Origin of the sequence: Runella salmonicolor, from assembly GCF_024158025.1 — a bacterium.
GTDB lineage: Bacteria > Bacteroidota > Bacteroidia > Cytophagales > Spirosomataceae > Runella > Runella salmonicolor.
Window position 1 is genome coordinate 230,687 of sequence record NZ_JAMZEL010000008.1, and the last position, 45,476, is coordinate 276,162.

Genomic DNA, 45,476 nt, shown 5'->3' on the forward strand with positions numbered 1-45,476 from the left:
CTCTGCTGGCGCTTCGGCGGACAGAAATAAGTGCGGGCACTTCGCCTAGCCGCCAAACGTTATCTGCAATGCCAACGCCCAGACCATCTACACTCACTGAATTTTATACAAACTACCCTCATTACAAGGGACTTGTAAGGCTCACTGCATCCATTTTAGCCCCGTTGTTGAGTAGGTTTGCGTAAATTATGCTTACTGTAGAAGCAATAACCCTTACGAAAGAACTCTTCAATGAACAGCAAACTCAAGCCCTTGTGTTCGGTTATCATTTTTGTCGTTTTATCAGGATTACAAATAGGTGCTTTGGCACAGGGCCCGGGACAAAGAATACCGCTCCCGCCCATACCGATCAAAGGCGATACGACCCATACCCTTTCCAAACATTTCACGCTTGCCTCTGCCGCCGCAAAAGCACCAGATGCTAAGGGGTTTATTCAACGTTGGTTGGTGCTGGAACCAGTAAAGAAAGATATTGTCAGGAATAATATTTTCACCGACAACTACCTCAAAACAACATTCTCTACCGATAATTTCTCCAACGATTACACCACCGTTCCCAAAAATGGCGAAACGGTAAAAGTGGGAAATCAGGAACTGAAGTGGTATGCCTTGGACAGCAAGGCGTTCAACTTTAATTTATACCATTTTACCTACGCCCTTAACAAGCCCAAATACGGCATACTTGTCTGGCTCGTTACGGTCATCAATTGTCCCGAAGAAATTAAAAACGTCAGGATGGCTGCTGGATGTAATTCCGGAAGCATGTGGTGGCTGAATGGTCAGGAAGCCTTGCTGCTTTCCGGTGACAGGGATATGATTGCCGATAATGGTACTTCTGCACGGTTAACGTTAAAAAAGGGAAAGAACATCGTCAGAGGGGCGGTAATAAACGGACCGGGGATGGCTAATTTCTGTGTTCGTTTTTTAGATGAAAAAGGAGCACCCGTAAAAAACCTCAGCATCAGTTACGAATAATAGGGCTCCGTCAGTTTAAGGAAACCGCAAAATATAAAACGGCAAATTAAAAATATAAAAGTATTGATAGTCAATAAGTTATGATTTTGACAAAGGGAGGTTGATTTTAAAACTTACCTAAGGCAATTAAAATAAATCAGTACATGAAAAGAATCAACGTACCCGGCCTGACAACCTTATTCGCTTTATTGACAATCCAAACTGTATCAGCACAGGTAGGAAGACCCTTTATCCATGACCCCTCAACCATCGCTGAATGTGACGGCAAGTACTACACATTCGGCACGGGCGGTGGCGGATTGATTTCCAATGATGGTTGGACATGGCATGGTGGCGGGGTGAGACCAGGGGGAGGAGCGGCTCCGGATGTCATCAAAATCGGGGATCGTTACCTTGTCATCTATGGCGCAACCGGCGGTTCACCCAACCACAAAGGAGCGATTCTGACCATGTGGAACAAGACATTAGACCCAAAGTCTCCTGATTTTAAATATTCTGAACCGATTGTCGTAGCAACGTCGGATGGCTATGAAGAGAATGACGCCATTGACCCCGGCGTGATGCTGGACCCCACGACTGGACGCCTTTGGCTAACCTACGGTACGTATTTTGGATTCACTCGCCTGATAGAATTAGACCCCAAAACGGGAAAACTCAAGGCAGGCAATAAACCCGTGGATGTAGCCATCGTATGCGAAGCCAGCACGTTGGTCTACCGCGACGGTTGGTACTACCTGCTGGCCACGCACGGCAGTTGTTGCGACGGTGCCAACTCTACCTACAATGTGGTGGTGGGTCGTTCAAAAAAAATAACAGGTCCTTACCTTGACAATGTAGGAAGAAGCATGCTGGAAGGCGGCGGTAAAATGGTGGTGGCTACCCGTGGCGGATTAATAGGCCCGGGGCATTTCGGGCACATCATTCTTGAGCAGGGCGTTGAAAAAATGTCCCTCCATTATGAAGCCGATTTAGCGCAGGGGGGGCGAAGCGTATTGGGCATTCTTCCAGTGGTTTGGAAAGATGGATGGCCTGTGGCAGGAGAAAAGTTTAAAGAAGGCACGTATGAAATCGAATCCGTACGCAGAGGCTATGGATTAGAGTTGGCCGTTGATTTTACCAGAATGCCCGTTGTCCGGGGATTTGGCCAGCCCAACAATGAACCGATAAAACCCGTTCAAGCGCAGCAATTAGCCGATGTAATGAAAAACTGGCCAACGGGTAACATTAATTTAAGAATAGGCGACTACATGTCCCGTCCCCATCAACAATGGACGATTACCGATGCGCCTGATACAACCGGGTATCTGGGCGGACCTTATTATAAAATTGTATTGGCAGGCACCGATCGGGCATTGGCGGCCACTCCCGATGCCGAAGTAATCACCGTACCGGCATTTACGGGCGCGCCCGAACAGCTATGGCGCATCGATCAATTGACGGATGGTACTTATAGAATTATGCCCAAGGCGGTTCCCAATTCAGGAAAGAAGTTAGCGCTGGTATCTTCCGGCGACAGCACACCGACATTGGCAGAATTTGATTTTAACAGCGATAATTCGAAATGGAATTTTAGGGCTCCCTAAGGATATTCTTTACCCCGTTGCCCGTTTGAGGCAGCATTTAAGAAGACTCGCGCCAGTAGGGATTCTATCAGGTATTCAAGCCATAACTCAAATAAACACAATAATCGGTAATCAATTCATAACCAAAGGATTAGTTGAAGGATTTGATATTACATATTGATAATCAAGAAGATAATATTTTTCAAAATACCTGAACTTTTTATCGACTACTTAATAAAAAAGGCAGCCTCAGATTTTTGGGACTGCCTTAATCAATTATTGGAGTTGTTCTAATTTTACTTAGGTTTCAAGAACACAAACGGTATAATCATTTCTTCAATCGAAACCCCGCCGTGCTGGAAGGTATCGCGGTACATATTGACGTACTGGTTGAAGTTGTTGGGATACGCAAAAAAGTAATCGCCGAGGGTGAAAACGTAGGCCGTCGAAACATTGAGCTTGGGCAAAAACAAGCGCTCGGGGCGGCGGCACACGTAGATGTGGTTGTTGTCGTCGAAGCCGAGATTTTTTCCCTGTTTGTAGCGTAAGTTGGTATTGGTTTCGCGGTATCCAACGATTTTGACGGGTTTTTTCACCCGCGTCATGCCGTGGTCGGTGGTGATGATGATGCGCCCTTTTTTCTCTGCTATTCGTTGCAAAAAATCCATGATAGGGGAGTGCTGAAACCAAGATTTGGTGATGGAACGATACGCGGCCTCATCGGGAGCTAACTCCTTGATCATCATCATGTCGGTGCGGGCGTGCGAGAGCATATCCACGAAGTTAAAGACGACCACGTTCAGGTGGTTTTTCCAGAGGTTGGGAAGGTTGTCGATGAGGGTCTTTCCCTGATTTTGATTGATGATTTTGTTGTACGAAAACTTCACCTGCATCCGGTTGCGCTCAAACTGTTTGCGCAACAAATCTTCTTCGTGCTTATTGAGCCCTTCTTCGCCGTCGGGGGTATTTTCGTCGTTTACCCACCAATTAGGGTATTGCTTTTCAATTTCGCTGGGCATAATTCCCGCAAAAATTGAGTTACGCGCAAAACCAGTGGTGGTAGGCAGAATTGAATAATACGAAGATTCTTCTTCGACCGTAAAAAACTCGCTCAACAGCGGCTCGACTACTTTCCACTGGTCATAACGTAGATTATCAATCAGAATAAAAAACAAAGGCTCCGTCTGTTTCATCAACGGAAATACTTTGCGTTTCATCAACTGATGCGACAAAATCGGCTTGTCGGCGTTGGGGTCATTGAGCCAGTCTTCATAATTGTCGAGGACAAACTTGCAAAAATTGTTGTTGGCCTCTTCTTTCTGGGTCGACAGAATCTCCTCCATGCTTTTGTCTTGCGTGTTTTCGAGTTCCAATTCCCAGTAAATCAATTTTTTATATAATTCGACCCACTCCGCATGGCCGATGCGGTCTTGGTATTGCATGGCCAATTGCCGAAACTCCTGCATGTAGCTGATGTTGGTTTTTTCGCTGACCAACCGCTTGTTATCCAGAATTTTTTTGACCGAAAGGAGGATTTGATTAGGATTGAGCGGCTTAATGAGATAATCGGCAATGCGGGAGCCGATGGCTTCTTCCATTATACGTTCCTCTTCGCTCTTGGTAATCATGACCACGGGAAGATTGGGGCGTAATTGTTTTATCTGCGCGAGGGTTTCGAGACCTGAAAGTCCAGGCATATTTTCGTCCAGAAAAACTACGTCGAATCGTTCGTGTTCTACTTTGTCGAGGGCATCAGAACCACTATTGACGGGGGTGATGGTGTAGCCTTTGCCGGTAAGAAATAAAATATGTGGTTTTAATAAATCTATTTCATCATCTGCCCAAAGAATATTTGCCATAAGATAGTTGATAAGATGTTTTGATTGAAAAAATACGAAGGGGCTTATGCAGTAAAAATCAAAGCCCAAAATGTATCTCTCCTAACGACTTGTGAATTGAATAATTGTTTGTAGAGTGACATTAATCATCAAACATAACTGCCAATAATCATATTTTAAAATAGCTAATGAACGGAAATTGCGGAAGATAACCAACAAATCCATTCATCCAATGAAAACGATTCTTGTACCTACCGATTTAAGCGATGTTTCTGAATATGCCCTAGACGTGGCCGTTGAGATTGCTAAAAAGCACAATTCAACCATTGTGTTGCTCAAACGATTGATTTTTCCGACGGTAGAATATACCATGATTGATAACGATTTTTTTGACGGCAAGGAAGATTATTACCGTTTTCTGACCCAAGAATCAAAAGACCGTCTCAAAGATATGATTGATAGACCAGCTTATGCGGGTGTTAGTTTCAAACTGAAAGTAGTAAGAGAAAACGAAACGCTGGCCGAGGCCGTTTTGCACCAAGAGGCTGATTTAGTGGTGATGGGTTCGACGGGGGCAAGCGGTTGGAAAGAATGGACGAAAGGGTCTAATGCAGAGCATGTGGTACGAAAAGCAACCTGTCCGGTGTTGGTCGTAAAATCACCTGTGAGTGAGTTTAATAATGTGGTATTTGCCGTAGATTTTGAAAATGAGCAGTTTGTAAAAACCTCCACAAAATTGTTGGATAAATCAAACATCAATCCTCATTTTGTATATGTAGACAACGGCACCAAAATTTTTGATGAAGTGGCATTGCGCGAAAAAGTTGGGAAATGGGCCCTTGAACTGGGGTACAGTACCTATCAATTTGAGATTGTTGAAGCCAATACCATTGAGAAAGGAATCTTAAATTATGCCAGAAAAGTGGAAGCCGACATTATAGTAATGTATACCCACGGGCGCACGGGAATCCAACATTTTATTTACGGGAGTGTGGCCGAAGATGTGGTCAATCACGCCGAAATGGCCGTAATGGTGAGTCATTAACGGAGAAATTTTACTCCTTGAGCTTTTAAAAGAATGGCTGGCATCCCCAACCATTCTTTTTTTATGCGTAGTTTTGCAGGATTAAAAACATCTTTACACCGTTCATGCAAACCACTGTAGCCGTGAATCGACCGGAAGTAGCCCGCCAAGTTGCGGCGTATTTATTAAACATTGAAGCGATTCAACTTCGCCCCGCGCAGCCTTTCAAATGGAGTTCAGGCTGGAATTCACCCATTTATTGTGACAATCGTCTGGCGCTTTCGTTTCCTGAAGTGCGGACTTTCATCAAAAACGCCTTGGCGGGAGCCATCAAAAGCCATTTTCCAGCCGTGGAGCTTATTGCAGGAGTAGCTACTGCGGGTATTGCGCAGGGCGCTTTGGTGGCCGATGTGTTGCATTTGCCGTATGCTTATGTGCGTCCCGAACCCAAAAAACACGGGATGGGCAACCAAATCGAAGGTCGGGTCTTGGCGGGTCAAAAAGTAGTAGTACTCGAAGACCTCATTTCTACGGGCGGAAGCTCCCTCAAAGTAGTAGATGTACTACGCGAAGCCGGCGTGGAGGTTTTGGGAATGATTTCGATTTTTACCTATGGCTTTTCCATTGCCGATGAAAATTTCAAGCAGAAAGGCGTCGAATTGGTGTCGTTGAGCAACTACGATTGCTTACTGACCGAAGCCCTCAAATTAGACTATATCGAGTCAAGCCAATTGGAAACACTATCTAAATGGCGGGAAGATCCCGGAAGCTGGGGTATGTAAATCACTATAAATGATGCAATTATTTCACTCGCCCACCATTTTTCAACGTTTTACGAATCTCATTGCAGCAGAAAGCAGGCGCCACGGTGGGGTGAGCGCGGCTCCTTTTTCGTCGCTTAACTTGGGCATTAACACCAAAGATGCGCCCGAGAATGTGCTAGAAAACCGACGACTTTTTTTTGAAAAGTTGGAGATTTCGGAAGCTAGACTTGCCTCCTCTCATCAAGTACACGGAGATAGCATTCAAATAGTGACTGAACCGGGCCGGACCGAAGGCTTTGATGCGCTCGTCACGGAGGTGCCAGAAGTTGTGCTTGGGGTCACCGTTGCCGATTGTACCCCCGTACTGATTTATGACGCTCATCGTCGGGTTGTTGGGGCGGTTCATGCTGGATGGCGGGGCACGGTGTCTCAACTGGTCTATAAAACCCTCGAAACCATGCACGCCGAATACGGCACTGCTCCGGGTGATTGCTTCGCCTACGTGGGTACGTGCATCGATGAAAATGCTTTTGAAGTGGGAGAAGAAGTAGCGGAGCAGTTTCCTGATAAATTCAAACGGTTTGATACGGGCAGGGGAAAGTATTTGGTGGACTTAAAACGCGCCAATGCCGCGCAGTTAGAAAATTTTGGAATTCCTTCGGAGCGGATTGAAATATCACCGTATTCAACCATTACCCACAATGACGATTATTTCTCCTATCGTTTGGAAAATGGCCAAACGGGGCGGATGTTGGCCGTCATTGGGATGAAAAATGCGTAAACATACGGTAAACGTTATTGAAAAAAATAACCTCGCTCGGGCTAACATGATACAATGCAACAATCTTCTTCTGTAAAACTTTGGGCCAATCTGGTCATTGTGTATGTCGTATGGGGCTCTACCTTTTTGGGGGTTCGCTACGCTATTGAAGTGCTCCCGCCGTTGTTGACCAATGCCATTCGGTTTCTGGTGGGTGGTGTCATTTTCTTTTTGTTTACGCTGCTTCGTGGATATTCTATTCCGAGCATAAAGCAATGGCTTTCAGCGGCTTGGATTGGAATGCTTTTGAGCGGTGTCGGAAACTGCGCCGTTGCCTACGCCATTGGATTTATGCCTACCGGGTTGGTGGCACTGCTGGTAGCCACGCTGCCGGGTTGGATGGTGGGTTTGGATTATTATTTCTTTGGAAAACAAAAACCTTCGTGGCTAACGGTGGTCGGCTTGGGTGTCGGCCTGATTGGAATGTATATTTTACTGAATCCGGGAGAGAACCTCGCCCAACGTGAAATCCCCTTATTCCCCGCTTTTTTGGTTTTTATCGGGTCAATTACTTGGGCGTGGGGGTCGTTACAATCCCCGTATTTAGACATGCCTCCTCAAATGCAGACCACCGCGATCCAGATGTTGGGCGGGGGAGTTTTTTCCTTGGTGATGAGCTTGTTTTTGGAGCCAAATGGCTTTAAAGCCTTCGATAACATGACCCATCAAACCTACATGGCCTTACTTTATCTGATTGTGATGGGTTCTTTTGTGGGGTATTCGGCTTACGTTTGGTTGTTGCACCATGCGGCACCTTCTTTGACCGCCACCTATGCGTATGTCAACCCAGTAGTGGCCATGATTTTAGGGTGGCTAGTGGTAAACGAAAAATTAAGCACCCGCTCGCTGGTCGCTTCGGCGGTGGTTTTGACGGGCGTAGTTTTGATTACATTTGGCCGAAGAGCTTCGGCCAAAGCTGGCAATTTGCGTTAGTGCATTTCTCTGACCAATTTTTAACAAAACCCATACGTTCCCATGACCCGAAATGTAGCCATTTTCTTATTCGATGAGGTAGAAGTGCTCGATTTTGCGGGCCCTTATGAGGTTTTCAGCGTAACTGGACTGCGGACATTTACGGAGAAACCTTTCCACGTTTACACAGTTGCTGAGAAATCCCCCGTGGTGGCCCGCAACGGACTGACTATTATTCCCGATTATTTGTTGGATACCTGCCCCGAACCGGACCTGATTCTTATTCCGGGTGGAGGCGGTTTTTCTCCCGAAGGAGTTGCTTTTGGAAGTCGTCGGGAAATGGACAATGATGTGGTGTTGGAGTGGGTAAAAAAGCACGCTGCTCACGTTGAATTGGTTCTTTCGGTCTGTACGGGGGCCTTGATTTTGGGTAAAGCGGGGCTGTTGGAAGGACTGCAAGCCACGACCCATTTTAAAGCATTGGATGCCTTAAGGGCCATTTCGCCAACGATTGAGGTACTAGAAGGAGTTCGATACGTTGATAATGGCCAAGTCATCCTCTCTGCGGGTGTATCAGCAGGCATCGACATGTCTTATTACGTAGTCAGTAAATTACTGGGCAAAGAAGTAGCCGACGAAGCGGCGCGTTATGCCCAATACGATTACTGGCAAGAATAAAGTACAAACTATACTCTAAATGCCTTGCTAGGGCCTCTTAGTGGGGAAAATAACCGTTTTTGGGTGATTTTATTTGCTAATATTTGACTAATTTTATACTTTGTTTCGTTGTATTAATACTGAAAACCATTCTACAAACTTTAGTGATATGAAAAAATATCTTTACGCTGCACTATTTATTACTTCAGCCATGTTGGCAGGATGCTCAAAATCTGAGCCAGAACCAGAACCCGCCGAGCAAGTGATTGGGAGCTACACCGTGGAAAAACTTACCGAAGCTATTAAATACGCCAACTCTGCTTCAGAATATGCCGAAACAACGAATTATCCCGTAAAAGGTACTACCAATACTGGCATCGGTTATGAAGTAAACGCGGTATTGGATGTTGCCAAAACAGCGTCAAACATCGTGACCGTGACGTTTACCCAAACGGCGAAATTGTCCAACGGGCAGACCGAAAAGAGCAATTCCGCCTTTACAGGTATCGAATTAAAGAAAATAGAAGGTACTTCTGGCGAATTTGACATGCTGGACACAGGTGTTAAAATCGGTTCCATTGGCAAAAATGCCATTACCATCGAAGAGGTTACCAATGATAAAGATAGCTCAGGAGTAGCCTATACATATACGTTCCGTATTACGGGTAAAAAAGCCCAATAGTTAATTATACGTTAAGATTTAGAAAGTTAGCAGTTACGCAATTCCATCAATATTGCACAACTGCTGACTTTTTACGTTTTTAATAACCTTAACTTAATCTAAATGAGGCAGTTGAAGCGTAGATATTTGTGGGGTTTTTGGATTGCTTCGCTATTGTATTCCTCCCTTACCTTTGCCAATGATCAACAGCGGTATTTGGCCGTGTTGCTTTTAAATACCAACCGGTCGTTGGATGTAGACTTGGATTTGTTGGAGGGCGGGGTCAAAGCAGGGTGTAATGCTGTTCATTTAACCATCTACTGGGATCAGGTATACACAACTGCTACTTCGCAGGCCGACTGGCGTAAGTATGACACCCAAATTAATTTGGCCCAAAAATTAGGGGTAAAAATAGCCCTTCGAATCTTGGTAGGGCGGCATGTCAGTCGGATTCAGGGTTTTTGGGACAACGAACACCGCCAACGCGACCAGCATGGACAGGCCTTGATTTCGGGCTATAGCGCTACCTATTTTAGTTATGCCCATCGACCTTCGGTAGAAAAAGCCCGGGCTTTTATCAAAGAAGTATGCCAACGATATAACAATCTGCAACAACAAGGGGTGATTTCGTGGGTATCGGTTTCGACGACTCCTACGCAAGAAACGGGATATTATCACGAAAACGCGCCTGAAGGCTATAATTACCCGACGGTTTTTGATTATTCGCCCGTCATGCAGCAGGAGTTTCGGATTTGGCTAAGCCGCAGGTACAAAAAAATTGAGCGTCTGAATGTTTTTTGGCAAACGGAGTACAAAAGTTTTGAAGAAGTGACACCTCCCGTATCACTTAAATACCGCGAACAGGTTTTTTGGGGGCAATCAGGCCGAGATTGGTACGTTTTTCGTCACGCCATCTTCAAGCAGTTTGTGGAACAAACCACCCAAACCATCAAAAGTGTAAATAGCACGTACCGCGTTATCACGGATTTTGGTTCGGTCTTTGATCAAATCAGTGTGTTTAACGGCACCCTTGCTTTCCGTGATTTGAATCGTTCGACCGATGGGGTCAAAATCAACGACGATTTGCAGTATGATCACCGCTTTTCAACCGATCTTTTAAGGAGTAACGTTTTGCCGGGCCAATGGGTACTGAATGAGGTATATCCTGATCCCAAACATAGCCCAGAATTGATTACTCGTCAAATTGATGAAAATTTTGAACACGGTGCACATTGGGTGAGTATAGTCATTGCTACCCAAGCGGCGCTGGACGTTGTACGGCCCATTATTCAAGCCAGCGTTCCTAAATGGCTCAAAAAACCGTATGCTGAGGTATCACCAGTGGCTTACATGGATTATACGCTGTCGCGGGTAGTAGAGTTTGGCTATTATAGCGGCGGTGTGTACGGAGAATGGCTGAACCGGGCGGGGCATGAGTCCAACCGAAAGCCGGTGGCTATTCGGATGGTGGAAGATTTACTGGTCGATTCGCTTCAAGGGTCTATCAATCAGGTGCCTGTCGTCAGAAATTCGTTGCCTACCAAAATTGTCAAGGTCAATAATGCGTTTTCCTATCGCTTGAGTTCGGAAGTTTTTGCCGACATTGATGGAATCATAGACACCGTTGTTATCAACAACTTACCCGCTTGGTTGACGTTCAAAAACAACGTTTTTTCGGGCACTCCTCCCCAAACGGGGAGCTTTACCATGCTCCTGCGTGCTACCGATGATGACGGTGCTTCGGTCGAAACTAATTTTACCATCATCGTGAATAATGTTGGCCGAACGAACCAAATTCCAATTGTTCAAAAACCTATTCAAAATGTAAAAGGAGTTTATAAACAACCCTTTACATTCACTTTTTCTGACAGTACTTTTGTCGATTTTGATGGTTTTATTACGCGTTTAGAAGTCACTGGATTACCTTCATGGGCGCAGTTTCGACGCCGAGAAATTCGGGGATTGGCCGATGCCGTGGGCGAATATACCATCACTGTACGGGCCTACGACGACGAAGAGGCCGTGGCCCAAACTTCCTTCAAGATTACGATTAGCTATCCCATCGTTTCGTTTGATTTGATTCAGGCGGGCCGAGTGGGGGAGCGTTTTTTAATCAAAAGGCTTCAAAATGAAGAGGTTCTGTCCTCGTCCGACCTGCCTCCTTTGTTGAATATTTATGCTACTTGCGACGCCGTTTTTGATGAATTTGAGCTGCAATTGTCGGGAGGGCACGTTCAAAAAGCCCAATCTGAAAGTTCACCTTTTGCGCTTTTTAGGGGCGATGGCGGCTTTCCGACGGTGGTCGGAACGTACCAGGTCAAAGGGAATGCCTATTTTCAAAAAGAGCTGATTTCTTCGGCTACCTATCGTTTTCAAATCATTGCCACCGACCCGCTGACAAAACTGCCGATTCCGTTGGCCGACTGGGCTTTGTTTCCCAATCCCTGTTATCAATTTTTGAATGTAAAACTTCCTGATAATGTGTCGATTCAGAAGATTCAGCTGGTGAATGTGCTGGGGCAAACTCAGCCGATTCTGGACAATGCTACCTCTATCGCTAATCAACTTTTAAGCATTAACTTAACCGACTTCAAACTGCCTGCTGGTGTTTATTTTTTAAAATTGCAGAAGGAAGATTCTTCTTGGCAGGCGTTTAAACTGATAAAGCAATAACCATACAATGTTGAGTTTGATATTGACGATTGTTTACAATAAAACCAAAACGCTGAAGGCACTCCTTTTTTTGGGATTTTTGGTGCTGCCACTAGCCTTGAAATCGCAGAATACTGACACCCAGCGATATGTGGGTTTGCAATTGCTTAATCTTGACCCGCGCCCAGAAGCAGGGATGGATGTCATTGAAGCGTCGATTGCCAATGGTTGCAACTTAGTGGCCCTCACCATTCAGTGGGATGAAGTTTACAAAGACAATACTTCTCCGCCCGATTGGCGTCAGTACGACCGTCAGATTGAATACATTGCAAAGACCAATGCTAAAATAGCGCTACGCATCATTGTGGGCCGACTTTATTACCGGTTGGACGGTTATTGGACGGCCAAAGAAACCATGAAGGATGATTTGGGGCGGCCTCTTTCGGGGGTTTATGGCCGAACTTGCTTTAGTTTTTCGCATCAGCCCACGGTTGCCAAATCCCAAAATTTTATCAAAGAAGTGTGTCAACGCTACAACGCCTACCAAAATCAGGGTAAAATTTTGTACGTTTCCTTCGGTAACTTATCGACCCAAGAGCTAGGGTACCCTCATGAGACCAATTTTGAAGGCGGCAAACAATACCTTGCGGGTTTTGATTATTCCGATTCATCGTTGGATTCGTTTAGGGTATGGGCCGAAAAACGCTACAAACGCATCAATAAACTCAACTACCATTGGGGAACAAAATATACCTCATTTAAGACATTAATGCCGCCCGGAACGGCGTACAATCCGTATCCCACTTATCGAAAAAAATCGGGAAAAGATTGGTACCTTTTTTCGCATTCGCAACTTCAAAATTATATAGACGGCACAATTAATGGTATCAAACAAGTAAATCCACAGTATAAAATTGTCAATGAATACGGTGCCGTAACGGCCGATTTTTCGGCCATGATGATTGCTTACTCCTTCAAAACGCTCGACGCAAAAACGGACGGGACTAAGGTACACAATGACCCCTATTACAATCACCGTTGGGTAACTGACGTGATACGCTCTAATCGACCCGCCAATAAATGGACGGCAAACGAAGTGTTTTACACGCCGCAAACGCCCATTGATTTATTGAGACGTCAGTTTAATGAATGTTTTGAGCATGGCTCCAAGATTGTAACGCTGGTGACGGCGGGGCCTGAGCCAGGGGCTATGCGTTTGATTCAGGAGATGGCGGGCCGTTGGCTCAATACGCCGCTGTCCGAAATCAAACCGCAACATTCTATTTCTTACACTTTGACCGAAGCCCTTGATTCTACCATGAAAAACGTGGAAAAAAGATGGGTTGAAAAAGTGGGGTCAAATCCGCAACCCGTTCATATTGAATTGGTTGAAGATATTTTGTCGGAAGAGTATTGGAAACCACTCAGTGTGAATCTGCCGCCAATTATTGCCAATCAGGTCACGGAGCGGGCAAGTAAACCCCGCAAAGCGTACAGTTATACCTTGCCCAAGGATGTATTTGCGGACCCCGACGGGGATATTGTCAAAATAGAAGCCCTCGAAAAACCCCAGTGGCTAAATTTGAACAACGGGGTTCTGTCGGGAAATGTGCCAGATGTAATCGGTGACTTCAAAATAACCCTCCGCGCCACCGACGATGAAGGCGCCACGGTGTTGATGAGTTTTAATCTCAAAGTGACCAACATAAACGTTAAACCTATTGTCAAACGTCCCGTGCCAGACTTTGAGACATCACTCCAAAAATTGGTGTTTTATCAATTCTTGCCCGACCATTTTGACGACCCCGATGGCGTCATTGTACGCATACAGGCCAGCGGGTTACGCCCGTGGATGACTTACAGTTCCAAAGAGTTTTCGGCGTATCCGCAGGAGCAGGGCACATTTACCGTCAACCTTCGAGCATACGATGACGACAGCGCGTTTGTGGAAACATCGTTTAAAATAAAAGTGCTTAACATCCCTCCCGTGGCCAAACAGCAACTGCCCGAAAAAGTGATTGCGCGCGGCAAAGCGTTTCGTTTTAAGATTTCGCCCAACCTTTTCAGCGACCCTGACGGTGAGATTGTCAGAGTAGGAGCGGCCAAACTGCCCGCGTGGCTTACCTTTAACGGGACAGAACTGCGGGGAACTCCCCCCGAACTGGCAACGTATCGGGTTGGAATTCGGGCGTATGATAACGGCGGTGATTCGGTCGAAATACCGTTTGTGATAAAAGTAGACGTGCAGGGTGCCCAAAATTCTCCCCCTCTTGCCCGCTATACGTTGCCCAATGTGCAGATGTTTGCCACCCAAAAATTTACTTACCGGATTCCTGATTCATTGTTTTATGATACCAATGGCTACGTTGACCGAATCGAAGCGCCCAACCTACCTGCTTGGCTTTCGTTTCAAAACAATGAAATTTCGGGAGTAGCTTTACAGGCAGGCACTTACACGGTTACGGTCAGGGCCATTGACGATGACGAAACGGCCACCAATGTTACCTTTAAAGTCGAAGTGCGCTACGCAAATATCAGTTTTGAGTTGATTCAGGCGGGAAAAATTGGCGAACGGCGGCTCATTGGACCATTGAGCAACGGGGACGTACTTCAGGAAGAGACTATGCCGAATAAAATCACGATATATGCCAATTGCGAAGTTCCTGCCAAGAAAGTATTGCTGAAATTGACGGGCCCTTATCAACGGGAAATCACCGCTGAGCGGTTTCCTTTTGCTTTGTTTGACGAAACAACAGGTTTTTCTCCGATAGCAGGGAGTTATACGCTGGAAGCTGCGGCTTTTAACGATTCATTGCAGGTGAGTGCCGCAACGATTCGTTTTACGATTAAAACAACGCAACCATTGACGGACTGGCAAGTATATCCAAATCCTTTTTCAAACGTCTGCAATGTAAAATTGCCTGATTTGCTGGATATTAATGCTTTGAGTTTTAGGGTGATTGCTGTGTCAGGCCAGGAAATAATGATGGGTAAACGTCAGATAACCGTCGTCGATAAAGTCGCCTATATCAATTTGTCAGATGCCCAGTTGCCAAGTGGTACGTACATATTGCAGGTTTTTGATAATGAAACGTTACTGAAAGGGATTAGAATCTTGAAGCAGTAAAATGCTCAAATTAGAAGTGATTTTGTTCTCTTTTTTACATAAATCCTATTTGAGGTAATCAATCATCGACGTTTTTCTGAATAGATTAGCAGTTCTTCCTTACATTTGGTGTTCAATTAAAGTGGCAAAGTTTAAAAATCGAATGCCTGTCATTTTTGAAACCCAAAACAATTTTTTTATGCAGGAATTTAGCAAGGGAGTAGCCCTAATGCTTCTGGTTTTGACGTTATTGTGTTGTAATTCTAAACAATCCTCTTCTGAGCAAACGACCACCAGCGAAACCGCAACAACTATGGTAAAGGCACCTTTATTCAGTGGAGATTCGGCTTACGCATACGTGGAAAAACAAGTCAAATTTGGCCCTCGGGTTCCCAATTCAGCGGCCCATACCCGTTGTGGTGACTACCTCGTGGCCGAATTGAAACGCCTTGGCTGTACCGTCACGGAACAGACTTTTACGGCAACCCACTACGACGGCCGCAAACTCAACGCTCGGAATATTATAGGTAGTATTAATCCACAAGCCGCAAAACGTATTCTATTGGCGTCACACTGGGATAGCAGGCCCGTAGCCGACGAAGACCCTACCAATAAAACAGGGCCCATCGATGGGGCCAACGACGGAGCAAGTGGAGTAGGAGTGTTGCTTGAACTTGCCCGTACCCTTCAGCAGGCCGCCCAAAAACCGGGTGTTGGAGTTGATTTTATTTTTTTTGATGTAGAAGACGGAGGAAATTCGGCCGTTGCCAAGGATAAATTTACAGGTTTTTGCTTAGGCTCTCAATATTGGGCCGCCAATAAGCACGTTCCGGGTTATTCGGCGTATTTTGGGGTTTTGTTGGACATGGTAGGTGCCAAAGGAGCGACGTTCCCGAAAGAAGCTTTCTCGAATCAATATGCTAATGAAGTCACGCGAATGATTTGGAATACGGCCAGTCAATTGGGGTACAGCTCTTACTTTGTCGAACAAGATGGTGCCGCAATTACGGACGACCACCTGCCAGTGAACGAAACCGCCAAAATTCCCATGGTTGACATTATTCATCTCCAGCTCAATAATCCGCAAAAAACCTTCTTTGATGACTGGCACACGCACGAAGATGATATGCGCAACATTGACCCCAACACCCTCAAAGCCGTAGGACAGGTACTGGTTCAGGTCTTGTATCAAGAAAGTATTTAGAAAAAATGTATCGTCTGATTTTGATTTTTATGATAAAAAATAACCATTATTTAAGCGTAAGTACCCTTTCGTTTCTTCTGTTTTCTTTCGTTTTTTCCTGTTCTCCCGCGCCAGATAAGGTTGGAAATTTAGATTTAGTAAAATGGCGAAGTGACCGAGGAGGATGCGGCGACGTCAGAAAAGGGCTTGAAAAAGAATTTGTGAAGATACAGAGTGAGCTTTTGGGTAAACATATCGACGATGTAGGGTACATGCTGGGCCGCCCAGATATTCAGCAGTTGGGGTCACGGGATCAAAAATTCTACGTTTATTTTTTGGAAAAAGGAATTCATTGTACGGATATTACCCAAAAATCAGCCGCTCAAAAAGTGATTTTACGTTTCAACGCCGTAGGATTACTTTCTGAAATTACTTTTCAGGCACGACCTTTGTAGAGGAGTTAAAAGATAATCTGTTCATTGCCCGAACGATTAACTTTTGGCAGTCAACATTTAACTTCACAATTCGATGCGCTTTTCCGTTGCTTTTGCCTTTTTTATCCTACTATTTTCATCTTTCGTCACGTCAGCACAACACCTTCGGCACAAAGGGAGTTTGGGCATCAGCTACGCAGCGGCGAGTGATTCATTGATGAGTACACAGCACTTACCCGATAGTCACGGGATTTTAGTGAAGAGTGTCATGCCCGATTTTACCGCCGCGCGGTTGGGTATTAAGGCGGGCGATATTCTGGTTTCCATCAACGAAACGGATTCGTTGTACCTGTTTGATTTTCGAAAGCTGGAGCAGGAATTGTACGAGCAAGAGCCGATTTCAATTACTTACATTCGAAATAGAAAAAAAGCCCGGGCCGTTGGGAATGTCGTTGCGGCACCCAAGGAGTTTTCAAAAGGAGAGGTGATTTATGGGGAGGTTCCTTACCAACGGGGGTATTTGCGTTCAATTGTTCATAAGCCGTTGGGCAGCAATCGTCTGCCCGCTATATTTTACATTCAGGGGCATGGGTGCGGGTCTGTTCATTTTGCCGAAGATTCGCTCGCTCCCGTCAAACAATTAGTGGATGGTTGGGTGAGTGCTGGGTACGTTGTTTTTAGGATTGAAAAACCAGGCGTTGGAGAAAGTGCTGGCACAAAGGAGTGCGTTCGGCTGAGTTATGAAGAAGAAAAGGCCGCTTTTCAGAACGCATTTGCGGCTTTTAAGAAACTTTCTTTTGTTGACAGCACCCGATATTTTCTGTTTGGGCACTCATTGGGTGGAGCGTTGGCGCCACTGTTGGTGGCCCAATCGGGTTCTAAACCGAGGGGTATCATCACGTACGGAACCGTAGTGAAACCGTGGTTTGAGCACATGATTGACGTATACCGCCAAAAGCCGTTATTGTACCAAGAATCGTATCAATCTATCGAAGCCAATACCCGAATGATGATACCGTTGTTGTATGAATGGTTGGTACAGGCCAAAACGCCCACTGAACTGCTTCAAGAGCCTGATTTTGAGGCTATACTTACATCCAAAGAAAATCCGCTTGCCTACCATAGAGGGACTTTTTTTGGGCGCTCATCTGGGTATTTTACCGAACTTCAGCAGCAAAATCTCACGCAGGCGTGGGCGCAGGCAGCAGTGCCTACTTTGGCCCTGTACGGAGAGTTTGATAGTGAAGCTATCAGCCCAGAATCGGCGCAGAGTATTGCCCGAATTGTCAATGAAGTACGTCCTGAGTTGGGGACGTATAGACAATTGAAAGGTACAGATCAGCATTTTATTAAAGTAACGTCTTTTGTTGAAGCGGCTCAATTGCAAAAATCTGGGCAGTATATGCAGTATGCTCGCCGCCATTTTAACCCAGAAATCCTTACGGAGACTCTTGGGTGGATGAAAAAACTTAACGGAAAATAATTCTTTTGAATACCTATCAGGACATATCGCTCCAAGAAGCTGAAGCCATGGCTGCCCAACCAGAAGCTATCATTGTGGATGTGAGGGAGCCTTGGGAGTTTGAAGAATTTAGCATTGGCGGCACCAATATTCCCCTTGCAGATATTCGGGAACGCCGTACCGAATTATTGCCTTATCAAACCCTAATCGTAGTTTGCACCAACGGAACCCGCTCTCGCGTAGCGGCCAAAGATTATTGTCGGGCGGAGGCATTTCAGGAGAAACAAATTTTTCATCTCAAGGGCGGTATTCTGGAAGTAGAAGATTAAGTTTTAGCTTGATTTTTATTTATTGGGTTTGAAATCAGAGAATTATGTGTTGGGGGAATTAATACATACCGAAACGATTCTATTAAAAGTCTACTTATTTTGTTTCTTCAATGTTTTTTCACTGGCAAGCTTCTGTCAAAGACTTTTCCGATTTCCGATTCATAATCAACACTTCAAGGTATAAAAACAGCAATTCATGCTGTAAGTAATTCTGCCCCACGGGCAGCAGTACTAATTTTGCATTGTCTTTTCCGAACTATCATTTAGCCAAATGATGATTCGGCAAGGCTTAAAATTTTGTACTATTAAAATATACAGCTTTCCATGAAAACAATTGCAATGTTATTTCTAATGGGCCTCATTGGCCTTTCAGCTTGTAAAACCGAAGGAGTACCTGGCCCGAAAGGGGATACAGGGGCGCAGGGGCCTAAGGGCGACACTGGGTCGCAAGGCCCCAAGGGAGATTCAGGCACGGTAAATGCCCGGAGTTATATTTACTCCAACCAGCAGTTTAATGCACTAGGCACTCCAAATTATGATGCCACTACTAAACTGTTCACTTACAATAGTTTTCGGACTTATAGTCCACAAAACTACGCAGCAATCGCCGATAAAGGGGTGGTGTTGGTTTACCTTCGTGATCAACTCAATGCGTGGACTTTAAACACGATTCGGGCCAACTATCTCAATGTAGGCGTTAGCGATAGCCCTAGTGTGATTGAGTCGGTGGTTCGTCCTCAAACTGACAAAGTTCAGATAATGGCTAAATTAACCACGCCATTGGAGACAAATCTGTTTACAAATTACCGATTTGACGTAAAAATCATTCTGATAGAGCCCACCCATTCGGTAATAGGTGCGCTTCGTACGGGTCAGGTTGATGTTAAAGACAGCCGAGCAGTTGAGCGATTTTTCAACCTAAAACAGCTTTAAATTGCGAAGGTGCAGGTGGTAATTGAAGGCCTGCTAGGAAAGGTTGATTGTAATGGAATTGATCCAAAGTAGTTAAGTGGATATTTTACGGTCACATCACCTATTCAGTTGTCCGAAGCCATTAGAATAATTGTAGGAATAAAAAAGGTTTACGAATTTAATCGTAAACCTTTTTTGAGTGGAGAATATCGGATTCGAACCGATGACCTCTTGCATGCCATGCAATATATAGTACAATTTTATAACTTTATTTTATTTGCAAATATATTGATAATCAAATAGTTATAAAAAACTACTTTTTTGTCTTTTGTGAGTTTTAACGGAAAATTTATACATTTGTTTTAGTAATGTTTTAGTAGGAGTTGCAAAACACATGTATAAATAATCCCAATGGCTACCGTAAAGGCTCTTCTCTACATACACCAACCACTCCAATCAGGCGAGTATCCAATCTACCTACGCGTCACCAAAGATAGAAAATCGCGGTATGTTTCTTTAGGTTTTTCCTGCAAAAAAGAACTTTGGGATGAGGCTAACAATCTTCCCAAAAAACGCCACCCTCTCTACAAAGAAATTACGATTGCCATCGAAAAGGCAAAACTGGAAGCGAATCGGGAAATTCTCAACTTACATAATGACGACCAAGACTTTTCGACGGAAGAACTCAAAAACAACCTGCTGGCCGATAAACGCAAAAGCAAGCTTACCCTTTTTGAATACTCTGATAATTACGTACAGCAACTCAAAGCCAATGATAAAATCGGCTCAGCCAACATCTATCATTCCACAAAAAAAAGTATCATGGACTTTCGTAACGGGAGGGACATGGAGTTTTCAGACGTGACGCACAGTTTTCTCAAAAAGTTTGAAGAATACCACTTGAAACGGGGTATGAAGCCCAACGCTTTTTTTGTCTATTTCCGACATTTTAAGACCCTGCTCAATCATGCCAAAAAAGAAGGATTTGTTAAAAATGAATATAACCCTTTTAAAGACATAGATTTTAAGAAGTACAGGAGAATCAAAACCAAGAAACGGGCTTTGAAAATTGAGGAGATGGACAAAATCAAAGCACTGGTTTTGTCACCGACTTCTAAACTGTTTCATGCTCATAATTACTTTCTGTTCAGCTATTACTGTTGGGGTATCAATTTTGTAGACATTGCCCACTTGCGTTGGACAGACATCCAAAACGACCGCCTAAAATACATCCGTAAAAAAACGGGGGACGAATTTGATATTTTGCTCAACCCTTGGGTAGTTCAGATGCTAACCTATTATCGGGAACACTATTTCATACGGGAGGATGCCTTTATTTTTCCAATTTTGAGTGATTTTCACCAAACACCCGTGCAGATAGATAACCGTATTGATAAGGTACTCAAGCAAGTAAACCATGATTTAAAGGAAATTGCCAAGTTAGTAGGTATTGACGAACATCTTACTACTTACTCCGCACGACATACTTTTGCTACTACCTTATATCGAAAAGAAGTTCCTACCGCTCGTATCAAAGAAATGATGGGGCATGAGTCGGAAAGAGTAACCGAGATTTACTTACAAAGCTTTGATACCGAAACCCTCAGTAATATTGCTAATTCTGTTTTATAACTATGCACTATCAAGACCTAATTCAATCTATCGAAACCGCCCATCATACCCTACAAAAACGGGCAATTTCGGCACTCAATCAGCAGTTGGTCATTCGCAACTGGCTCATCGGTTTTTACATTGTGGAGTTTGAGCAGAATGGTGAAGAGCGTGCTAAATATGGTGAAAACCTGATTAAAATGTTGGCAAAAGACCTTACTCAAAAAGGGGTAAAAGGAATGTCCAATAGTTCAATCAAAGATTTTCGGCAATTTTACAATACATACCCACAAATTTTACAGCCTATAGCAATAAAATTAGAAGGTTTTGAAATAAGCCGGCCACTGGCTGGCCAATTGCAACGAGTTGAAAATGAGTTAATAAGTCCTAAAGTCACCCCCGAAAACCTTCTATCTCATTTCTCGTTTCGGCATTTTACGGCTTTGATGCGTATTAAAGACCCGCTTAAACGTGCCTTTTACGAAAAAGAAGCCATCAAAGGCAACTGGAATGCGCGTTTTTTGGAACGGGAGATTGAAAGTTTGTTGCTTGAGCGTGTTGGCCTTTCGACCGACAAAGAAGCACTGATTGCGAACCTCAAAGCTGAAATCGAAACCATAGAAGATACCATCAAAGACCCCTATATTTTGGAGTTTACGGGCTTCAAGGAATTGGCGACTTACTCCGAAAATGATTTAGAAACGGCCTTATTAGACAAAATACAGCACTTTTTACAGGAGTTAGGTACGGGGTTCTGCTTTGAAGCACGCCAAAAACGTATCACAATGGACGGAGAACACGACCGAGTAGATTTAGTGTTTTACCATCGTATCTTGAAATGCCACATACTGATTGATTTGAAAGTGCGGAAGTTTCGCCACAGCGATACGGGACAGATGAATTTCTATTTGAACTACTATAAAAACGAAGTAATGCAACCTACTGACAACCCACCCGTAGGCATTATTCTTTGCACCGAGCGCGGCTCTGATACCAAAGTGCTATACTCTACTGCTGGGCTTGACAATCAGGTGTTTGTTTCAAAGTATCTGGTGGAACTGCCGAAAGAAGAAGACTTGAGGCGGTTGATTGAGAAGTAGGATTTTAGGCCAAAAGGTAGAAAAACCAGTACAAAATAAGCATATTTGTCTTTTAGAGAAAAGCTATTCATACACCTAATGTACCCTTATCAAGAATCTACACTTTTGGTTATTGACCAAGCCAATCCAACTCAATTTAAAATAATTTCATCCGATTCATTTATCAGACTCAATATTTGGGAACGCAATCATATACAGGAGTGGATACGAAAAGCCCCTCAAATACTAGGGGAAGAGTTGCTTGTCTTAGCCATTGAATTCGATAGATTTCTCCAATCGGCCGATAGATTGGATATTTTAGCCCTTGATAAAAAGGGTAATCTGGTAGTGGTTGAACTCAAACGCGATGGTTTTGCGGCCTATGCGGATTTACAGGCAATCAGGTATGCGGCGATGGTTTCTTCCATGACGATTGAAAATTTACTGCCATACATGGTAGATTACAAACGGAAGCAATGTCAGGAGCAGGATTACAGTACTGATAAAGCGTTGGAAGAGCTAAAAGAATTTGTCGAAAAAGATGAGTTTACTGAATTGTCAAATCGCCCACGTATTATTCTTTGCTCCGAAAACTTTTCTACTGAATTGACTACGACTGTCTTATGGCTAAATCAATGCGGCCTTGATATTTCGTGTGTTAGGATTCGCCCACATCGAGTGGACGAGAAAATTGTTGTTGTGCCAACTGTCATTATTCCGGTACCAGAAGCTAAACACTACCAAACGGAGATTCAAAAGAAAGAAGAAGCCAAACAGGATATTAATTCACGCGCTAAACGGCCAACCACTATCAAGGTTTTATGGGATACAGGTAAGATTAAAGCTGGTGACCGTTTGGTGGTAGCAGGGTATTTGCCGGATTATGTGAAAGCTAAGTTCGATGGAGAAAGTCCATATTTTCAGGCAGAAATAACAGGTAAACAAGGAAAAGTAAATGCGATACGGTGGCTGCACGATGGGAATGAATATTCAATTTCAAATCTAACCCACATTATTCTTACAGAACTTCACCCTAAAAAACAGAGCCCAACAGCTACGGCAGGGGGGAGTTACTGGAAACTTGTAGGAACAAACCAAACCCTATATGATTGGGCAGATGAAGTCTGGAATGAACAAAATCAAGAACAAAGCAAATAACTTTAATTCAGCAACTAATAAATAAACAAAGTAAACAGACAATGACTGAGAATTTAGAATTAGAAAAAACCCTATGGCAAGCAGCCGACAAACTTCGCAACAATATGGATGCGGCTGAATATAAACACGTTGTATTGGGTTTGATATTCTTAAAATATATTTCAGACGCTTTTGATGAACTCTACAAAGAATTAAAAGCGACCGAAAACGAAACAGGTGCCGACCCAGAGGACAAAGACGAATACACAGCCGAACGAGTTTTCTATGTTCCACCACAAGCCCGTTGGAAATGGCTACAAGGCAGAGCAAAATTGCCGACCATTGGCAAAGACATTGACGATGCGATGGATGCCATTGAAAAAGACAATCCAACTTTAAAAGGCGTTTTACCAAAAGACTATGCAAGACCAGCGTTGGACAAACAACGACTTGGCGAACTTATTGACTTGATTGGTTCAATTACGTTGAGCAAAGGCGGCAACGGAAAAGGAAAAGATGTATTGGGTTTTGTGTTTGAATATTTTTTGGGACAATTTGCCGATGCAGAAGGTAAAAAAGGCGGACAGTTTTATACACCGCAAAGCATTGTAAAAATATTGGTTGATATGCTTGCACCCGAACCCGAAAAACGAGTGTATGACGGCGCTTGCGGAAGTGGTGGAATGTTTGTGCAAAGCGAACGCTTTATTGAAATGCACGAACACCGCAAAGGGAAAATTTCAATTTTCGGACAAGAGAGCAACCCAACAACTTACAAATTGGCGAAAATGAACTTGGCTATTCGTGGTATTGATGCCAAAATAGAATTGGGCGATACCTTGATGAACGATAAATTCCCTGAACTGAAAGTTGATTATGTAATTGCCAATCCGCCTTTTAATGTAAGTGATTACAACATAAACAAAGCTGAAACACACAAATGGAAATATGGTATTCCACCAACAGGAAATGCCAACTACGCTTGGTTACAATTGTTCATTAGCAAATTAGCACCTTATGGAACGGCAGGCGTTGTGTTGGCAAACGGCAGTATGAGTTCTGAAATTGCTACCGAAGGGCAAATCAGAAAAGAATTGATTGAAAACGACTTGGTAGATTGTATGGTTTCGTTGCCTTCGCAATTGTTTTACAATACGCAAATACCAGCTTGTTTGTGGTTTTTGGCTCGTAACAAAGAAGGCAACAGCAAATTCAGAAACCGCAACAACGAAATACTTTTTATTGATGCCCGAGAATTAGGCACAATGATAAGCCGTAAACAAAAAGAGTTAAGCGATAAAGACATTGCCAAAATTTCGGATATATACCACAATTGGAGAAGTAAAGAGAAGTTTGAAACTGATTACAAAGACATTGCAGGTTTTTGTAAATCTGCCAACATACAAGACGTTCGCAAAAACAATTATATACTAACGCCAGGCAGATACATTGATTTTAAAGAAGTAGCCGAAGACGGAGTTGCATTTGACGAAAAAATGCAAACGCTTTCAGCAACACTTTCTGCACAAATGCAAAAAGCCTATGAGTTGGACGAAACCATTAAACTAAACCTTTCTAAAATCGGCTATGAGTTATAAAATAAAATCACTTATAATTTTTGATACTAATTCTTTACGTAAAGTTAGAGTTAATTCTAAAGAAAGGGAAATCATTGATTACTCTAATTTTAATTTTGGTTCACCCTTTCAGAAAATTAAAACCTATTTAATAGAAAAGAAGATTGACAATGTGATAGCATTAGGCATACCAGATATGGTGCTTTTAGAGTTGCAAAATCAATGTGAAAAACAATACCACAAAGAATACACAGTCATTCAGGAAGCAATAAACAGAATAGCAGAATTACCAGCAAAAAACGGAATAGCTTTAGTAGATCCTGACAATGAATTCATTTATAAAAATTATATAAATGAAAAAATTGAAAGTGTAATTGATGAGCATAAAGTAATTAAAATACCCTTTGATGAAACAAAGACTGTTTCAATTTTTAAAAATATGCTTGATAAGGTTTTAGATATTGAAGATGTCAAATCTCCATTTAGGCCAAAAGATGCAGGTTTTAAAGACAATGTAATTTGGGAAAGCTTAATTAGGTATGATGGTATAAATAAATATGATAAAATTTTCTTTTTAACAAAGGATGGTGATTATAAGGATAATTGCTACGAAGAATTTAAGAAGTTATGGCCTGAACAAGAAATTTTTATTAGAAAAGAACCAGCACAAGTAATTATTGATATTGAAAGAATATATCAGGAGTATTTGGCAGAAAAAGAAATATTCGACTTTACGGAAAGTGAAATATTTAAAGAAACCCTAGAAAGAGATTTGTCTTCAAAGCAAAAAATTGATATTGATGGCAATGAATATCAAATTTCAAGTTTTACCATTAATAACTATGCAGTAAAAATTGAAAAACAATTACCAGGTGAAGATGAAGTTGAAAATATAACCGTTACTTCTGACATTACAATTGAATATTTATTTGAAGAGGAAAGAAAAAAAATAAAAATTATTGGAACTACTTTACTTTATGATGAACCTTCCAAAGAAATTTTAGAAACAACCTTTGAACCTGAATTAATATGAGTGAATGGAAAACATATAAGCTAAGTGAACTTGTCGAAATAAAATACGGTAAAGACCATAAGCATTTGGCTGATGGAGATATTCCTGTGTATGGTTCGGGCGGAATTATGCGATATGTTGATACGCCTTTGTATGAAAAAGAAAGCATTTTAATACCACGAAAAGGAACTTTAAGCAATCTGTTTTATCTCAACATTCCTTTTTGGTCTGTAGATACGATGTTTTATACAAAAATTAAAGAGGGTAATAACGGTAAATATTTGTATTACCTTTTAAAATCAATGGATTTAGCTTCTATGAATGTTGGTTCAGCAGTACCGAGTTTGACAACAGAAGTATTAAATAAAGTTGAAATTAGTGTACCTGATGAACCTACACAAATTGAAATAGCCCAGATCCTTACTTCGCTTGACGACAAAATAGAACTCAACCTTCAAATGAATCAAACCCTTGAAGCAATGGCACAAGCCCTGTTTAAAGAATGGTTTGTAAACTTCAAATTTCCAAACTTTGATGGTGAATTGGAAAATGGTTTGCCGAAGGGGTGGAAAAAATGTCAAGTAAAAGATATTTGTGAAGCAAATGCTTCAACTTTAAATTCAAAAGATGAAATTAATGAGGTTCATTACATTGAAATATCAGAAGTTGATAGAGGTATAATAAAAAATATAAGTATTTATAAAAGAGGAGAAGAACCAAGCCGAGCAAAAAGAAAATTGAAGCACGGAGATACTGTTCTTTCAACAGTTCGTCCCAATAGAGGTTCTTATTTTTTATCAATTTTTCCAAATGAAAACTTAATTGCTTCAACAGGTTTTGCTGTATTTTCACCTACAACAGTTCCGTTTTCATATTTATACATTTTTTTAACTAATGATGACCAATTAGAGTTTTATGGTAAAATGGCAGACGGTGCTGCTTACCCTGCAATTAATCAATCTGTAATTATGAATATGGAAGTTATCTTTCCTACAAAAGAATTGCTTGAAAAGTATCACGATGTTTCAGGTAATTTACTAACAAGAATATTTGAAAATTTAGAAGCAAATAAAATTTTATCCCAAACCCGAGACACTTTATTACCGAAGTTGATGAGTGGGGCAATAGCCTTAAAATAGTTTTTACCATTAAACTCTAATCATTATGCCAAAACTAACTTTTAAATTCAAAATTAATGTTGTTGATGGAATGCGACCAAAGCAAATTCGCATTAATGATGGACAAAAAAAAGACAAGGAATTGGATGATTGTCAGTCTACCGAAGACCCTAACGTTTTTGAAGGTGAAATTATTGCAACTGTTATATTGACTACAGTAGAAGTAAGTGTTTCAGGCGTTGGTGCTTTGAGCGGGCTTACAGGTAGCTTTAACATAACTTTAAAAGCTAATGATAAAAAATTATTTAAAGAAGACCAAGAGCTTAAAGTAAATGACGGTAACAGGTTTAGTTTTTTTAAAAAACAAGTTAAACTCCCTCAATAACATATGAAAAACTCAGTTTTGATAATCATTTTCTCAACTTTAGTTATTATTAAATCATTGGCTCAAGGGCTTACAAAAAATGCTAAAGGTGAAGGGTCAGTTTTGTTCAAGGGTAATCACCTTACTCTTGATGTTGCCGAATCAAAAATTTCTTTTGGTTTGAATAATTTGCAAAATAAATTTGGAGATAATTGTGGTTTTGTTTGGGGTATTAATGCCAATGGTAAAAATGAATCTGGAATAACGGGATTAATAGGAGAAGGAACGGTAGTTCCTAACGCCAGTCTTAACGGTTTTATAGGTGTATCTATATCAAATGGAATTCCAAAAGCACTCAATAACAGGCTTGACAAGGAATTAGCTTCTTACAGAGAATTATTAGAAAAGTTAGATATAGGTAGTATGGAAGATATTAAAAAAACTATTCTGATGAATACATTGGGTGATGATTTAAAGAAGTTGAGAGAAAACCAACTTAAAGCATTAGAAAATGCCTTAACACAAGGGTTTTATATTGATAATCTTAAGAATTTTAAATCAGATGAAGGCACTTCTGATGAAATACAAAAAAAAGAAAAAAGTGCAATCGAAAAAATTACAATATCAGGTAAGAGAATCTTAGCAAATGTTGAAAAGCAGCAGGATAAATTGAGTACAGATATTCAAAATACGGAAAATGAAATTAATACCAGTAACTTTTTCCAACATATAATTTACTTGTCTGGGGGGGCTGGGAGTACGTCATTTAAGTTAGTTCCACAAATCAAAACTCCCTTTAGTGATAGTTTTATTGATACAACCTTTAAGAGCCGAAATATTGGATTAGGTGCTAACTTTTTATTTAAGAATATAATTATTGGTGTTTCATACAAGTATGTACTTAGGAACAATCTTTCTACTTTGAAAGAGAAGGTATATATAATCCGAACTAAATCAACAAACGATAATCAGTCTTTGATTGAAGAAAGTAAAGTGTCGGCATATCCAGTTAGTGAAAAAAAACCTTATCTTGAGATACCTTTAAATGAATTAAATTTTGATATTGTTTTTAATAGAAAATTAGATGATAAATCTAAAAATCTTTTGTTAATAAACCCTTATATAAACGCTCAAGTTTTTTCAAGGAACAAATTAGTGATTCCTAATAATTTAAGCATTGGCTGTGGATTGTATTACTACAAAGAATCTGGGAAATTTTTAGGTGGTATATATTTTGAACTACCAGACGTCTCTCAAGCTTATGAGAAACTAAAGCCAGTTGATGACCAAAAACTATTAGCCCCTTATAAAAGGGTTGTAATTGGCCTAACTGGTCAAATGACTATTGGAAGTTTCCTAAATCTTTTCTAATTGACCATGCAGATTCTCCAAGAAAATGATATAGAACTAATCGCTATCAAGTACCTGCAAAATATTGGTTATCAATATATTGTAGGTACTGATTTATCACCAGATGGCGAACACCCCGAAAGGCAATATACTGATGTAGTTTTGGCTACTCGTTTGCGTGATGCTATTGACAAACTCAACCCAACCATTACCCAAGATGCCAAAGAAGATGCACTAAAAAAAGTATTCCGTACCGAAAGCCCCAATGCGTTAATTAATAACGAAACTTTTCATAAATACCTAACCGAAGGTGTTGATGTAGAAGTACGCACAGCCGATGGCATACGAGGCGAAAAAGTGTATATCGTGGATTTTGAAAATGCAGAAAACAATGAGTTTTTGGCAATCAATCAATTCACAATTATTGAGGGCAGTCAAAACAAACGACCTGATATTATTTTGTTCGTCAATGGTTTGCCTTTGGTTGTTATAGAATTAAAAAATGCAGTAGATGAAAACGCGACTATAAAATTGGCTTACAACCAATTACAAACCTACAAACAAGCCATTCCTTCGCTTTTCACTTACAACGAATTATTGATAGTTAGTGATGGTTGGGATGCTTTGTGCGGAACTGTTACCAGCGACTTTGGCAGGTTTATGAGTTGGAAAACCAAAGACGGAGAAACCACAGCCGACCATTTGCAACCACAAATGGAAGTGATGTTTTACGGAATGTTGAACAAAAAAACGCTGTTAGATTTAATTCGTCAGTTTGTGGTTTTTGAAAAAAGCGATACCAAAACACTCAAAAAAGTTGCGGCTTACCACCAATACTATGCAGTAAACAAAGCCGTAGAAAGTACTGTAATTGCCAGCAGTAGCAATGGCGACAGGCGAGGTGGCGTAATATGGCACACACAAGGAAGTGGCAAAAGTTTGAGTATGGTTTTTTATTCGGGCAAACTCATTATTGAGCCAAGAATGGAAAATCCAACTTTAGTAATCCTTACCGATAGAAATGATTTGGACGAGCAATTGCACGAAACATTTACCAATTGCCAACAGCTTTTAAGACAAGAACCACAAAAAGCCGAAGACCGAAAAGATTTAAGAAAATTATTGAAAGTGGCTTCGGGCGGTATTGTGTTTACTACCATTCAGAAGTTTATGCCAATGCAAACCGACATTGTGCAAAATGAAAATCCAAATTTAGTAAGTGAGCCAAGTGTAGAATATATTGGAGCAGACATACAAGCATTAAGCGAACGAAAAAATATTGTAGTTGTAGCAGACGAAGCCCACAGAAGTCAATACGATTTTATTGATGGATTTGCCAAGCATTTAAGAGATGCTTTGCCCAATGCAACATTCATAGGTTTTACAGGCACACCAATTGAAAGCACCGACAGAAACACACAAGCTGTTTTTGGAAACTATGTGGACATTTACGATATACAACAAGCCGTAAATGATAAAGCCACCGTTCCCATTTTCTATGAAAGTCGTTTGGCAAAAGTACATTTTGCAGAAGATGAAAAAGTACATTTAGATGAGCAGTTTGAAGAATTGACAGAAAGCGAAGAGTTGAGCAATCGCCAACAAATGAGAGCCAAATGGACACGATTAGAAGCTATTGTAGGTAATCCGAACCGTATTGCAAAAATTGCAGAAGATTTAGTGTATCACTTTGAACAACGCAACGGAGTTTTGGACGGCAAAGCAATGATAGTTTGTATGAGCCGTAGAATTTGTGTGGACTTATACGATGCTATTATCAAAATTCGTCCCTTGTGGCATTCAGACGATGACGACAAAGGAACGATTAAAGTTATAATGACAGGAAGCAGTAGCGATGCTTTGAATATGCAATCTCATATCCGCAACAAACCGAAACGCAAAGCCATAGGCGACCGTTTGAAAAATCCGAACGATAGTTTGAAATTGGTAATTGTTCGTGATATGTGGCTCACAGGTTTTGATGCACCTTGTTTGCATACCTTGTACGTGGACAAACCAATGCGAGGACATAATTTGATGCAAGCCATTGCCCGAGTAAACCGAGTATTTACAGAGGGCAAAGAAGGCGGTTTGGTAGTTGATTATTTAGGCATAGCACAGGAATTAAAAACGGCATTAGCCGAATACACCGCAAGCGGTGGCGAAGGAAAACCAACCCTTGACCAAGAATTAGCAGTTGCTAAAATGTTGGAACTGCACGAAGCAATAGACTATCAGTTAAGGCATTTTGATTGGCGTAAATTCTTCACACTTTTACCCGAAGAGAAACTAAAATTCATTCCCGTAATTGTAGATTATATTTTCAGCCAAGAAAATGGAGAACAAAGTTTTACCGACAACACAAAGAATTTATTAAAGGCATTTGCTATTTCTGTTCCACACGAAAAGGCAATGGATATTCGTGATGATGTGGCTTTGTTTCAAGCCATAAAATCAAGATTGGTAAAAATATCAGACAGAAACGAAGGCGGTGCAGGTGGCGAGGATATGGAAACGGCAATCAAGCAAATTATTTCCGAAGCCATTACAGCCGACAATGTGATTGATATTTTTGATGCAGCAGGTTTGAAAAAACCAAATATCGAAATTTTAGATGAACGCTTTCTGCAAGAACTAAAAGATTTGCCACAAAAAAATTTAGCTGTTGAGTTATTAAAGAAATTACTGAAAGATGAAATAAAGAAACGAACAAAAATCAATTTGGTAGAGAGTAAGAAGTTTTCCGAAATGTTGGAAGATGCCATAAAACGCTATCATAATGGAATGATTGATACGGTTGAGTTTTTAGAAAAAGTGTTAATTCCATTTGCCAACGAAATGAAATCCGCTGACAAAAGAGGGGAAAAATTAGGATTAGATTATAGAGAATATGCTTTTTATACAGCTTTAGAAGTAAATAATAGTGCAGTTGCAGTACTTGGCGACGAAATTTTAAAACACATAGCACAAGAACTATTAAAAACAGTTCGCAATAGCACGACCATAGATTGGACAATTAAAGAAAGTGTGCAATCTGCATTGAGGCGAAATATAAGGAGAATTTTACGCTTACACGGTTACCCGCCGGACTTGCAGGAAAAAGCCGTTGAAACAGTAATCAATCAAGCAAAAATGTTAGCGGAGGAAATAACTAAGAAGGAGGAATAGTCATAAGGCCTAACATTAATAAAAATTAAGATAACTATGTTTTTTAGTTTCCATCTGATGGATAGATACACTCCCGAAGAATGTGCAGATATGACTTTGTTGGAGTATTTACGTGCTACCTATACAACACAGGTGAGGGTAATTGATTATGTCTTTGATAACCAATTGAAAGGGGTCTTGAATAGGCTGAATAGGGTAGGTTTACGCGGGGGGAATATGATTGAGGCTTATACAAAGGAAATTGAGGAGCAGGAAGAACAAATCGCAGATGAAAGGGCTGATTTAGTGGGGGAGTTTCTTAAAAAGCCAATAACTGAACTTAACATGATGGGAATGGACATGGCTAATATGATTCATATTTTCGTTGACGAGGATGAAGATGATGAAACAGAGCAAAAGTTTTGTGAAATGGTAGAGCGGATGAGGAAAAATGTTCTTTTTCAAAAACAAAGAGAACCTGATGGTGCTGAGTACATGATTAAGCTTTTAGAGGCTCATTTTGCTGATAAAGAACCCCAAGGGTACCAAGAAATAAATCAAGCACTCTTATTTTTACATGATTTGACTCCCGAAGATGAAGACTTAGTGCAAAAAATATACCTAAAGATATATACCGTTTACAAGAAGCATGAACTTCTTTATAAGCTCATTTATAAGGTCGAAGAATTAAAAGGTACTTTTGACTTTAAATCGCAAATACTACAACAAAAGGTTGAAGAACCAATAATTGAGCAGAAAAATCATCAATTAACAACTACCCAGTCAGTTTTGGCCTTAATGATTTTGAACAAGAAAAAGCAAATTTCAAAATCTCAAGACCGAAAACCCTTTCAAGATTTTATTGCAGATTTAACAGGGCTTAATCATCGCAATATTGGGGATATAATGGCAAGATTCAATGAAGAGAATCAATATTTACCTCATAAATCCAAAAAGAAAAATTTAGAAGACTATCAAAAATTAAAAGTTTATTTTGAAAAAATGCAAAATAGGGATGCGCTTGATTTTACTGATAATCAGATAAATATAATAAATAACCTAAAGGAATGATAAAAACTGCCCCACTCACTGAGTGGGGCAGTCGTTTGTTGATGGCTGAAATTGCAACGAGTTCGAAAAAAACTAAACCAAATGAACTCGTAAACAATGCAAATAACAGTAATCTCAATCACAGACTTGGCCGAGATAATCAAAGCCAATGTTCGAGAAGCGCTTGCAGAGCAAGCCGCTCCCCAAAGCCGCCAACACGCGGCACATGAATATTTGAACATGGCAGAAGCCAGCAAATATTTACAACTTCCACAAAATACGCTCTACGTTTTCTGCCACGAACGGCGGATTCCCTACTCCAAACGAGGCAAAAGAAATTATTTTCTTCGCGCTGATTTAGACGAATGGATGGCGTCCAATCGTAAACAATCGGTCAAAGAAATTGAAGTCGCGGCTATGGCACAATTGCGGAAAGGAGGAAAAAAATGAATCCGAAACTGCAATTAGAGGAATATACTTTAGAGCGCATCCGTGAACTCAAAGCTTATTGTCAGCGCCCAGATGCAAAAGAATCGTATATAAGCAGGCAAAATGAACAACTGTCAGTACTTACAGCCATCTGTAATAATTTAGAGGCGCTTACTTATTACGATGTATGGGTATTGGTTGAGTCCGAGTGGCGTAAGCTAGAGAGACAAGATGCCAATTTTAGCGGAATTGCCATCGAACTATCCATAAAGCCAAACGGTATTTTATGCCGTTTGCCAATTTCTCTCTACGCCCATGGAGTTTAGACCTGTCACGAAAAAAGGAGCAACAAAGGAAAATGTTGCTCCTGCTTCGCCTTCTAAAGTTGGTCTTTTGGTAGTAAAAACGGCCAATCAAACCATTGAGGATGCCAAACTTCAAGCCATCCCCAACGCGCTTTGCGGTAATTTTTGGTATGAAGGTGAGGTGTCGATACTTTTTGCTGATACCAACGTAGGAAAGTCAATCCTTAGTGTTCAGATAGCGGATATGATTTCCAGAGGCGATGCACGAGGGGTATTTGGTTGTCAGGCCAAGGCTCAGTACATTCTTTATCTTGACTTTGAGTTGTCAGATAAGCAGTTTGAAAAACGATATTCGGTAGATTATCAAAAGCACTATTTGTGGGATAAGCGTTTTTTGCGGGTAAAAATCAATACTGCTTTCACTGATTTTGACGATTTTGAAAAACAACTGTTTTTTGAAATAGAGAATCTATTGGTTGAAACAAGTATCAAAATTTTAGTTGTAGATAACATTACTTACCTGAAAATGCAATCGACTGAATCGGGAAAAGAAGCGATGCCTTTGATGAAGCACTTGACGCGGCTAAAACATCAATTTGGCTTATCGTTGTTAGTGATTGCACATACACCTAAGCGTTTGAATCCGTCAAGTCCACTTACTTTCAATGATTTGGCGGGGAGCAAGCAGCTTTCCAACTTTGCGGATAGCATTTTTTGTATTGGGCGAAGTAATCAAGAACCTGATTTGAGGTATGTAAAGCAGCTTAAAGCGCGTTCTTGTGCAGTTTCGGAGGAAGTATGGGTATGCCGACTCGAAAAGCAGCATAATTTTTTAGGGTTTAATTTTTTGGAGACTAATTTTGAACAAAACCATCTCAAGCCTAAGAATGAAGCCAAAAACGAGTTAATGGAGCAGGTTTCCAAACTCAGAGATGACCACCCTGATTGGCCTTACCAAAAAATAGCCGATGAAGCAGGAACTAACAAAATGAACGTCAAAAGAATCTTAGACCGTCTTAAGTTGTAACAGCAGTAACATCTGTAACAAATGTAACGACTGTTACAGCCGTTACAACTTGACCGATAACAAAATACTTTAGCTATGGAAACTAAAACGCATAAACCGTCCACCCGTAATCAGTTGGCTAAACGTTACGGAGTCAGCCCTGAAACCTTTAAAAAGTGGCTTGTAAAAATACCTGACTTGTTGCTAGATACTCGTGATAGGGTGTTGACTCCCAAACAGGTAGGTATTATTATAGAGCACCTTGGCGAACCATCCGATTAACTGCCATTAACGTAGATTAATGCCGATTAACCTGTATTAACCCTGATTAACCCGAAAGCGGTAAATCAGGGTTAATTAGTTTTGGAGTGTACAATTAATCGAAATTAACAACATGGTAAATTATCAGAGAAACGGAAGGGCATTGCAGTTGGAAGGACTCGAAAATGCCCGCAACAAAGTAACACTTGGTTTTAAATGTGACGCAGGTACAAAAATCCAACTGGCACAGGAAGCCAATCAAAACGGAATGACTTTGAGCGAATATGTAGAAACGGTCGTCTCACTGCGCCACCAACGAACGAATCCCGCCCCACAAAAATCAAGTTATACGTTTAATGAGTGGGAAAGCAAAATTAACAATGCTAAGAAACAGACGGAGCAGGTACAGACTCAGCTTGATTTCTACGAAAAAAGCCCCTTGCTTGTAGAATTGTTTAAATCTTACAAAGGGCAAAGTGTCCCTTATCTCAATGTACAGGGACAAAAGCAGAGTATTGTAATCAACCATGTTTCAGACGTATTTACCGTATTAATTCACAGTTTTAACCCACAAAAGCCATGATAGAGCAAACGTATTATCCATTCAGTAATGAAAGCGCCATGTTACCCTCTTTATCAGGGAATTCATCGTTTAATAACGGTGAGAGCCACAATAAAAGCACGACTACCAATTGGTTAGGGTGGTTACTACTAATCGGTTCGTTGATAGGCTTTGGCTATCTTGTCTATTGGTGGAGGATTCAGTGGCAAGAAAGCTCAAAAGTGAATATAGTAACTAAGAAGCAAGAGTAAGAGGGTTAAAGTAGTGGCTAATACAATTTAATAGTGGTATAACTTGCTCTAGCTAAATTTTAATGTAAAAGCCCTCATAGGAGGGCTTTTACATTAAAATTTACAATTAAATTTGAAAAACCTTCTCAAGTTGTTGTTGAGTTAAACCTTCAACGGAGATTTCGCCTTTAGAGTTTTCAGTAACTTTAACTTTTGCAAATGGGAATAATTTTTTAATTTGCTTTTCCATACCCTCAACGGTGGTAAGGTCTTTTTTGAGCTGTTTAATCTGCTTTTCTAACTCTTTTAAACCTGTTATTTCTAATTTAAACATAGCTGTCAATTTTTAGGTTAATACTCCTATAAAAATACTAAAAATTATTCTTTTTTCGATAATCGTGTCTTTCATTAAATTGGAATTATTTTATTCGTCACAATTGCAATGTATATTTTATGAGAAAGTACGTCATAGAATTGAAATAATTAAATTTTGATATAATCAAAAGATAGCGTAATTACACCAATTATCAATACTATATAAAGAACAACTGAAATAGCAAACGTAAAATTGTATTTTTCTTGAGCAGATTTTAAAGGTATAATTGCGTACTTATTAAATTCTTCATCACTTAAATACCCATATATCTTACCTCTCCAGTCGGATAAATTCTCCTTTAAATTGTAATAAAACCAGAAGCCAAGCTTGGCAGTAAGGGAAATGCTGGCAACTAAATAAATAGAAAGAGCTATAGCTAAATAATCATAAAGTGTATCGAGGCTTTCTGTCTTTTTTAGAGAAAAATTTAAAAGCATCAGAGCAAGTGTAGTGCCAAAATCTCGCCAAAGAGTACTAATTAAATCTGTTGAATTTTGTCTGATTTTTGTTGTATATTCTAATAAAGTTTTATTTAAATCCGTAAGGGTTTTTGTTAATTCTTTATTGCTCGATTGTAGATAAAATCTATAGGCCAATTTGCTATTATCTAATGCTAATTCAAAATGTAAGAGTAAATTGTCATTATTTAAATCATCAGACAGTAGATAAGAAATTTGACTGTTAAAAATTCCATGCCGTGTATCAATATCTTTAGCTTGACCGTAAACCCAATTTGCGCAATTAGTAGTAATTTTAAAAAGTAGCTTTAATAAGGTACTATCACTAATATTAATCTGTATTTTTTTTCGTCTATCACCTCTAAAATAAAGCTCAAGACTTTCTTGTTCCTTAAAAACCTCTGAGCATAAGGAACAAATTAATCTTAATGAAGAGTTTTCTCGCCACGCATCTAAAACAACAACATCATCAAGAAAATTGTCTTTAGTTATCCATGCATTAATATCAAGAGATAAGAGCTTCTGACTTTCAATTGAAAGAGGTTTTACAAATTTTATGGTTGAAATTTTCTCTACGTCATTTTCAGCTAAATTTTCGAAGCATGCACTAAATAATACACTATTAGTCCTAAAAGATTTCTTTAAAAAAGAAAGGTTAATTGCAGAGGTATTAATAAGTGAATTTTCACTTTTTAAATAACTTTCAAAACCTTTTAAAGTATAAAAAAATAGATATTGAGAGGGCTTTTTAGTTATTTTGATGGTTACACTTGAACCAATATAATCTTCTGTTTCGTCTAATTCTATTAGAGTATCTAACAGGTCATCTTTAATAGTAATGTCTCCTGTGTCAGAAATTGACGATATAAGAGTTTTGATTGTTATTATATTTTCTTTATTAAGGGGATAGGAAAATATCCGTAGAATATCTTCACCCTCATTGATTGAATAAAGCTTACTTAGTGATGATAATATAGAAGTAGCTTCTTTCATGACATTTCAGTTAGTTTTTCAGTAATTATAGTAATTGTGGATTTGTTTCCTTCTGTTATAATTTTTACTGTATCTTGGGCTTCGGTAGGAAATAGAATCTGTACCCCCTCTTTAGTTTTAAATTTCTTCTGTTTAGGGGGAGTTATGTTTTTGTCAAAAACGAAATTCTCACCATAAATATCTTGTTTTTTTAGCTCACTATCAAATACTCTTTCAATTTTTTCTAATGAAAATGCCCCGAAAGCAATATCTAAAAAAGTGTCTTTATTGAAAGAATCTTGCGCTTGTATAATTTCGTAATATTTGCCAGCTGCTTGGCTTGTAAAACTTGTTGGTAGTTCATCTTTGAAGTGTGTTACAGTTTTTAAAAATGACCTCCTTACTTTTTCTGTCAAAACGCTTTGGCTATAATGTCTCTGTACCCCTAAAAACTGCTTAAAAAATCTTGTTATGTTTACTCTATTAGATAAATCAGTTACTATTGCATAATCCTCATTGATATAAATAATAGCAGATTTTTGGAGTGCATCTTTTTCTTTGCTGAAAGTGTTCTTTAATTCTGTAAGAACTGCTTCTCCTGTTGTACTTGTATTATATGCTACAACTTCAGCATGGTCATATTTTAACAGAATATAGGTTAATTTATTGCATATCTCAGCTTTCATCAAAATCATTACACCTGCTTTTATTCTTTCGTCATCTTTATGAAATTGAACAGCTAGCTCTTTGCTAATATTAATAAAAAGCCCTTGATTGGAATGTAATTTTTTTATATTACTATAGAATTCCGAATTTTCAACAAATGAAAACTTGTTTCCATCAATAATTTCGGCAATTCTTTCTTTAAAAAAAACTTCAAATCCATTAATTGGAGTTTTGTTCATGAGCTTTGGTTCAGACTCTCCATGATGTACAACATGAAAAATGAAATCATGAATTTTAATGTCCGTGATAGATGTTTTTTCTCTACTTTTTGCCATTTTCTATTTTTGATTTTTTAATAAATAAGTTTAAGGGAATTCATTCGTAAATAAATAATGATGATTTATGTGACTGGGTAAAAAATTGATATATTAAATATGTCAATTTATGCAATTTTTCCAAAAAAAAAGGAATTTCCAAGCCTAGCCTAGAATAACCAATGAAATAGTTATCAAACGGTTGCTATAGAGAAAAGAAGAGTCCGGGTCTCCTTTTTGATAGTAAAACTGAAAAGGGGGATTTGACAGTTGGATACTTACTTTATGAGAGGGGCTATGTATATCAGGGAAATTTAGTGAATAGATTAATTGCAAGTTGATATAAACAACAGGGCTTTCTCGTAAAAATTAAATCACTGTAAATCAATGCTTTAATGTTGTCCCTAAATTGATGGCTTGTCATTAAAATAACTAGATGAGTTACAAAATCTAAGTTTAGACTCTCATAAAACTCTAAAAAGACTCGTGTTAGCTGGGGGTTATGAGCAATCCGTCATTTTTATGAGAAAGCCCTGATATAAACAATGAGCTGGATTCTTCCTTTGCTAGTATGGGACAATGCAAAAAAATAGCTGCAATATTGAAGTTAAGAAAGAATAGAGATGATAGATTACTCATCATAGAACCTACTAAAACAAATCAAAAATGTTTTAGTAATGTTTTAGTAAAAACAAAAACGACTTACAAATGAGTCTGTAAGTCGTTGATAATCAGGGTGGAGAATATCGGATTCGAACCGATGACCTCTTGCATGCCATGCAAGCGCTCTAGCCAACTGAGCTAATCCCCCGCGTCCGATAATCGTTTTATCGGGCTGCAAAGATGGGAGGCTAATTTGACTTTTGCAAATCTTTATTGAAAAAAAACTTAATATGATACATCTGTTTTTTTGTTTTCTAAGGATTCAATGATGGGTTTTGAACGGCTTAGTAGCACTGCATCTCTCGAAAAGGGGTTGGCACGTAGGTAGAGTTTTTGGAGGCGTGGGAGTTGTAAGAGTTCTTTGGGAACTTCACTCAAGTTGTTGTTGCTGATATCTAAATCTTCCACTTTGCGGAGTTTCCCAATTTGGCTGGGTAGGGTACTAAATTGGTTGTTGTTAATGTCTAAAATCCGAAGTCTTTTGAGTTTACGGATGCTACTGGGTAGGGCCGTTAGCTTATTGTGGTGGATATAAAGCGTTTGTAGTCGTTTTAGACGGTGGAGAGAAGGGAGCGTTTGGAGGTCGTTGTTGGAGAGGGCCAGTTGTTGTAGTTTTTTCATCCTACCCAATGAGCTAGGCAATATCGACAACTGATTGTAATACAAGTCTAAGACTTCAAGGCGGCGTAGTTTGACGATATTTTTGGGTAAAGTGGTAAGTTCGCACGAGTACAAATTGAGGTCTAGTAAGTATCTCAAGCCTCTAAAACTTTCTTCGTTGAGTTGTGTCAGTTTGTTGTAGCCCAGCCAAAGGCTGTTTAGTTTTTTGCATCGGTGAACGGCCTCTGGTATATCCGCAAATCGATTTCCTTGAAGATTAAGAATTTTCAAGGTCTTGTTTGGACTTATGAGCAAACTACTATCGGTAAGTTGATTATTGTTGAGCCATATATGACGGAGTTTGGGGAGGCGAGCTAAGTCAATATTTGCACGTTTGAGTTCATTGCCACTCAGGTTCAATTCTTTCATTTCTGTAAATCTGTAAATCACCTCAGGAATGGCGTCAAGCTCCAGTTGATTTAGTGCTAGTACTTTTACCGTATCGGGGCGGGTGGTGGCAATAGCCTCTTCTAAGGTACGGATTGTGTTTTTTCCCTTGATTACCGTACGAATTACCCCCATCTGTATGATTTGGTGAAAGGAGTGGGCCACTGTTATTTTAACCGGAAATTTATACGCGCTGAGATAGTTTTTGAGGGAGTCCAACAAACGACTTTGACTTTCGGTGCTGATTTTTCCTTCCATTTGATATAAAAAATAATCGAAATGCCCATCCTTGCTTACATAAAACCGCCCCCAAATACGCACATTGTCTTTTTTGGTGGCTATTTGCCGCGATAGCGTATTGATGCGCATCACAAAAGCGCGCTGATCTTTGGTGTATAATGCAGGATTGCCTTCAAAAAACTTTTGTGGAACAGCGTAGAGACTATCCAGGACTTTCACATTTAATGTCTGCTGCTGGGCTTCCTCAAAAGTCATTATTTTGATTTGCGCTTGGGCTATTTGTAGCACCAAAAAAACAAGAGAGAAAAAAAAAGTTTTCATGGCCAGTAAGGGATTAATCTGTAATCAACGACCAAAGTAGTCAAAATATTTATATGTACTAAACTTTTTTATAAATATTTCTTTTATATGTAAGCAACAGGCTTCACGACGCAATCGGTTGCAAAAAAAACTTCATTTACCTCGACAACTTCCCTGACGTATCTCCCGTGGCCAATCGTTGTATCTCTTCTATGCTTACCAAATTGAAGTCGCCTTCTACGGTGTGTTTGAGTGCGGCGGAGGCGGTGGCAAAATCAAGGGTGCGTTGCAGGTCGCGTTTGAAATAATCGTAGCCAAACAAAAAACCAGCAATGAAGGCATCCCCGCTTCCGATTCGGTCTACGATGTGGTGCAGGTCGTGGGTGATGGTTTTGAAATAGGTGTGGCCGTCAAAAGCCTTTCCTTTCAGTTCATTGTGCGAGGCGCTAATGGATTGTCGTTTGGTATCCAATGCCAATTTTAGGTTTGGAAAACGCTCCATGACTTGTTTCATCGTTGAGACCCAGCTGTTTTTATCGCCCGCTTTAGGATAAATATCAAACAATTCGTCGGCGTTAGAATTTCCACATACAATCAGGTCGCAATGCTCGACCAATTCGGGCATTACTTCTTTGGGCGTTTTGCCCCATTGCCAGAGCCCTTTGCGGTAGTTTACATCTGCCGACACTTTTACCCCCAACTTACGCGCGGTTTGAACGGCTTGCAGGCAGGCGTGAGCCGCGCTTTTAGACAAAGCGGGCGTAATGCCCGTGAAATGAAACCAATCAGCTCCTTTAAGAATACGCTCCCAGTCAAACTCTCGCTCATCAAGCGTACAAAAAGAGTCGTTCATGCGGTCGTAGATTACCTGACTTGCCCGGGCATTGGCCCCGTTTTCGACGTAATAAACAGGTAGCCGGTCGCCTCCCAAATGAATTTCGGAAGTATTAAGTCCATATTTTCGAAGGTACATAATGGCCGCGCGCCCCATATCGTTGTCAGGAAAACGCGTAACGTGCACCGCTTCCACGCCCCACTGGGCGGTTGCAATCCCTACATTGGCTTCGCCACCGGCATACGTTATATCAAACTGATGGGCTTGTACAAAGCGTGTGAATCCTGGCGGCGACAACCGCATCATGATTTGACCGAACGTAACAATTTTTTTCATATTTATTTGGATTATTCTTTGGGTTTGTCTTTTTGGGCCTTACGTTTTTTAAACGATTGCTTTGCCAAATGAAAGGTGTCCTTAAAGAGGGCACTTTCCAGCGTAAATCCAAAACTATAATAGGCGCCGTTATAGTTGGTGGGTAAATTCTGTTGATAAATCGCGTAGCGATACCCTCCTTGTACACTTAATCCAACCCAACGGGTGGCTTTCCATTTGGCATAAAGGCCGATTTGGGCAGGCATAAAAAAGTCTTTTCTACGCCAAATAAACAGGTCGCTCAATAGTTTGTTGGCGGTGCTTTGGGTGGCTCCAATGCCCAGCTCTACGGGAATACTAAAACGCCATCGGTTGTTTTCAATGATATTGGGCCAATACATCAGATTAAAATAGTATAAATCTGTTTTGGTATAATATCCCAAGTTGATGAGTTGCGAGGCATTTTTTCGTAAATCAATCAATCTTAAAAAAGAATTAAATGTGAGCCAGTAATACCCAAATGTAAGCTCATTGCGATTTCTTCCAAAAGAAATCCCTGTATTTACCCCCCAAATATTAACCAGTTTTTTGTCAACAAACGAACTTCTGGCGTCCCAATTTAGCGTATATGTAAGTTTTGGTCTGTGCTTTATTGAGTCTTTTTGCACGTCAAAAATTCTAGAAAATATGCTTGAGTGCGGTTTTAATGTGTCTTCTGGTACGATAAAATGATGCTCTGAACCAAACGATAGGTAGGTTTGAATGAATGTTAAAAGGCATAAAAAAGAGCAATATAGCCTGTTGTAATGCATTTTTCTAAAAAATATCCGTAAAACTTGTCATAAAAACGCTTTATATCTAAAGTTTAGTTTAAAAAGCTAAAACGTGGAACAAATTCGATTTACTCGTTGTATTCCTTTTGTACGGAATAAAATATGTATGATGCCTTAAGGGCTAACCTAAGTGTAAATTAATATATCAAATCCATAGAGATTAAGTAAAAACAATTGTTCAACCAAAAATCATTCAAGAATATGTCACTAAGATTAGGCGATGTAGCTCCAGATTTTGAAGCAGACACAACACAAGGTCACGTTAGTTTTCACCAATGGCTTGGTGATTCTTGGGGGCTTCTTTTTTCGCACCCTGCAGATTTTACGCCCGTTTGTACCACAGAATTAGGCAGAACGGCTCTTCTGAAAGGAGAATTCGAAAAGCGCAATGTTAAAGTTATAGCGGTAAGTGTGGATGATTTGGAATCTCATAATCGTTGGGTACCCGATATCAACGAAGTAAACTCCACCGTTGTAAACTTTCCAATCATAGCCGACAGCGACCGCAATGTGGCAACGTTGTATGATATGATTCACCCTAATGCCAGTGAAAAGGCTACTGTACGCTCAGTCTTTGTAATTGGGCCTGATAAGAAAATCAAATTGACGCTCACGTACCCTGCCTCAACGGGACGTAATTTTAATGAAATACTTCGGGTAATTGATTCGCTGCAATTAACCGCCAACTATCAGGTAGCTACGCCCGCTGACTGGAAAGATGGCGAAGATGTAATCGTTGTGCCTGCGGTTTCGACCGAAGATGCCCAAAAGAAATTTACCAAAGGGCTGAATATTGTGAAGCCCTATCTGCGTTATACGCCTCAGCCCAATAAATAAAGGTTGGTAGTATATTAGTATATTGCTTTTATATTGAAAGCCCCTGTCTTCTGTATGATAGGGGCTTTTTATTATCCTTTACGTTATAATCAAATGTAGTAACATATAAATAGTCCAAAGAATGACTTATCTTTACGCCTGATACAGAGTACTTAAAAGCTACCACTTTACCCTTTACCCGAAAAATGAGGAGGTTGAATGCTAGAATCCTTTTAGCAAAGGAGATGCTGAAAGATATTGATACCATTGAGGGAATGGTCAAAGAATTAGGATTCGAGGTTTTATTTACTTCTGATGTTGATTCAGCAGTTTTAGCTCAGAAATTTAATGAAGGACCTAATTTAATTATATGCCATTACTCCCAAAAAGCTTTTTTTACAGAGACAAAAGGTACACACTTACCCATTATTTTAATTGCTGATGCAAATGAAAGAATGATTCTTTCGACCCCATCCTCACACAAAATTGCCTACTTGCATCGGCCTTTTTCGAAGGATATTCTAAATGCTCTTATTGATTTGCTTCTCTCCACTGAAGATTAAGGTGTCCTTAAAAGAAGCTTCTATTTGTATTTTAAATGGTTTGTGGCCATTTTTGGCCTTTATCAACTTCTACTTTTTATATTCATGTCACGTATAGCTCTAATTACGGGTGCCACCTCGGGCATCGGAAAAGCCACCGCCATCGCTTTTGCGAATGCGGGTATCAACTTGATTTTGTGTGGTCGCCGTCAGGAACGATTAACAGAACTAGCAGATGCATTAGGTAAGCAGGTGAAAACCACCACACTCTTGTTTGACGTCCGTGATAGTGCTGAAGTAGCCAAGGCGATTGCCTCCCTTCCTGCCGATTTTCAGTCTATTGATATTTTGGTCAATAATGCGGGTAATGCACATGGTATGTCGCCGATACAAGACGGTGCTCTTAGTGATTGGGACGCGATGATGGACGGAAACGTAAAAGGGCTTTTGTACGTATCCAAGGCGGTGATTGCTGGAATGATTGAACGAGGCAAAGGTCATATTATAAATATCAGCTCGGTGGCTGGTAAGCAAACCTACGCCAACGGAGCGGTCTACTGTGCTTCCAAAAAAGCGGTAGAAGCCATTAGCGAAGGCATGCGCCTTGATTTGACCCAACACGGAATTAAAATAACCAACATCGCGCCTGGAGCGGTTGAAACAGAGTTTTCGCTTGTTCGATTCAAGGGGGATGAAAGTCGGGCGGCTAAAGTTTATGAAGGGTTTGAGCCTTTGCGTGCGGAAGATATTGCCGATAGTATTTTGTACGCCGTCAATGCACCAGCACACGTTACCATTGCCGACGTAACTATTTATGCCGCAGCCCAAGCTGCGCCCACAACCGTTTACCGAAAATAATCATTTACCAGAATGAATCCGTAGTTAATTGAAGGTGGGCTTACTTTTTATGTTTCATAACTGTACTGAGTCTCAGTGAGATTGAAAATAAGCTTAAAAAAACTAAAAAAAATAGTTGGAAATGTGTTTTGAAGCCACCATATTTGCACTCCCAAACGCGGACAACGAGTCAAAAAGCGTTTAAAAGGGGAGTTTAGCTCAGCTGGTTCAGAGCATCTGCCTTACAAGCAGAGGGTCGGGGGTTCGAATCCCTCAACTCCCACACAGTAAAATAAATACATAGTCCTTCAATTAAACGAAGGGAGTTTAGCTCAGCTGGTTCAGAGCATCTGCCTTACAAGCAGAGGGTCGGGGGTTCGAATCCCTCAACTCCCACACAGAAAAGTCAAGCCGCAAGCTTGGCTTTTTTATTTTCTGCCTTACAAGCAGAGGGTCGGGGACGGTCGGCCGCTGCCGTTCGAATCCCTCAACTCCCACACAGAAAAGTCAAGCTCCAAGCTTGGCTTTTTTATTTTCTGCCTAACAAGCAGAGGGTCGGGGACGGTCGGCCGCTGCCGTTCGAATCCCTCAACTCCCACACAGAAAAGTCAAGGATCAAACCCAAAATTTGTGGAGAGCGTTGGATTTTTTTAGGTTTGTGTTTTAATCAACCCTATCTGTTTTGGAAAGTTTTCTGCCTTTATTAGAGTACCTCTTACCTGATTTTATCGTA

Annotated in this window: 40 protein-coding genes and 3 tRNA genes; 35 read left to right on the top strand and 8 right to left on the bottom strand. The window is 40.5% G+C overall.

Features of this window, described 5'->3' with window-relative positions:
- Positions 1-231 precede the first annotated feature (231 nt).
- Complete coding sequence (locus NCI00_RS19200; RefSeq protein ID WP_253530233.1) at positions 232-975, top strand: acetylxylan esterase; 744 nt, start codon at positions 232-234, stop codon at positions 973-975.
- 143 nt (positions 976-1,118) lie between these two features.
- The gene (locus tag NCI00_RS19205; RefSeq protein ID WP_253530236.1) at positions 1,119-2,558 is read left to right on the top strand and encodes a family 43 glycosylhydrolase; all 1,440 of its coding nucleotides are present in this window, start codon (positions 1,119-1,121) and stop codon (positions 2,556-2,558) included.
- A 275-nt stretch (positions 2,559-2,833) separates the two neighbouring features.
- Here NCI00_RS19205 and porX read toward each other — a convergent pair whose 3' ends face one another.
- On the bottom strand, positions 2,834-4,396 hold the full coding sequence (porX, locus tag NCI00_RS19210; protein ID WP_166557865.1) for a T9SS response regulator signal transducer PorX: 1,563 nt from the start codon (positions 4,394-4,396) through the stop codon (positions 2,834-2,836).
- Positions 4,397-4,607: 211 nt separating this feature from the next.
- On the opposite strand from porX, the gene NCI00_RS19215 reads away from it, so the two are divergent.
- The 28 genes from NCI00_RS19215 (at position 4,608) to NCI00_RS19350 (ending at position 35,320) form a co-directional block, all read left to right on the top strand.
- On the top strand, positions 4,608-5,420 hold the full coding sequence (locus NCI00_RS19215; RefSeq protein ID WP_253530239.1) for a universal stress protein: 813 nt from the start codon (positions 4,608-4,610) through the stop codon (positions 5,418-5,420).
- 104 nt (positions 5,421-5,524) lie between these two features.
- Positions 5,525-6,181: an orotate phosphoribosyltransferase gene (gene pyrE / locus NCI00_RS19220; RefSeq protein ID WP_253530242.1), complete on the top strand. Its 657-nt coding sequence runs from the start codon at positions 5,525-5,527 to the stop codon at positions 6,179-6,181.
- A 13-nt stretch (positions 6,182-6,194) separates the two neighbouring features.
- A complete protein-coding gene (pgeF, locus tag NCI00_RS19225) occupies positions 6,195-6,944 on the top strand; it encodes a peptidoglycan editing factor PgeF (RefSeq protein WP_253530311.1) in 750 nt (249 codons plus the stop codon).
- Positions 6,945-6,998: 54 nt separating this feature from the next.
- On the top strand, positions 6,999-7,916 hold the full coding sequence (locus NCI00_RS19230; protein ID WP_253530244.1) for an EamA family transporter: 918 nt from the start codon (positions 6,999-7,001) through the stop codon (positions 7,914-7,916).
- Positions 7,917-7,958: 42 nt separating this feature from the next.
- Positions 7,959-8,573, top strand: coding sequence for a DJ-1/PfpI family protein (locus NCI00_RS19235; protein WP_253530246.1), 615 nt, complete (start codon positions 7,959-7,961; stop codon positions 8,571-8,573).
- Positions 8,574-8,721: 148 nt separating this feature from the next.
- Positions 8,722-9,234, top strand: coding sequence for a hypothetical protein (locus NCI00_RS19240; protein WP_253530248.1), 513 nt, complete (start codon positions 8,722-8,724; stop codon positions 9,232-9,234).
- Between the two features lie 102 nt (positions 9,235-9,336).
- Positions 9,337-11,886 (top strand): putative Ig domain-containing protein, encoded by a 2,550-nt coding sequence (locus NCI00_RS19245; RefSeq protein ID WP_253530250.1) that lies wholly within the window; start codon positions 9,337-9,339, stop codon positions 11,884-11,886.
- A gap of 7 nt (positions 11,887-11,893) precedes the next feature.
- On the top strand, positions 11,894-14,992 hold the full coding sequence (locus NCI00_RS19250) for a putative Ig domain-containing protein (protein ID WP_253530252.1): 3,099 nt from the start codon (positions 11,894-11,896) through the stop codon (positions 14,990-14,992).
- 142 nt (positions 14,993-15,134) lie between these two features.
- Entirely contained in the window at positions 15,135-16,175 is a 1,041-nt protein-coding gene (locus NCI00_RS19255; RefSeq protein WP_374758845.1) for a M28 family peptidase, read from the top strand.
- Positions 16,176-16,180: 5 nt separating this feature from the next.
- The gene (locus tag NCI00_RS19260) at positions 16,181-16,609 is read left to right on the top strand and encodes a hypothetical protein (protein WP_253530253.1); all 429 of its coding nucleotides are present in this window, start codon (positions 16,181-16,183) and stop codon (positions 16,607-16,609) included.
- Positions 16,610-16,682: 73 nt separating this feature from the next.
- The gene (locus tag NCI00_RS19265; RefSeq protein WP_253530255.1) at positions 16,683-18,071 is read left to right on the top strand and encodes a serine aminopeptidase domain-containing protein; all 1,389 of its coding nucleotides are present in this window, start codon (positions 16,683-16,685) and stop codon (positions 18,069-18,071) included.
- 5 nt (positions 18,072-18,076) lie between these two features.
- Positions 18,077-18,379, top strand: a complete 303-nt coding sequence (locus tag NCI00_RS19270) for a rhodanese-like domain-containing protein (protein WP_256498279.1) — start codon at positions 18,077-18,079, stop codon at positions 18,377-18,379.
- A gap of 324 nt (positions 18,380-18,703) precedes the next feature.
- Entirely contained in the window at positions 18,704-19,312 is a 609-nt protein-coding gene (locus NCI00_RS19275) for a collagen-like triple helix repeat-containing protein (protein WP_253530257.1), read from the top strand.
- A 390-nt stretch (positions 19,313-19,702) separates the two neighbouring features.
- On the top strand, positions 19,703-20,923 hold the full coding sequence (locus tag NCI00_RS19280; RefSeq protein WP_253530259.1) for a site-specific integrase: 1,221 nt from the start codon (positions 19,703-19,705) through the stop codon (positions 20,921-20,923).
- Between the two features lie 2 nt (positions 20,924-20,925).
- The gene (locus NCI00_RS19285; protein WP_253530261.1) at positions 20,926-22,002 is read left to right on the top strand and encodes a PDDEXK nuclease domain-containing protein; all 1,077 of its coding nucleotides are present in this window, start codon (positions 20,926-20,928) and stop codon (positions 22,000-22,002) included.
- Between the two features lie 78 nt (positions 22,003-22,080).
- Positions 22,081-23,139: a PDDEXK family nuclease gene (locus NCI00_RS19290; protein ID WP_253530262.1), complete on the top strand. Its 1,059-nt coding sequence runs from the start codon at positions 22,081-22,083 to the stop codon at positions 23,137-23,139.
- A 41-nt stretch (positions 23,140-23,180) separates the two neighbouring features.
- Positions 23,181-24,716 carry a type I restriction-modification system subunit M gene (locus NCI00_RS19295; RefSeq protein WP_253530263.1) on the top strand — a complete coding sequence of 512 codons (1,536 nt, stop codon included), beginning with the start codon at positions 23,181-23,183 and terminating at the stop codon, positions 24,714-24,716.
- Positions 24,706-25,728: a PIN domain-containing protein gene (locus tag NCI00_RS19300; protein WP_253530265.1), complete on the top strand. Its 1,023-nt coding sequence runs from the start codon at positions 24,706-24,708 to the stop codon at positions 25,726-25,728. Before NCI00_RS19295 ends, NCI00_RS19300 begins: the two co-directional genes overlap by 11 nt.
- Positions 25,725-26,846: a restriction endonuclease subunit S gene (locus tag NCI00_RS19305; protein WP_253530267.1), complete on the top strand. Its 1,122-nt coding sequence runs from the start codon at positions 25,725-25,727 to the stop codon at positions 26,844-26,846. The genes NCI00_RS19300 and NCI00_RS19305 overlap by 4 nt, the downstream gene beginning before the upstream one ends.
- 25 nt (positions 26,847-26,871) lie before the next feature.
- On the top strand, positions 26,872-27,210 hold the full coding sequence (locus tag NCI00_RS19310; protein WP_253530269.1) for a hypothetical protein: 339 nt from the start codon (positions 26,872-26,874) through the stop codon (positions 27,208-27,210).
- 3 nt (positions 27,211-27,213) lie between these two features.
- Complete coding sequence (locus NCI00_RS19315) at positions 27,214-28,560, top strand: hypothetical protein (RefSeq protein WP_253530271.1); 1,347 nt, start codon at positions 27,214-27,216, stop codon at positions 28,558-28,560.
- Positions 28,561-28,566: 6 nt separating this feature from the next.
- Complete coding sequence (locus NCI00_RS19320) at positions 28,567-31,707, top strand: type I restriction endonuclease subunit R (RefSeq protein ID WP_253530273.1); 3,141 nt, start codon at positions 28,567-28,569, stop codon at positions 31,705-31,707.
- Between the two features lie 57 nt (positions 31,708-31,764).
- Positions 31,765-32,757 carry a hypothetical protein gene (locus tag NCI00_RS19325; RefSeq protein WP_253530275.1) on the top strand — a complete coding sequence of 331 codons (993 nt, stop codon included), beginning with the start codon at positions 31,765-31,767 and terminating at the stop codon, positions 32,755-32,757.
- A 96-nt stretch (positions 32,758-32,853) separates the two neighbouring features.
- Positions 32,854-33,186, top strand: a complete 333-nt coding sequence (locus NCI00_RS19330; protein ID WP_253530277.1) for a helix-turn-helix domain-containing protein — start codon at positions 32,854-32,856, stop codon at positions 33,184-33,186.
- On the top strand, positions 33,183-33,491 hold the full coding sequence (locus NCI00_RS19335; RefSeq protein ID WP_253530280.1) for a hypothetical protein: 309 nt from the start codon (positions 33,183-33,185) through the stop codon (positions 33,489-33,491). Before NCI00_RS19330 ends, NCI00_RS19335 begins: the two co-directional genes overlap by 4 nt.
- The gene (locus NCI00_RS19340; protein ID WP_253530282.1) at positions 33,481-34,497 is read left to right on the top strand and encodes an AAA family ATPase; all 1,017 of its coding nucleotides are present in this window, start codon (positions 33,481-33,483) and stop codon (positions 34,495-34,497) included. Before NCI00_RS19335 ends, NCI00_RS19340 begins: the two co-directional genes overlap by 11 nt.
- 75 nt (positions 34,498-34,572) lie before the next feature.
- A complete protein-coding gene (locus tag NCI00_RS19345) occupies positions 34,573-34,758 on the top strand; it encodes a DUF4248 domain-containing protein (RefSeq protein WP_253530284.1) in 186 nt (61 codons plus the stop codon).
- A 112-nt stretch (positions 34,759-34,870) separates the two neighbouring features.
- A complete protein-coding gene (locus NCI00_RS19350) occupies positions 34,871-35,320 on the top strand; it encodes a hypothetical protein (protein WP_253530286.1) in 450 nt (149 codons plus the stop codon).
- A gap of 336 nt (positions 35,321-35,656) precedes the next feature.
- Here NCI00_RS19350 and NCI00_RS19355 read toward each other — a convergent pair whose 3' ends face one another.
- From NCI00_RS19355 to NCI00_RS19385, 7 genes are all read right to left on the bottom strand, one after another.
- Positions 35,657-35,863 carry a hypothetical protein gene (locus tag NCI00_RS19355; RefSeq protein ID WP_253530288.1) on the bottom strand — a complete coding sequence of 69 codons (207 nt, stop codon included), beginning with the start codon at positions 35,861-35,863 and terminating at the stop codon, positions 35,657-35,659.
- 149 nt (positions 35,864-36,012) lie between these two features.
- A complete protein-coding gene (locus NCI00_RS19360; RefSeq protein WP_253530291.1) occupies positions 36,013-37,356 on the bottom strand; it encodes a hypothetical protein in 1,344 nt (447 codons plus the stop codon).
- Positions 37,353-38,336: a hypothetical protein gene (locus NCI00_RS19365; protein WP_253530294.1), complete on the bottom strand. Its 984-nt coding sequence runs from the start codon at positions 38,334-38,336 to the stop codon at positions 37,353-37,355. The genes NCI00_RS19360 and NCI00_RS19365 overlap by 4 nt, the downstream gene beginning before the upstream one ends.
- A gap of 716 nt (positions 38,337-39,052) precedes the next feature.
- Positions 39,053-39,126, bottom strand: a tRNA-Ala gene (locus NCI00_RS19370).
- Positions 39,127-39,203: 77 nt separating this feature from the next.
- Complete coding sequence (locus NCI00_RS19375; protein WP_253530297.1) at positions 39,204-40,586, bottom strand: leucine-rich repeat domain-containing protein; 1,383 nt, start codon at positions 40,584-40,586, stop codon at positions 39,204-39,206.
- A 136-nt stretch (positions 40,587-40,722) separates the two neighbouring features.
- A complete protein-coding gene (locus NCI00_RS19380; protein WP_253530300.1) occupies positions 40,723-41,736 on the bottom strand; it encodes a sugar kinase in 1,014 nt (337 codons plus the stop codon).
- Between the two features lie 11 nt (positions 41,737-41,747).
- Positions 41,748-42,197 carry a hypothetical protein gene (locus NCI00_RS19385; RefSeq protein ID WP_253530302.1) on the bottom strand — a complete coding sequence of 150 codons (450 nt, stop codon included), beginning with the start codon at positions 42,195-42,197 and terminating at the stop codon, positions 41,748-41,750.
- A gap of 552 nt (positions 42,198-42,749) precedes the next feature.
- On the opposite strand from NCI00_RS19385, the gene NCI00_RS19390 reads away from it, so the two are divergent.
- The 5 genes from NCI00_RS19390 to NCI00_RS19410 all read left to right on the top strand — a co-directional run bounded on the left by NCI00_RS19390 (position 42,750) and on the right by NCI00_RS19410 (position 45,139).
- Positions 42,750-43,385, top strand: a complete 636-nt coding sequence (locus NCI00_RS19390; protein ID WP_114070055.1) for a peroxiredoxin — start codon at positions 42,750-42,752, stop codon at positions 43,383-43,385.
- A 194-nt stretch (positions 43,386-43,579) separates the two neighbouring features.
- Positions 43,580-43,927: an ANTAR domain-containing protein gene (locus NCI00_RS19395; protein WP_253530305.1), complete on the top strand. Its 348-nt coding sequence runs from the start codon at positions 43,580-43,582 to the stop codon at positions 43,925-43,927.
- A gap of 84 nt (positions 43,928-44,011) precedes the next feature.
- Positions 44,012-44,764, top strand: a complete 753-nt coding sequence (locus NCI00_RS19400) for an SDR family NAD(P)-dependent oxidoreductase (protein ID WP_253530307.1) — start codon at positions 44,012-44,014, stop codon at positions 44,762-44,764.
- Between the two features lie 187 nt (positions 44,765-44,951).
- A tRNA-Val gene (locus NCI00_RS19405) sits at positions 44,952-45,026 on the top strand.
- Positions 45,027-45,064: 38 nt separating this feature from the next.
- Positions 45,065-45,139, top strand: a tRNA-Val gene (locus tag NCI00_RS19410).
- The last annotated feature ends 337 nt before the right edge of the window (positions 45,140-45,476 follow it).

Excerpts from the sequence above, each read along its gene's own strand:
- NCI00_RS19390 (WP_114070055.1), top strand. The coding sequence starts at position 42,750 with ATGTCACTAAGATTAGGCGATGTAGCTCCAGATTTTGAAGCAGACACA.
- NCI00_RS19260 (WP_253530253.1), top strand. The coding sequence starts at position 16,181 with ATGTATCGTCTGATTTTGATTTTTATGATAAAAAATAACCATTATTTA.
- NCI00_RS19355 (WP_253530288.1), bottom strand. The coding sequence starts at position 35,863 with ATGTTTAAATTAGAAATAACAGGTTTAAAAGAGTTAGAAAAGCAGATT.
- NCI00_RS19255 (WP_374758845.1), top strand. The coding sequence starts at position 15,135 with ATGCCTGTCATTTTTGAAACCCAAAACAATTTTTTTATGCAGGAATTT.
- NCI00_RS19305 (WP_253530267.1), top strand. The coding sequence starts at position 25,725 with ATGAGTGAATGGAAAACATATAAGCTAAGTGAACTTGTCGAAATAAAA.
- NCI00_RS19315 (WP_253530271.1), top strand. The coding sequence starts at position 27,214 with ATGAAAAACTCAGTTTTGATAATCATTTTCTCAACTTTAGTTATTATT.
- NCI00_RS19335 (WP_253530280.1), top strand. The coding sequence starts at position 33,183 with ATGAATCCGAAACTGCAATTAGAGGAATATACTTTAGAGCGCATCCGT.
- NCI00_RS19245 (WP_253530250.1), top strand. The coding sequence starts at position 9,337 with ATGAGGCAGTTGAAGCGTAGATATTTGTGGGGTTTTTGGATTGCTTCG.
- NCI00_RS19295 (WP_253530263.1), top strand. The coding sequence starts at position 23,181 with ATGACTGAGAATTTAGAATTAGAAAAAACCCTATGGCAAGCAGCCGAC.
- NCI00_RS19285 (WP_253530261.1), top strand. The coding sequence starts at position 20,926 with ATGCACTATCAAGACCTAATTCAATCTATCGAAACCGCCCATCATACC.
- NCI00_RS19380 (WP_253530300.1), bottom strand. The coding sequence starts at position 41,736 with ATGAAAAAAATTGTTACGTTCGGTCAAATCATGATGCGGTTGTCGCCG.
- NCI00_RS19320 (WP_253530273.1), top strand. The coding sequence starts at position 28,567 with ATGCAGATTCTCCAAGAAAATGATATAGAACTAATCGCTATCAAGTAC.
- porX (WP_166557865.1), bottom strand. The coding sequence starts at position 4,396 with ATGGCAAATATTCTTTGGGCAGATGATGAAATAGATTTATTAAAACCA.
- NCI00_RS19300 (WP_253530265.1), top strand. The coding sequence starts at position 24,706 with ATGAGTTATAAAATAAAATCACTTATAATTTTTGATACTAATTCTTTA.
- NCI00_RS19200 (WP_253530233.1), top strand. The coding sequence starts at position 232 with ATGAACAGCAAACTCAAGCCCTTGTGTTCGGTTATCATTTTTGTCGTT.
- NCI00_RS19340 (WP_253530282.1), top strand. The coding sequence starts at position 33,481 with ATGGAGTTTAGACCTGTCACGAAAAAAGGAGCAACAAAGGAAAATGTT.
- NCI00_RS19345 (WP_253530284.1), top strand. The coding sequence starts at position 34,573 with ATGGAAACTAAAACGCATAAACCGTCCACCCGTAATCAGTTGGCTAAA.
- NCI00_RS19330 (WP_253530277.1), top strand. The coding sequence starts at position 32,854 with ATGCAAATAACAGTAATCTCAATCACAGACTTGGCCGAGATAATCAAA.
- pyrE (WP_253530242.1), top strand. The coding sequence starts at position 5,525 with ATGCAAACCACTGTAGCCGTGAATCGACCGGAAGTAGCCCGCCAAGTT.
- NCI00_RS19265 (WP_253530255.1), top strand. The coding sequence starts at position 16,683 with ATGCGCTTTTCCGTTGCTTTTGCCTTTTTTATCCTACTATTTTCATCT.
- NCI00_RS19275 (WP_253530257.1), top strand. The coding sequence starts at position 18,704 with ATGAAAACAATTGCAATGTTATTTCTAATGGGCCTCATTGGCCTTTCA.
- NCI00_RS19290 (WP_253530262.1), top strand. The coding sequence starts at position 22,081 with ATGTACCCTTATCAAGAATCTACACTTTTGGTTATTGACCAAGCCAAT.
- NCI00_RS19205 (WP_253530236.1), top strand. The coding sequence starts at position 1,119 with ATGAAAAGAATCAACGTACCCGGCCTGACAACCTTATTCGCTTTATTG.
- NCI00_RS19325 (WP_253530275.1), top strand. The coding sequence starts at position 31,765 with ATGGATAGATACACTCCCGAAGAATGTGCAGATATGACTTTGTTGGAG.
- NCI00_RS19310 (WP_253530269.1), top strand. The coding sequence starts at position 26,872 with ATGCCAAAACTAACTTTTAAATTCAAAATTAATGTTGTTGATGGAATG.
- NCI00_RS19365 (WP_253530294.1), bottom strand. The coding sequence starts at position 38,336 with ATGGCAAAAAGTAGAGAAAAAACATCTATCACGGACATTAAAATTCAT.
- NCI00_RS19235 (WP_253530246.1), top strand. The coding sequence starts at position 7,959 with ATGACCCGAAATGTAGCCATTTTCTTATTCGATGAGGTAGAAGTGCTC.
- NCI00_RS19230 (WP_253530244.1), top strand. The coding sequence starts at position 6,999 with ATGCAACAATCTTCTTCTGTAAAACTTTGGGCCAATCTGGTCATTGTG.
- NCI00_RS19280 (WP_253530259.1), top strand. The coding sequence starts at position 19,703 with ATGGCTACCGTAAAGGCTCTTCTCTACATACACCAACCACTCCAATCA.
- pgeF (WP_253530311.1), top strand. The coding sequence starts at position 6,195 with ATGCAATTATTTCACTCGCCCACCATTTTTCAACGTTTTACGAATCTC.
- NCI00_RS19375 (WP_253530297.1), bottom strand. The coding sequence starts at position 40,586 with ATGAAAACTTTTTTTTTCTCTCTTGTTTTTTTGGTGCTACAAATAGCC.
- NCI00_RS19350 (WP_253530286.1), top strand. The coding sequence starts at position 34,871 with ATGGTAAATTATCAGAGAAACGGAAGGGCATTGCAGTTGGAAGGACTC.
- NCI00_RS19215 (WP_253530239.1), top strand. The coding sequence starts at position 4,608 with ATGAAAACGATTCTTGTACCTACCGATTTAAGCGATGTTTCTGAATAT.
- NCI00_RS19240 (WP_253530248.1), top strand. The coding sequence starts at position 8,722 with ATGAAAAAATATCTTTACGCTGCACTATTTATTACTTCAGCCATGTTG.
- NCI00_RS19360 (WP_253530291.1), bottom strand. The coding sequence starts at position 37,356 with ATGAAAGAAGCTACTTCTATATTATCATCACTAAGTAAGCTTTATTCA.
- NCI00_RS19400 (WP_253530307.1), top strand. The coding sequence starts at position 44,012 with ATGTCACGTATAGCTCTAATTACGGGTGCCACCTCGGGCATCGGAAAA.
- NCI00_RS19250 (WP_253530252.1), top strand. The coding sequence starts at position 11,894 with ATGTTGAGTTTGATATTGACGATTGTTTACAATAAAACCAAAACGCTG.